Source organism: Xanthomonas protegens (genome assembly GCF_038442435.1).
GTDB classification, from domain to species: Bacteria; Pseudomonadota; Gammaproteobacteria; order Xanthomonadales; family Xanthomonadaceae; genus Xanthomonas_A; species Xanthomonas_A sontii.
In genome coordinates this window covers 1-57,671 of record NZ_JAQJCQ010000008.1, presented here as the reverse complement: position 1 = coordinate 57,671, position 57,671 = coordinate 1, and the positions used below count along the sequence as shown (strand labels likewise).

The following is a 57,671-nucleotide window of genomic DNA, read 5'->3' as shown; positions in this document are numbered from 1 at the left end:
GCCGCCGGCAAGCCGGTCAACATCAAGAAGGGCCAGTTCCTGTCGCCGTGGGACATGAAGCCGGTGGTGGAGAAGGCCAAGTCCACCGGCAACGAGCAGATCATGGTCTGCGAGCGCGGCGCCAGCTTCGGCTACAACAACCTGGTCAGCGACATGCGCTCGCTGAGCGTGATGCGCGAGACAGGCTGCCCGGTGGTGTTCGATGCCACCCATTCGGTGCAGCTGCCGGGCGGGCAGGGCGGCAGTTCCGGCGGCCAGCGCGAATTCGTGCCGGTGCTGGCGCGCGCGGCGGTGGCCGTGGGCGTGTCCGGCCTGTTCGCCGAGACCCACCCGGATCCGTCCAAGGCGCTGTCCGACGGCCCCAATGCGTGGCCGCTGGACCAGATGGAAGCCTTGCTGGAAACGCTGATGGAACTGGACGCCGTGACCAAGAAGCACGGCTTCTCGCGCTTCGCATGAGGCGCGGGCTGCAGTCGCGGTATCCGTTCGCCTGCTGGCGGGTCGCGTCCTGCCGGGCGTCTGCCTGCGCTCCTGGGCAAGGGCGATGAACCCGCCTGACCAGGTTCGCGTCCGTTCCTGGGGGCGGTGCGCGCTGCTGCTGGCGCTGCTGGCCTGGGCGGCGCTGGGCGTGGTGTTGCTTGCTTTCGCGCGCGCCAATGGTGCGCCCGGCGATGGCAATCACGGCATCCTGGCGATGCAGCCCTGGATTTTGGGCGGTTTGCTGGTGCTGGCGGTGTCTGCGCTGGGCGCGCTGATCGCGGCTGTGCAGGGCTGGGGGGCGCGCCGCGACCGCCTCCTTGCGGGCATCGCCGCCGGCCTGGTGCTGGTGCTGCTGGTCCTGATCGTGCGGTTTCTCTTCGGAATGTAACGGGTCCGGGCATTGGCCCCGATCCCCGATCTCCCTGGCAGGACAGTGGATTCGACACTGGATGCCCTTGCCATGCGGCGCCTCGCCCGAGGCGGGATTTGGCAAGGAACGGGCGGCCGGGGATAATCAGCCGGCATTCGTTTCCGCCCCCTCTTCCTACAGGTAACCGGCCCGCCCATGAGTACGATCCGCAGCATCCACGCCCGTGAAATCCTCGACAGCCGCGGCAATCCCACGCTGGAAGCCGATGTCATCCTGGAGGACGGTTCGTTCGGTCGTGCCGCGGTGCCCTCGGGCGCGTCCACCGGCACCAAGGAAGCGGTCGAACTGCGCGACGGCGACAAGACCCGCTACCTGGGCAAGGGCGTGCGCAAGGCGGTGGAGAACGTCAACACCACCATCGCCGGCGCGCTGAAAGGCTTCGATGCCGCCGACCAGCAGGGCCTGGACCGCCGCCTGATCGACCTGGACGGCACCGAGAACAAGGGCCGCCTCGGCGCCAACGCGCTGCTCGGCGTCTCGCTGGCCAACGCACACGCGCTCGCCGCGTCGCGCAAACAGCCGCTGTGGCAGTCGCTGGCCGCGGGCAACACCGCCAACCTGGCGCTGCCGGTGCCGATGATGAACATCATCAACGGCGGCGCGCATGCCGACAACAATGTCGATTTCCAGGAGTTCATGGTGCTGCCGGTCGGCGCCGCCTCGTTCTCCGAGGCGCTGCGCGCCGGCACCGAGATCTTCCACGCGCTGAAGTCGGTGCTGAAGGGCCACGGCCTGTCCACCGCGGTCGGCGACGAGGGCGGCTTCGCCCCGGACTTCCGCAGCAACGTTGAAGCGCTGGACACCATCCTGGAAGCGATCGGCAAGGCCGGCTACACCGCTGGTGAGGACGTGCTGCTGGGCCTGGACGTGGCCTCCAGCGAGTTCTACGACAACGGCAAGTACCACCTGGTGGGCGAGGGCAAGCGCCTGACCAGCGAGCAGTTCGTCGACTTCCTCGCCGACTGGGCCGCGCAGTATCCGATCGTCAGCATCGAGGACGGCCTGGCCGAGGACGACTGGGCCGGCTGGAAGCTGCTCACCGACCGTATCGGCAGCAAGGTGCAGCTGGTCGGCGACGACCTGTTCGTGACCAACCCGAAGATCTTCAAGCAGGGCATCGAGTCCGGCACCGCCAATGCGATCCTGATCAAGGTCAACCAGATCGGCACCCTGACCGAGACCCTGGAAGCCATCGCCATGGCCGACAAGGCCGGCTACGCGGCGATCGTCTCGCACCGTTCCGGCGAGACCGAGGACACCACCATCGCCGACATCGCCGTGGCCACCACCGCCACCCAGATCAAGACCGGCTCGCTGTGCCGCAGCGATCGCGTGGCCAAGTACAACCAGCTGCTGCGCATCGAGGAAGCGCTCGGCAGCGCCGCGCGCTACGCCGGGCGCGACGCGTTCGTCTCGCTCAAGCGATAAGCCGTGCGCAACTGGCGCTGGCTGCTGCTGGTGCTGGCGGGACTGCTGGCGTGGCTGCAGTACCGTTTCTGGCTCGGCCCGGGCAATTCCGGCGAAGTGCTGGTGCTCGAAAGTCAGGTCGAGCATCAGAAGCGCGACAACGAAGGATTGCAGCAACGCAACGCCGCGCTCGCCGCCGAGGTCAAGGACCTCAAGGACGGCGAGGCGGCGATCGAGGAGCGCGCGCGTAGCGAACTGGGCATGATCAAGCCGGGCGAAAAGTTCTACCGCGTGGTCGAGAACGCGCCGGTGTCGACCGCGCCGGCCGGTACGGCAGCCGGCGCGCAGCCGGCGCCTGTGACGCCGGCGCCGGGCGAGCAGCCCTGATGGCCACCGTCTGGGCCGTGGTCCCGGCGGCTGGCCGCGGCACCCGTTTCGGCGGCGCCACGCCCAAGCAGTATCTGCAGGCGGGTGGGCGTCCATTGCTGGCGCATGCGCTGGAGGCGCTGCTGGCGCATCCGGCGGTGGCCGGGGCGATGGTTGCGCTGGGCGTGGACGATGCACAGTGGCCGGGCTGGACCGAACTGGCCGGCAAACCGGTGCTGACCTGCCTGGGAGCCGGCAGCCGTGCCGGCTCGGTGCTGGCCGCGTTGCACGCCTTGCCGGAGTCGGTGAAGGCGGACGACTTCGTGCTGGTGCACGATGCGGCGCGGCCGAACCTGGCGCTGGCCGACCTGGACCGGCTGCTGGAGGCGGGTCGCGGCGATCCGGTCGGCGCGATCCTGGCCGCGCCGGTGCGCGACACGCTCAAGCGCGCCGGCGACGACGGCGGCATCGACGGCACCGAACCGCGCGAGCGTCTGTGGCGCGCGCTGACCCCGCAACTGTTCCGGCGCATGCAACTGAGCCGGGCCCTGGAGCAGGCCGCCGCGGCCGGCGTCGAGGTCACCGACGACGCGATGGCGATGGAGTTGCTGGGGCTGCGGCCGCTGCTGGTCGAGGGCGCCGAAGACAATTTCAAGGTCACCACGCCGGCCGACCTGGCGCGTTTCGAGTTCGAACTGTTCCAGCGGCAGGGCGGCTGATGCGGTTCGAGGACGCGGTGGCGCACGCCTGGCTGCAGCAGGCCGCGAGCGCTGCGATCGTGGTCGATGGCGACGACATCCAGCACGAGGCCAATGCCAACCTGTGGGCGTTCTCGCCACGCGAGGATCACGCCGCGGGCATTGATGTGGCGAGCGTGGTGCGGTTCGTGGAGGCGGCCGCCGACGATCGCCAGGCCACGCTGCGCGCGCAGGCGGCGCCGGCGATGACCTTCTACTGCTGGCACGATGGTCAGGCGCGGCAGTTGCGCTTCAGCCTGGTGTCGTCGGCGCACGGTCGTCTGCCGTTCCGCGTGCCGACCCGGCACACGCCGCTGCCGGCGCTGGTCGAACGCATCGTCCATGACGACTGGCTCAACCCGAAGTGGGGCGCAGCGGACGAAGAAGAGGCCATGCCGGCGTCCGAGCCGCTCCCGGTTTACGTGCGCACGCTGCACTCCGGCGTCTGACCGCCGGACGGCGTCGACGCTTCTACGAACAGGATTCCCATGTCACACGATTCCCTTTCCGTTCCTCCCTTCCGCATCGGCCAGGGTTACGACGTCCACGCCTTCGGCGAGGGCGACCACATCATGCTCGGTGGCGTGCGCGTGGCGCACGAGCGCGGCGTACTCGCCCACAGCGACGGCGACGTGGCGATCCACGCCCTGTGCGACGCCTTGCTCGGCGCGCTGGCGCTGGGCGACATCGGCCAGCATTTCCCCCCGTCCGATCCGCGCTGGAAGGGCGCCGACAGTGCACAGTTCCTCGATCACTGCGTCGGCCTGCTGCACGCGCGCGGCTGGCGGCTGGGCAATGCCGACATCACCGTGATCTGCGAACGGCCCAAGGTCGGCCCGCATGCGCAGGCGATGCGCGAGCGCCTTGCGGCGCTGCTGCAGGTCGACCTGGACTGCGTGAGCGTCAAGGCCACCACCAGCGAGAAGCTCGGCTTCACCGGCCGCGGCGAAGGCATTGCGGCGCAGGCCGTGGCCCTGCTGGTGGCGCTGTGAGCGAGTTGCCGCGTGCCTTCGGCGCCGCGCCGTTGCAGGCGCGCATGCGCAGCAGCGCCGAGGATTTCCAGGTCGACGAACTGCCCGCATTCGCGCCCAGCGGCGAGGGCGAGCACCTGCTGCTGACGGTGCGCAAGCGCGGCATGAACACCGCCTTCGCCGCGCGCCGCCTGGCGCAGTGGGCCGGGGTGGCGGAACTGGCGATCGGCTACGCCGGCATGAAGGACCGCCATGCGGTCACCACCCAGCGCTTCTCGGTGCATCTGCCCAAGCGCGTGGCGCCGGCGCTGGACAGCCTGCAGGACGCGGATCTGCAGGTACTGGAAGCGCACTGGCACAACCGCAAGCTGCCGCGTGGCGCGCTGGCCGGCAACGGCTTCGTGCTGGTGCTGCGCCAGGTGCGCGGCGAGCGCGGCGCGATCGAGGCGCGGCTGGCGCAGATCGCCGCGCGCGGCATTCCCAACTGGTTCGGCGAGCAACGGTTCGGCCGCGATGGCGGCAACGTCGGCGCCGCCCTGGCGATGTTCGGCGGCCGCCGCGTGCGCCGCGAGCAGCGCTCGCTGCTGCTGTCGGCGGCCCGTTCGGAACTGTTCAACCAGGTGCTGGCCGCCCGCGTGGCCGCCGGCAACTGGGACAGCGCGCTGAACGGCGAAGTGTGGATGCTCGACGGCAGCCGCAGCGTGTTCGGTCCGGAGCCGTGGTCGGAGGCGCTGGCCGAGCGCTTGCAGCGCTTCGACATCCATCCGTCCGCGCCGCTGTGGGGCGCCGGCGAGCTGCGCAGCGCCGAGGCGGCGCGTGCGCTGGAACTGGCGGTGCTGGACGAGGCGGTCGCGCAGCGCCTGCGCGACGGCCTGGAGCGCGAGGGCCTGAAGCAGGAGCGGCGGGCGACCCGCCTGCGCGTGGCCGACCTGCAATGGCGCTGGCTGGACGGGCAGGACGACGCGCTGGAACTGCGCTTCGCATTGCCGCCGGGCAGCTACGCCACGGCACTGCTGCACGAACTCGGCCAGGTCGAAGAGGCGCCGCAGCCGCAGGCCTCCACCGAGGCCTGAGCGCGGCCGACGCCTGCCGCGTCGGTCGCGACAACGCGCGCTAGAACCGATAGGAGCCGGTCAGCAGCAGGCTGCGGCCATCCGGCAGTGGCATGAAGGTCTCGTCGAACTCGTCGGCATACAGTCGCCGATCGAAGACGTTGCGCATGCCCACGGTCACGCCCCAGGTCTCGGTGCGATAGGACACGTTCGCGTCCACGCTGGCCTGCCCGGGGATCTTGAAGTAGCCGCCGGCCAGGCGGCGGCCGAGGGTGTGATCGCGCGCCAGGATGCCGCCGGCCACGCCCCAGCCGCTCCAGCGGCTGTCCTGGAACTGGTAGCTGCTCCACAGGGTGAAGCGGGTGCGCGGCACGCCGAGGGCCGGCGTGCCGTCGCGCCGGCCGATGCGGGCCAGCGCCAGGCTGCTGCTCAGTTCCAGGCCCGGAGCGAGCGCGCCGACGAAGTCGAGATCCAGCCCGTGGTTGCTCTGGCTGTCGATCGGCCTGGCGAAGTACGACGGATGCGCCAGCACCAGATCGAAGCTGCGGTCGACGGTGATCTGGTAGTACGCGGCGCTGAGCCGCGCCCGGTGCTCGAACAGATCGATCTTCGCCCCCACCTCCACCTGCCGCGACAACGCGGGCGGCAACGGCCGGCCGTTCTTGCCGAGCACGGCGCTCGGCGCAAAGCCGTTCATGGTGCTGGCATATAGCGACGCCTCCGGGGTCAGCTTGTAGACCACGCCGACGTTGGGCACCCAGCGGCGCCGGCGCAACTGGCGCAGTTTGCCCTTGGCGTCGTAGTTGGAAATCTCGTACGCCGAGCGGCGTAGCGCCAGCAGCACGTCCCAGCGTTCGCCCAAGCTGATCTGGTCCTGCAGCAGGATGCCGCTCCGGCTCGACCACGGGCTGCCGGGGTAATGCAGGATCCCGCGCCGCGAACGCGGCCAGTGCACCGGGCCCAGCCGCTCGTCGCCGAACACGTCGTAGCGGTTGCGGTGCATGCGGATGAAGTAATCGCTGCTGCCCAGCCGCGCGCGCGTGTAATCCAGGCCCAGGGTCACGGTCTGCCGCAGCGGCCCATCGCCGAAGCTGCCGATCAGGTCGTTCTGGATGGTGTAGTACGCCGTCGTATTGCGGTACGCCTCGGCATAGGCGCGCACGGCGCCCTTCGGCGAAGGCGACAGCATGCCCCAGTTGCGCGCGTCGACCGCCTGGGTCACGTACTGGCCGCGGCTGCGCAGTTGCCAGCGGTCGCTGAGCCGCTGATCGAACAGATAGTAGGCGCGCTGGGTGCGGTAGGCGGTGTGGTCCTGTGCGTTGCCCAGCCGCAAGCTCCTGGGCGTCATCGCCGACACGCGGTTGCGCAGCAGCAGGGCATGGTCGGCGGCGGGCTGCCGATCGGTCACGCGCTGCACGCCGAGCACCAGGCGGTTGTCCTCGCCCTGCCAGGCGATGGACGGCGCCAGGTAGGCGGCATTGCGCGGGCCGTAGCCTTGCGCGGTGGAATCTGCATGCTGGCCGGAGACGACGAGCCGATAGCTCAGCGGCGTGGCGCCGATCGGTCCGGTCGCATCGAGCCCGGCCTGCATGTCGCCGCGTTCGCCGAGGACGTAGCTCAGTTCGCGCTTCGGTGTGCGCAGCGGTTGCTTGGTGACGACGTTGATCAGTCCGCTCATGTCGCCGCCGTTGCTGTCGCCGAGGATCGATTCCGGGCCCTTGAGCACTTCGACCCGCTCCACGCCGATCATCGGCGGGTAGCCGCCAAGGCCGACGAAGCTGTTCGGCATCCCGTCGGTCATGCCGTTGCCGGTGTAGATGCCGCGGATCTTGAACAGCGGCGCGCGCAACGGATTTTCGATCTGCTGCACGCTGGCCACGTTGCGCAGGGCGTCGGCGACGGTGCGCACCTGTTGCGAGGCCAGCAGATGCGGAGCGACCACGTTCACCGACTGCGGCACGGCGATGGAATCGGCGGCGTAACGCAGCGCGTCGCTGGCGTAGGCTGGCACGTCGCCCATGGCGTGCTCGGTCAGCGCCGCGGCGTCGACCTGTTCCAGCAGCTTGGGCGGGGTGCCTGTGCGGTGCGCATCGGCGGCATCCGCAGGATCGACTTGCGCCGTGGCGGCGGGGGTGACCGCCACCGTGTTCGCATCGAGCATGCGGTACGCAAGGCCAGTCGATTGCAGCAGGCGCTGCAGCGCCGCGTCCGGGGTGAACATGCCTTGCAGTCCGTCGCTGCGCATCCCGGCCAGGGTAGGGCTGGCGGTCAGCACCTGCACGTTCGCCTGCTTGCCATACGCGATCAGCGCCGTGGACAGCGCCTGCGGCGGGATCGAGAACGCGATCTGCCGTGCGTCGGGCGCGAGTGGCGCGGCGAGGGCAGGGGGGAAGGGTGCGAGCTGCAGTGCCAGGCTGCCGCAGATGATCAGTCGCCTCAGCCCACGCACTGCCCGTCGCCCCCCAGCGGAAGCGCGAATTATGCCACGCGCGGCAACGCCGACGCGGGCGGCCGCCGCCCCGTAAGCCGGGGTGGCGCGCGGTATCGCCTAACGGCGGCTCAGCACGATCTCGTCCTTGCCCTGGCGCACCTGCAGCGGGAACACCTGCGGCAAGGCCTCGATCCACTGCGCGGTCGCCTGGGTGTCGACGGTGCCGGTGAAGCTCAGCCGTGCAAGCTCCGGGTCGTCCAGGCGCAGCGGCCGGTCGCTGTAGCGGTTGACCCGGGCGATCACCGTGTCCAGCGGCGTATCGACGAACTCCAGCCGGTGATCGCGCCAGGCGGTGGCCTGCGCCACGTCGATCCGGCTGACCTGCAGCGCGGGCTTGGCCGGATCGTAGGACACGCGCTGCCCGGCCACCGCTTCCAGCCCGCCGATGCCGTCGGCCGGCACCTGGCCGGCGCCGTAGATGCGGACCCGGCCTTCGGTGACCGCGACCTCGACGCGTTCGCCGTCACGGCTGACATCGAAGGCGGTGCCCACGTCCAGGATCGACACGCCGCCGGCGTCGACCACGAACGGACGCCCGGCGTGATGCGCCACGTCGAAGAAGGCCTCGCCGGCGATCAGGTCCACGTGGCGCTGCGCGGCACTGAAGCGGGTACTCAGCTTCGATGCGCCGCCGAGCGCGATCTTGGACCCGTCCGCCAGCACGATGTCCTGGTGGCGGTTGGTCGCGCTGCTGTAGACCTGGGTGAGCGGCGGCGGGTGCAGCTGCCGCCAGGCCAGGGCGCCGCCGAGCGCCAGCACGCCCACGCAGGCCGCTACATGCAGCGGCCGCCAGCGCGAACGCGACGGCGCGAACCTGCGCACCACCTCGTCCCGCGCTGCCGCATCGAGCGTCGCCAGGTCGCCGCCGAGCGCATTGATGCGTTCGAACGCCTGCAGATGCCGCGGGTCGGCCTCCGTCCAGTCCAGCCAGCGCGCCACGGTGTCCTCGTTGCTGTCGGGTTCGCGCAGCAGTGCCCACCAGCGCGCGGCGTCGTCGAGGATGTGTTGGTCGATGCCGCTGTCCATTACGGGATCTCCGCTTCGTCGAAGCGTTTGCGGCAATGCGCGAGCGCGTTGGCCACATGGTAGCGGACCATGCGTTCGCTCACGTTCATCGCCTTGGCGATCATGCCGAAGTCCTTGCCTTCGATCACGTGCAGCACGAAGGCGCGGCTGGTCTTTGCGGGAAGTTCCTTCAACGCCCGGGTCAACTCGCGCAGTTGCTCGCTGGCCGTGGCGTGCCGCTCCGGAACCGGCGGCAGCGGCAGATCGTGTTCCGGCAGTTCCACTGCGGCGTTTTCGCGGACCTTGCGCATGCGCAACCGGTCCACCGCCAGGTTCGAGGCGACATGGAACAGGTAGGCGCGCGGCGATGCCAGCGCGTCGGGACGCTCAAGCGTCACGATGCGCATGTACGCCTCCTGCGCCACGTCCTGCGCGTCCGCCATCGAGCCGAGCTTGCAGTGCAGGAACGCGAGCAGGGCGCGGTGATGTTCCTTGAACAGCGCGTCGACCTGGTGCGCAGGCGCCTGCTCCGGCGACGGCGCGCCCTCGGTGTGCTCGGCCCGGCTCACGACTGCTGATGCTCCTGGAGGGAAGCGGCCGCGGCAGTATAGCCAGGCTCACTGGCCGCCACGCGACGCAGCACCGCAAGCGAGCGGCAGCGCCGCGGCCAGCAAGCCTTCCGCATGCGTCCGCAATGCCTCGCGGCGGCGAAACGCCGAACGGTGCTGGCTGGGCACGTCCGCCACGCTCTTGCGCGGCTGCGTCGGCGGCAGGTCGAACCAGCCGTCTGGGCCAGCCGTGGCGCCCTGTTCGGTCCAGAACGCGTCGTAGTCGGCCAGGAACACCTGGCGCTTGCGCTGCAGCGGATGCGCGGCGTTGCCGATGGCGCGGATGTCGCGTGCGCCGATGCGCTCGGCGAAGGCGTAGGCCAGCGCCAGCATCAGTTGCTTGGGGCGCAGCCCGTGCATCTGCTTGGTCAGCGTCCGCACCACGTCACGCGCATCGCCGCCGCTGGGGCCCTGCAGACAGCCGATCAACACCGTCGGATGGGCGTCGTCGCCGGTCACGGTCAGCACCAGGCGATACAGCTGGCGTCCACCCGCGTCGCTGAGCTGCAGCCACAGTTCGCCTTCGCAACTCATCGGCGCCGGCGGCAGCAGGGACAAGGTCAGCGTGCTGCCATCGTGCAGTGGCAGGGTTCCCAGGTCCGCCTGGCCTTGCCGGTAGATGGCGTCGAACAAGGCCGTGGGCAGGCGATCGAGCATCAGCCGGTAGTGCTGCTGCAGGTGGCGCAACCGCGCCGCGCTGCTCCAGCGGGTGTTGACGAAACGGTGCAGGTGGCGCTCGAGCAGGCGCGGGTCGCGTTCGGCATAGCCGCGCATGCGCGGATCGCGGCGCAGTGCATCGAGGAAACGGCCGTGCTCGGTCGGCATGCTCAACGCACGCAGCAGGTACTTGGTCGCCTTGATCCCGCGCTGCAGGCGGTTGCCGTGCCAGTCCGTGCGCCCCTGGAACGACGCCAGGAACAGCGGCCACCACCGGGACGGTGCGGCGCCGGCGCTCGGCCGGGGCGGCAGCACTGGCCGGGTCAGGCGGGTCGGCGCCGTTTCGAACGCTGCGGCGCTCGCGGAAACGTCCACCAGATCAGTGGGTTGCAGGAAGAATTCGGTGGTCGCTTCGGTCACGTTCGGCTCGCAGAGGGACGGTGCTCTCTGACAAGACGTTTCAAGGGGCGAAAATTGAAATGGGGCCGCACGCGCGGTGCTCGGCCGCGTCCGCGGCGTCCGGTCTGGCCGGATCTGCGTCGAGCAGGCAGCGGGGGCGCGCGACGGCATCCCGCCGCGACGGTATTCCCGTTCCCGCCGGTCGTGGTGAAGCCGCTCTGACACGCGAATGACAGATCAGTGCGCGATGCCGGATGTGGCGGCGCCACGACCCGGCGCCCTTTACCTCAGCCAGTGCGCAGGTTGCCGATGAGGTCCGCGAGCCGCGATGCCCGCGGCTGCGGTGCCGCTCAGCGCCGCGCCAGCAGCACCAGCATCGCACCGGTGCCGCCTTGCGCGGTCGGCGCCGAATGGAAGGCCAGCACGTCGTTGCGCTGGCGCAGCAGGCGGTCCACCAGGTTCTTCAGCAGCGGCACGCCGCCCGATTGCAGGCCCTTGCCGTGCACGATCCGCACGCAGCCGAACTCGTGCGCGTGCGCCTCGGCCAGGAACTGGCGCAGCAGCGTCTCGGCCTGCGCCGCGGTGGCACCGTGCAGGTCCAGTTCGTCCTGGGCCGAGAACTGGCCCTTGCGCAGGCGCTGGAACACCCGCGCCGGCAGATGCTCGCGGCGGTAGCTGGCCACGTCGCCGGCTTCCAGTGGGGTGCTCTGGCGCAGCAATTGCTGGAACTCGCCCTGCGCCTCGGCGTCGTCGCGTTCGGCCATGCGCGCGCGCGGCTTGGGGCGCGGCTTGGCATTGGCCGGCGGCGTCGCGTTGAGCGGGGCCACCTTGCCGATGGCCGCGCGGAACAGCGCGGCGGGATCTTCGTCGTCGGAATGCGCCATGCGCACAGCTTAGAGCGTGCGGCGCGGTTTGAGGTGAGCGCGGCGTTGCCGGCGGCGTCTGGTGCGTGGACCACCGCGCTGCCGGCGCGCGGTGGTCGCGCTGCGGTCGCACGGCGCCGCTAGCGCACGTGTTCGGCCGTCACCGCGGTCGTCGTCGCGCTGTCAGCGACCTGGCAGGGCGCATCCGGTATCATGCCCCCGGTTTTCGAGGAGCACCATGCGCGTATTAGTGAGCAACGACGACGGCGTCGACGCCCCCGGCATCCGCATGCTGGCCGAGCAGTTGCGCGGCGCCGGCCACGAGGTGACGGTGGTCGCACCCGACCGCGACCGGTCCGGCGCCAGCAATTCGCTGACCCTGGATCTGCCGATCCGGCTCAAGCGCATCGACCACTACACCTGCAGCGTCGCCGGCACGCCCACCGACTGCGTGCATCTGGCGCTCACCGGCATGCTGGAGTTCGACCCGGACATCGTGGTCTCCGGCATCAACAATTCCGCCAATCTCGGCGACGACGTGATCTATTCCGGTACCGTCTCGGCGGCGATGGAAGGCCGCTTTCTCGGCCTGCCCGCGGTCGCGGTGTCGCTGGTCAGCCACAACCACGACCCCAGGCATTTCCAGACCGCCGCACGCGCGGCGGTGGAGATCGTGGCCCAGCTCAAGGCCGATCCGCTGCCGGCCGACACCATCCTCAACGTCAACGTGCCCGATCTGCCGTGGCAGGAGCTCAAGGGCTTCGAGGTCACCCGGCTCGGCAACCGCCACCGTTCCGAACCGTGCCTGCCGCAGACCGACCCGCGCGGCGGCACCGTGTACTGGATCGGCCCGGCCGGGCGCGAGCAGGATGCCGGTCCCGGTACCGACTTCCACGCGGTACGCACCGGCTTCATCTCGATCACCCCGATCCAGGTCGATCTGACCCGCTACCAGGCATTGGAAAAGGTCGCCAGCTGGGTCGGCGGCCTGACCGCCGCGCTGGGCCGCCCGGCATGACCCCGCGGTTGCGCCTGCAGCCGGAAGCCATCGGCATCGGCATGACCTCGCAGCGCGTGCGCGACCGCCTGGTCGAGCGCCTGCGCGAGGCCGGCATCCGCGACGAGAGCGTGCTCAATGCCGTGCGCACCGTGCCGCGGCATCTGTTCATCGACGAGGCGCTGGCCTCGCGCGCCTACGAGGACACCGCGCTGCCGATCGGCCACGGCCAGACCATCTCGCAACCGTGGGTGGTGGCGCGCATGACCGAGACGGTGCTGGAAGCGGCGCCGAAGAGGGTGCTGGAAGTCGGCACCGGCTCCGGCTACCAGGCGGCGATCCTGGCCGCGCTGGGGCTGGAGGTGCATACCGTCGAGCGCATCGGCGACCTGCTGCGGCAGGCGCGCAAGCGCTTCCGCCAGCTCGGCATGAACGTGCGCAGCAAGCACGACGACGGCCGCATCGGCTGGCCCGAGCATGGCCCGTTCGATGCGATCGTGGTCACGGCGGCGGCACCGGCGCTGGTCGATGCGCTGATCGAACAACTGGCCCCGGGCGGCTGCCTGGTGGCGCCTGTCGGCGGCCCGTCCGCGCAATCGCTGATCCGCCTGCGCCGCGACGCCGACGGCCAGATCGAACAAGACGTCCTGGCGCCGGTGACCTTCGTCCCGTTGCTGTCGGGCATGCTGGATTGACCTCTCGGAGCCGCACTGGATGAAGATTTTCGGGCCGTTGTACGAACGCGCCATCGGCTGGTCGCGGCATCGCCGCGCGCCGGCCCTGCTGACCGGGCTCAGTTTCGCCGAGGCCATCGTGTTCCCGGTGCCCCCGGAGGTGATGCTGGCACCGATGTCGCTGGCGCAGCCGCGACGCGCGCTGTGGTTCGCCACGCTGAGCCTGCTCGGCTCGTTGGCCGGCGCGGTGATCGGCTACCTGCTCGGCCATTTCGCCTTCGCCGCGGTGCAGCCGCTGATCGAATGGCTGGGCTGGACGCAGAAGATCGATGCGCAGGTGAACCAGCTGCGCGAGGTCATCGCCGAGTCGCCGTGGCGTGCGTTCTGGCTGCTGGTACTGGCCGGCTTCACCCCGATCCCGCTGAAGATATTCACCTGGGCCTCAGGCATCGTCGGGGTGCCGCTGCTACCGTTCCTGGCGAGCATGCTGGTGGGGCGCGGCAAGCGCGTGTACCTGGTGGCCGGGGCGATCCGCCTCGGCGGGCCGCGCGCGGAAGCCGCATTGCGCCGCTGGATCGAGCCGCTCGGCTGGGTCGCCTCGGCGATCCTGGCGCTGCTGGTGGTGTGGGTCATATGGAGAGCGAAGGTCGGATGAGCGTGGATCGGGTGGTGCGAAACGGCCTGCGTTGCGGCCTGGGGGTGCTGGTGGCGGTGGCGCTCGGCGCCTGCAGCAGCGCCACAGTGGTGCGCACGCCCGGCGGTGCGCCCATGCGCGGCACCGCCGCCGCCTCGGCGCCGCGGATCTCGGTGCCCAAGCCCGGGGTCAGCGCCACCGTGCGCCGTGGCGACACGCTGTATGCGATCGCCCGCGCCAACAACATCACCCCGCAGGACCTGGCCGGCTGGAACGGCCTGCAGCCGCCGTACACCATCTATCCGGGGCAGTCGCTGAAGCTGTATCCGCCGGGTGGGGCAGTCGCCGCGCGGCCCGGTAGCGGCCCGGTGACGCCGCCGCCGGCCTCCGGTGCCGGCGCCGCCGCTCGGCCGCCGTCCGTTCCGGCGCCGGCGCCGGTCAGCAGCGGTTTTCCCTGGCGCTGGCCGGCCGATGGCGTGGTGGTCAGCCGCTTCGTCGGCGGCGAGGCGACCAAGCAGGGCGTCGACATCGGCGGCAGCAATGGCGAAGCGGTGCGCGCCGCAGCCGACGGCGTGGTGGTCTATTCCGGCGCCGGCCTGGTCGGCTATGGCGAACTGATCATCGTCAAGCACAACGAACAGTGGCTGTCGGCCTACGGCCACAACCGCAAGCGCCTGGTGAATGAAGGCCAGAACGTCAAGGCCGGCCAGCAGATCGCCGAAATGGGCCACAGCGGCGCGGCGCGCGACATGCTGCACTTCGAGATCCGCTACAACGGCAAGCCGGTCGACCCATTGCTGTATCTGCCGCCGAAGTAACCGGCCCGGCGCAGCGCGCCGGGCGCTCGCCATCGGCGCGGCCCAGTGGGCCGCAAGCGCCGCCGGCTCACCCACTACAACGGCAAGCCGGTGGACCCGCTGCTGTATCTGCCGCCGAAGTAACCGGTTGCGTCGTTGCGTGGGCGGATCCCCGGCCCGGCGCAGCGCGCCGGGCGTTCGCCATCGGCGCGGCCCAGTGGGCCGCAAGCGCCGCCGGCTCACCCACTACAACGGCAAGCCGGTGGACCCGCTGCTGTATCTGCCGCCGAAGTAACCGGTTGCGTCGTCGCGTGGGCGGATCCCGGCTCGGCGCAGCGCGGTATGCAGCCGGTGGTGCCTTCGTAGGAGCGGCTTCAGCCGCGACCGGATGCGCCGAGGAGTGTTGAAGCCGCTCCTGCGAAAGCGAATGTCGGTGGAGGGCCTCGGTCGCTCAAGCACGCGCTTGATGGCGACGGCGACACTGGGCGAACGGAACATTCACCGCGACGCGTCAATCTTGTCCTTGCAGGAGCGGCTTCAGCCGCGACCGCGCCGTTGGCGACATCCGCTTGCGGCTTAAAAAGCCGCCCAGATGAAAGCACGGTAGCTTCCTGCGTGGATCACAGTCCGCAGGCATGCTGCGCCTCAGCCTTCGAGCAGAAACCCCACCGCCACGCGACGGCCTTCGGCGGCCAGCACGTTGTAGGTGCGCGCCGCGGCGGCGTTGTTCATCACTTCGATGCCAATGCCGCGGGTCAGGAACAGGGCCATCACCGCCGCGGCGGGAAACACCTGGCGTTCGCCGGTGCCGAGGATCACCAGGGCCGGGTTGAGCTCCAGCAGCGGCTGCAGATGCTGCGGCTGCAGGTCGCCGGCCGGCGGGGCCTGCCAGTCCTCGACCAGGCTGTCGGGCGCGAGGACAAAGCTGCGGGTCAATAGGCGGTCGTTCACCTTGGCCTGGCGGCCGTCGGCCATGCGCAGGGCGTAGGCGTAGTCGGGCAGGTCCTGGGTCAGTTGCATGGGGTCACCGAGGGCGCGCTCAGGCGCGCGGCAGCACGATCTGCCGGTCTTCCTTGGCCGGGCGATACAGGATCGCGGTATGGCCGATGCGCTGCACCAGCACGCTGTGCGACTGCTCCACCAGGCTGCCGATGGCGGCGTCGCGGGCCTCGCGGTCGTCGCCGCCGACCTTCACCTTGACCAGTTCGTGGCGCTCCAGCACCTCGTCCAGTTCGGCCAGGAAGGCCGGGGTGACGCCCTTGCTGCCGATCTGCAACAGGGGTTTGAGGTCGTGGGCCAGGCCGCGCAGGAAGCGGTTCTGGGCCGAGGTCAGGCTGATCGACATGCAGGTGGGAGCAGGGTTGGCAAGGGCGATCAGGGTATCATGGCCGCCCCTCCCGACCGTGCGTCCATGGCCACCCGCAGCAAAAGCAGCCAACGCTGGCTCCGCGAACATTTCGCCGATCCCTTCGTGAAGAAGGCCCAGGCCGAAGGCATGCGCTCGCGCGCGGCCTACAAGCTGGAGGAACTGCTGCAGCGCGACAGGCTGCTCAAGCCGGACATGGTGGTGGTCGATCTCGGCGCCGCGCCGGGCGGCTGGTCGCAGCAGGTGCGAAAGTCCATGGGCGACCGCGGTCGCGTGCTGGCCCTGGACATCCTGGAGATGCCGCCGCTGGCCGGCGTGGAGTTCCTTCACGGTGACTTCAGGGAGGACGCGGTGCTATCGCAATTCGAGGCCATGCTGGGGGATACCCCGGTGGACCTTGTGCTGTCGGATATGGCCCCCAATAAGAGCGGAATGGATGCGGTCGACCAGCCGCGGATGATGCATCTGGCGGAATTGGCGATGGCGTTCGCCGACAGCCACCTGAAGCCGAACGGTGCGTTCCTGATCAAGTTGTTCCAGGGCGTGGGGTTCGACGACTACATCCGCGACATGCGCCGCCGCTATGAGAAGGTGACCATCCGCAAGCCGGCCGCGTCGCGCAAGCGCTCGCCGGAGGTCTACGCCCTCGGACAGGGCAAGCGCGCCCAGATCAAGTAAGCTGAACGCAAGGCTGAATCCGCAATGCCACGCATCGAGACAGAGTTGAAGGGACACCGGAGCCAATGAGGATGAACGACTTGACCAAGAATCTGCTGTTGTGGGTAGTCGTTGCCGTCGTGCTGATGGTGGTGTTCCAGAGCTTCTCGCCGCGGCTCGTCGGCGGCGCGGGCACCGACAACGTGACCTACTCCCAGTTCCTGAAGGACGTGGACGCCGGGCGGGTGAAGTCGGTCGATTTCACCGACGCCACCAACCTGTCGGTCAACGCGATCCGCTTCAAGCGCGCCGACGGCAGCGAGGGCTCGGTGTACGGCCCGAGCGACGGCAAGCTGATCGACGTGCTGTACAGCAAGAACGTGGACATCACCCGGCAGAAGCCCGACAACGGTCCGGGCTTCTGGTCGCTGGTGCTGAACTTCCTACCGGTCATCCTGATCATCGGCTTCTGGCTGTTCATCATGCGCCAGATGCAGGGCGGCGGCGGCGGTGCCAAGGGCGCGATGTCCTTCGGCAAGTCGCGCGCCAAGCTGCAGGGCGAGGACCAGATCAAGATCACCTTCGCCGACGTCGCCGGCTGCGACGAGGCCAAGGAAGAGGTCGGTGAGCTGGTCGACTTCCTGCGTGACCCGACCAAGTTCACCAAGCTCGGCGGCAAGATCCCGCGCGGCGTGCTGATGGTCGGCCCGCCGGGCACCGGTAAGACCCTGCTGGCCAAGGCCATCGCCGGCGAGGCCAAGGTGCCGTTCTTCAGCATCTCCGGTTCGGACTTCGTGGAGATGTTCGTCGGCGTCGGTGCCAGCCGCGTGCGCGACATGTTCGAGCAGGCCAAGAAGCACGCGCCGTGCATCATCTTCATCGACGAAATCGATGCGGTCGGCCGTCATCGCGGCGCCGGCCTGGGCGGCGGTCACGACGAGCGCGAGCAGACCCTCAACCAGTTGCTGGTGGAGATGGACGGCTTCGAGGGGGGCGAGGGCGTGATCGTGATCGCCGCGACCAACCGTCCGGACGTGCTGGACCCGGCGCTGCTGCGCCCGGGCCGCTTCGACCGCCAGGTCGTGGTGGGCCTGCCGGACGTGCGCGGCCGCGAGCAGATCCTCAAGGTGCACATGCGCAAGCTGCCGCTGGCCGACGACATCGAGCCGATGGTGATCGCGCGCGGCACGCCGGGCTTCTCCGGTGCCGACCTGGCCAACCTGTGCAACGAGGCCGCCCTGTTCGCCGCGCGCGAGTCGGTCAAGGAAGTGCGCATGGACCACTTTGATCGCGCACGCGACAAGATCCTGATGGGTGCCGAGCGCCGCTCGATGGCCATGAGCGAGGACGAAAAGACGCTCACCGCCTACCACGAGGCCGGCCACGCCATCGTCGGCCGCCTGGTGCCCGAGCACGACCCGGTCTACAAGGTCACGATCATCCCGCGCGGCCGCGCGCTGGGCGTGACCATGTACCTGCCGGAAGGCGACAAGTACTCGATGAACCGTGTGGCGATCGAGTCGCAGCTGTGCTCGCTGTACGGCGGCCGCGTGGCCGAGGAACTGATCTTCGGTACCGACAAGGTCACCACCGGCGCGTCCAACGACATCGAGCGCGCGACCAAGATGGCGCGCAACATGGTCACCAAGTGGGGTCTGTCCGACGAGCTGGGGCCGATCGCCTACGGCGAGGAGGACGACGAAGTGTTCCTGGGCCGTTCGGTGACCCAGCACAAGAGCGTCTCCGACGACACCGCGCGGCGCATCGACGAAGTGGTGCGGTCGATCCTCGACAAGGCCTATGCGAAGACCACGCAGATCCTCACTGAGAATCTGGACAAGCTGCACACCATGTCGCAGCTGCTGCTGCAGTACGAGACCATCGACGCGCCGCAGATCGAGGCGATCATGGAAGGCCGCGATCCGCCGCCGCCGATGGGCTGGAACAAGTCCGGCAAGGACGGCGGCAACAACGACAAGGGCAATTCGCGTCCGCTGCCGCCGATCGCCGGGCCTGCCGAGCAGGTGTAAGCGCCTCGTCCTTCAGGCACCGAAGAAGCCAGGGAGCGATCCCTGGCTTTTTTGTTGGCGGCGGTGCGCGTAGGTCGCACTGTCCCATGCCGACTCGCCGCCTGCGCGCGCCTGGGCGACAATGGCACTGCGCTGGCCGCAGGTTACCGCGTCGATGCGATGTGCCGCTGAAACGTCGCGCACGCCGCTGCCGACATGCGTGTGCGGCGGATGCCGCATGGCGCTGCGCAGCGCCGTCCCGCCGCCCGCCACGGCCACTACCAGGAGACTCACCGATGTTCGACACCTCGCCCAGCCTGCAGTGCGGCGCCCACCGGCTGCTGCTCGATCGCCCGCGGGTGATGGGCATCGTCAATGTCACCCCGGATTCGTTCTCCGACGGGGGCGCGCACGCCAGCGTGGACGCGGCGGTGGCGCATGGCCTGCGCCTGGCCGGGGAGGGCGCCGACGTGCTGGATATCGGCGGCGAGTCGACCCGTCCGGGCGCGGCGCCGGTGCCGGTGGAAGAGGAGCTGCGTCGGGTGATTCCGGTGATCGAGCGGCTGGCCGCGCAGACCGCGCTGCCGCTGAGCGTGGACACCTTCAAGCCGGAGGTGATGCGCGCCGCGGTCGCGGCGGGCGCCGGCATGATCAACGACGTGCAGGCCCTGCGCCAGCCCGGCGCGCTGGACGCTGCCGCGGAACTGGGGGTGCCGGTGGTGCTGATGCACATGCCCGCCGATGCCTATGCCGCCGGCACGACGCCCGGCTACGACGACGTGGTCGGCGAGGTGCACCGGTTCCTGGCCGAGCGCATCTTCGCCGCGGAGATGGCCGGCATCGACAAGCGCCGCATCCTGGTCGACCCGGGCTTCGGCTTCGGCAAGAGCACCGCCGACAACCTGCAGTTGCTGGCCCAGTTGGCGCGGCTGGTCGAGCTCGGCGTGCCGGTGCTGGCCGGCTTGTCGCGCAAGCGCAGCATCGGCGAACTGACCGGGCGCGAGGCGCCGGAGCAGCGGGTGGCCGGCTCGGTCGCGGCGCATCTGCTGGCTGCACAGCGCGGTGCCGCGCTGCTGCGCGTGCACGACGTCGCTGCCACCGTCGACGCGCTGAAGGTCTGGCAGGCGCTGCAGGCCGTGCCGTTGCCGCGCGCCGCCACAGCGTCGGCCGCGGCGACGATCCGCTGGCCGGACGAGGACTGATGGCGGCCGACCGGCGCCCGCGCTCGATCGCGCTGATGGGCCCGACCGCCTCGGGCAAGACCGCCGCGGCGATTGCCCTGGCCGAACGCTGCGGCGGCGAGATCGTCAGCGTCGATTCGGCGCTGGTCTACCGTGGCCTGGACATCGGCGCGGCCAAGCCCGATGCCGCCGAGCGCGCGCGGGTGCCGCACCATCTGCTGGACCTGCGCGATCCCTGGCAGGCCTATTCGGCGGCCGAGTTCGCCGCCGACGCGCGCGCTGCGCTGGAGGCGATCGTCGCCCACGGCCGCCTGCCGATCCTGGCCGGCGGCACCGGCCTGTACTTCCAGGCGCTGCTGGAAGGGCTGGCGCCGATGCCGGCGGCCGACCCGCAGCTGCGCGCGGCGCTGACCGCGCAGGCGCAGGCCGAGGGTTGGGCGGCGCTGCACGCGGAACTGCAGCGGATCGATCCGCTGGCCGCGCAGCGCATCCGCCCCGGCGACGCGCAGCGCATCCAGCGTGCGCTGGAGGTGTACCGGCTCAGCGGCCGGCCGATCAGTGCCTGGCAGGCGGATCCCGGTCCGCCGCGGCTGCCGCTGCGGGTGCTGAAGCTGGTGCTGGCGCCGGCCGAGCGCAGCGTGCTGCACGGGCGCATCGAGGCCCGCTTCGACGCGATGCTGGGGCAGGGCTTCCTCGACGAAGTGCGCGCCTTGCGCGCGCTGCCCGGGATGCAGGCGGTGGCGCAGCCGCTGGCGCTGCCGGCGGTGCGCGCGGTCGGCTACCGGCAGGCCTGGGAGTACCTGGACGGCGTCGGCGATGCGGCGGACTTCCGCGCCCGCGCCATCGCCGCCACCCGGCAGCTGGCCAAGCGCCAGCTCACCTGGTTGCGCGGCGAGCAGGATGCCCGCTGGTTCGACCCGGCACGCGACGCCGGGCGCCTGCAGGCGGCCCTGGACGCCTTCCTCGGCTGATCGGGCGCGCCGCCGCGCTGTGCTGGCGCCCGCGGTTGTGTAACATCGACCTTCCGGACCACGGCAGGGGAGCTGCAGTGCCGTCCCGGACAATAAAAACAATAATTTGGGAGTGAAGCATGTCCAAGGGGCAATCCTTGCAGGATCCTTTCCTCAACGCGTTGCGTCGCGAACGGGTCCCTGTCTCGGTGTATCTGGTCAACGGCATCAAGCTGCAGGGCACGATCGAGTCGTTCGATCAGTTCGTGGTCCTGCTGCGCAATACCGTCAGCCAGATGGTCTACAAACACGCCATTTCCACCGTGGTGCCGGCGCGCAACGTGCGCGTGGGACCGGGCGGCGGCTATGTGCAGCAGAACGAAGGTGGCAGTGCGGGTGATGATGAAGTCGAGTAGTACGGTAGCGAAGTGCGGAGCCGCGGGTGTTTGATCGGTCCCGCCGCGGCGAACATGCACTGCTGATCCAGCCCTACGCGGGCGGTCCGTTGGAAGACGATGTGCTGGAGGAGTTCGCCGACCTGGCGCGCTCGGCCGGTGCCAGCATCGCCGCCACCGTGACTGCGCGCATCGACAAGCCGAGTCCGGCGACGCTGATCGGCAGCGGCAAGCTGGAGGAGGTCAAGGCCGCCGCCGACGCCAGCGGCGCCGACCTGGTCCTGGTCAACCACGCGCTCAGCCCGGGCCAGGAGCGCAACCTGGAGAAGTACCTGGAGCGGCGCGTGATCGACCGCACCGGGCTGATCCTGGACATCTTCGCCCAGCGCGCGCGCAGCCACGAAGGCAAGCTGCAGGTCGAACTGGCCCAGTTGCGGCACATGGCCACCCGGCTGGTGCGTGGCTGGACCCACCTGGAGCGCCAGCGCGGCGGTTCGATCGGCCTGCGCGGCCCCGGCGAGACCCAGCTGGAAACCGACCGCCGCCTGCTGCAGAAGCGGGTGGAGCAGTTGCAGAAGCGGCTGGAGAAGGTCGAGGTGCAGCACACCCAGATGCGCCGTGCGCGGGTGCGCAGCGAGCTGCCGCGGATCGCGGTGGTGGGCTACACCAACGCCGGCAAGTCGACCCTGTTCAACGCGCTGACCGGCGCCGAAGCCTACGCCGCCGACCAGTTGTTCGCGACCCTGGACCCGACCGTGCGGCGCATCGCGCTGCCCGGCGGTAACGCCATGCTGGCCGATACCGTCGGCTTCGTGCGCAATCTGCCGCACGAGCTGGTGGCGGCATTCCGCTCGACCCTGTCCGAGGCGCGCGAGGCCGATCTGCTGTTGCATGTGGTCGATGCCGCCGATCCGCTGCGCGAGGAGCGCATCGCCCAGGTCGACGAGGTGCTGCACGCGGTCGGGGCCGGCGAACTGCCGCAGTTGCTGGTGTTCAACAAGATCGACCGAATCGAGGGCGCCGAGGTGCGTCACGATGCGCAGGACGGCGTGCCGGACACGGCGCGGCGCGAGCGGGTGTGGATCTCCGCGCGCGACGGGCGCGGCCTGGACCTGCTGCAGCACGTGCTCGGCCAGCGCCTGGGCCTGCGCCACGTGCAGGGCAGCCTGCGCCTGCCGCCGAGCGCCGGACGCCTGCGTTCGCAGTTGCATCAGTTGCAGGTGATCCGCAGCGAGCAGGCCGACGAGGACGGCTGGCTGCTGCAGGTGGACATCCCGATCACCGAGGCCGAGCGCCTGGCCGCCGCGGCCGACGGCGCGCCGATCCGCGCGCTGCTGCCGCCGCGCGAGCAGGAGGAGTGGCAGCAGCGCTGAGTGCCGCGTCTGCGCCGGCGTCGCTGCGGTCGACGCCGATCGGCGGGCCGGCGAGGTCGTGGCCCATGCGTCGCGTTGGCTGACGGCCGGCCATCCGCCGGCACGCGTAGGCGCGACAGCCACGGCGAATTGGGCTACAAAGCGCACTGGTTTCCCGAGCTGTGCCATGACGCTTCCCACCGATTCGGATCTGCTGCAACAGGCCACCGCGCTCAGCGATCGCTTGCGCACCGCGCGTGAGCGCCTGGTCACCGCCGAAAGCTGCAGCGGCGGCTGGATCGCCAAGGTGATGACCGACGTCGCCGGCTCCTCGGCCTGGTTCGACTGCGGCATCGTCGCCTACAGCTACGAAGCCAAGCAGGCGTTGCTGGGCGTGCGCCCGCAGACGCTGGAGCATCACGGCGCGGTCAGCCGCGAGACCGTGATCGAGATGGTGTCCGGGGCGCTGGTCAATTCCGGCGCCAGCGTCGCGGTCGCGGTGACCGGCATCGCCGGCCCGGGCGGCGGCTCCCCGGACAAGCCGGTCGGCAGCGTCTGGCTTGGCTGGAAGCGCCGCGGCGGCTATGCCAGCGCGCAGTTGTTCCAGTTCCCGGGCGACCGCGACGCGGTGCGCCGGCAGACCGTGGCCGCAGCCCTGCGCGGCCTGGACGCGTTGCTGTGATCGTGGCCGCGCGCCTTCCCCGAGGATGAGCGCGATGTGGGAGGCGTTGAGCACCGTCCGCGACCTGGGACGCCTGCAGGAAATCGCCTCGGTGCTGATCCGCTACGGGTTCGGCGACGTGGTCCGGCGCATCGGCATGGCCGACGTGCTGGAGCGCGCCGGGCGCCTGCTGCACTGGCACAACGCCGAGGAGATGCTGCGCATGTCGGCCCCGCAGCGGGTGCGGCGCGCCCTGCAGGATCTCGGCCCGACCTTCGTCAAGCTTGGCCAGGTACTGGCCACGCGCGTGGACCTGCTGCCGCCGGAATGGATCGACGAACTGGGCGAACTGCAGAACGCCGCGCCGGCACTGGACTACCCGCAGATCCTGCCGCAATTGATCGAGGCGCTCGGCGAGGCGCCGACGGCGATCTTCGCCGAGGTCGAGGAAACCCCGCTGGCCGCCGCCTCGCTGGCGCAGACCCATCGCGCCTGGCTGCACGACGGCACCGCCGTGGTGATCAAGGTGCGCCGCCCTGGCATCCGCGAGGTGATCGAGGCCGACCTGCGATTGCTGGCGCGGCTGGCGGAGATCGTCGAAGCGCGCGCGCCGGACCTGAAGCGCTACCACCCGGCGGCTGTGGTGCACCAGTTCACCCTGTCGCTGCGCCGCGAGCTGGATTTCGCCGGTGAGTGCCGCAACGCCGAGCGCATCGCCGCCAACTTCCAGAGACACGACGAAATCGTGATCCCGCGGGTGCACTGGCAGTGGACCTGCGAGACGCTCAACGTGCAGGACTTCGTCGACGGCATCGGCGGCCGCGACCTGACCGGGGTCGACGCCGCTGGCCTGGACCGGCGGCAACTGGCGCGCACCGGTGCCGACATCGTGCTGAAGATGGTGTTGGAGGACGGCTGTTTCCACGCCGATCCGCATCCGGGCAACATCTTCTACCTGCCGGGCGAGCGCATCGCGGTGATCGACTTCGGCATGGTCGGGCGCATTTCCGAGCAGCGCCGCTACCAGGTGGTGCAATTGCTGCACGGATTGGTCACCCAGGACGCCGAGGCGGTGGCCGACATCCTGCTGGAGTGGACCGACGGCGAGGTCGAGGTCGACGAGGCGCGCCTGCAACTGGAGATCGCCGCCTTCGTCGACCAGTACCGCGGCGTGCCGCTGAAGGACCTGCGGGTCGGCGCGATGCTCGGCGACGTCACCGCGCTGCTGCGCCAGCACGCGCTGGCGCTGCCGGCCGACCTGGCGCTGATGATCAAGACCTTCCTCACCCTGGAAGGGGTGGGGCGCCAGCTCGATCCGGACTTCGACATGGCCGGCGCCGCCGCGCCGTACCTGGAGCGGGTGATGCTGCAGCGGTTCGCGCCGCGGGCGATGGCCAGGCGCGGCCGACGCACCGTGCTGGGCGCGCTGGAACTGCTCGGCGACCTGCCGCGCGACACGCGCCGGCTGCTGCAGGCGGCGCGGCGCGGGCGCCTTCAGTTGAATGTGGAGACCGGCTCGCTGAAGGGCTTCGGCGACCAGGTCAACCGCGCCGCCAACCGCCTGACCATGGGTATCGTCACCGCCGCGCTGATCATCGGCTCGTCGATCGTGATGAACAGCGTCGGCGGCATTTCCAGCCGCTGGCTGCTGGCGATCGGCGTCTGCGGCTTCGTCGGCGCGGCACTGTCGGGGGTGTGGATCCTGTTCTCGATCTGGCGCAGCGGGCGCTGAGCGCGGCGCATGCTCTCGAGCACGGTCCGCCGGAAGGTGAGGCGGCTGGTCCGCAGACATCGCCCCGCTTCAATCGCCCGCTTTACAGGAGTGTCGGCGCGCACGCGATCCCTTGTGGGAGGGGCTTCAGCCCCGACGCGATGCACTCGAATCCCCGGTACACATTGCGTTGACGCTATGCAGGGTCCAAAAAGGCCGCGAGGATCAGAAGCCGCGCGCCTGCCGATGACGGCGTTGCGGGCGGTCGCGCGGAGCATCCATCACTGGTGGCAGCGAAGCGCGGCGGCGCTCCAGATCCACACGCCAGTTGCTCGCCAGTCGATTTAGTAGTATTACTACTAATCATGGACCTGACCGAAACCCAGCAGGCGATCCTCGACCTGATCGCCGAGCGCATCGAACACGACGGCGTGCCGCCGTCGCAGACCGAGATTGCCCGCGCCTTCGGCTTCAAAGGCGTGCGCGCTGCCCAGTACCACCTGGAAGCGCTGGAACAGGCCGGCGCGATCCGCCGCGTGCCCGGGCAGGCGCGCGGCATCCGCCTGCTGGGTGGGGCGGCCGCTCCGGCTCCCGCGCCGCAGGTGGACAGCGCCGACGTGCTGCGCCTGCCAGTGCTCGGGCGTGTCGCCGCCGGCCTGCCGATCGGCGCGGACATCGGCTCCGACGACTTCGTGGTGCTGGACCGGGTATTCTTTTCGCCGGCACCCGATTACCTGCTGAAGGTGCAGGGCGACTCCATGCGCGACGAAGGCATCTTCGACGGCGACCTGATCGGCGTGCACCGCACCCGCGATGCCCGCTCCGGGCAGATCGTGGTGGCGCGCATCGATGAGGAGATCACGGTCAAGCTGCTAAAGATCGGCAAGGACCGCATCCGCCTGCTGCCGCGCAACCCGGACTACGCACCGATCGAGGTGCTGCCGGACCAGGAGTTCGCCATCGAAGGCCTGTACTGCGGCCTGCTGCGCCCCAACCGCTGATGCCGCGCGTGGAGCAGGGCATGCACTACAGCGCCGGCCGGACTTTTCCGACCCCAGACATCGCCATTCGCCGCTGCCGTCGCCCGGTCCGGACGAATTATTTTCATCTCGCCACGCACTGTCTCAGTCCGTGCGATACCAGGCCCTTACATTGACCTCACTCCGCAAATCCTCCTCACCTTCCAAGGACACCACAATGGACGAGAACAAGAAGCGCGCGCTTGCTGCCGCCCTGAGCCAGATCGAGAAGCAGTTCGGCAAGGGCTCGGTGATGCGGATGGGCGATCGCGTCATCGAAGCGGTGGAAGTGATTCCGACCGGTTCGCTGATGCTGGACATCGCGCTGGGCATCGGCGGCCTGCCGAAGGGCCGTGTGGTGGAGATCTACGGTCCGGAATCCTCGGGCAAGACCACCCTGACCCTGCAGGCCATCGCGCAGTGCCAGAAGAACGGCGGCACCGCCGCGTTCATCGACGCCGAGCACGCGCTGGACCCGATCTATGCCGCCAAGCTGGGCGTCAATGTCGACGAACTGCTGCTGTCGCAGCCGGACACCGGCGAGCAGGCGCTGGAAATCGCCGACATGCTGGTGCGCTCGGGCTCGGTGGACATCGTGGTGGTCGACTCGGTCGCCGCGCTGACCCCCAAGGCCGAAATCGAAGGCGAGATGGGCGACCAGTTGCCGGGCCTGCAGGCGCGCCTGATGAGCCAGGCGCTGCGCAAGCTCACCGGCAACATCAAGCGCTCCAACACCCTGGTGGTGTTCATCAACCAGTTGCGCATGAAGATCGGCGTGATGATGCCCGGCCAGAGCCCGGAAACCACCACCGGCGGCAACGCGCTGAAGTTCTACGCCTCGGTGCGCCTGGACATCCGCCGCATCGGCGCGATCAAGAAGGGCGACGAGATCATCGGCAACCAGACCAAGATCAAGGTCGTCAAGAACAAGCTGGCGCCTCCGTTCAAGCAGGTCATCACCGAAATCCTCTACGGCGAGGGCATCAGCCGCGAGGGCGAACTGATCGACATGGGCGTGGAAGCCAAGCTGGTCGAGAAGGCCGGCGCCTGGTACAGCTACGGCAGCGAGCGCATCGGCCAAGGCAAGGACAACGCCCGCGGTTACCTGCGCGACAACCCGCAGGTGGCGGCCAAGCTGGAAGGCGAGCTGCGCGAGAAGTTCCAGCCCACGGAAATCGCCCCGAGCGAGGCCGAGGCGGAAGACGACGAGGCGTAATGGTTTTCTGCCGGGGGAGCGGTGGAGTCAGTGCCGCTCGTCTCCCTCGGCAGTCTTGAGCAAGCCAGGAGGGCGCGCGCCAGGGACGGCGCATTTTGAACGGGGTGGCATCGCCCATGAGCGACGAACAGGCACAAGAAGCACCACGTCGGCGTCGCCGGCAACCGGAACAGACGCCGCTGCAGAAGGCGCTGGGTCTGCTGGTGCGGCGCGAGCATTCGCGCAAGGAGCTGACCCGCAAGCTGCGTGCTCGTGGCGTGGAAGCCGACGCCGCTGCAGAAGCGGTGGAACGCCTGAGCGGCGAGGGCTGGCAGGACGACGGACGCTTTGCCGAACTGCTGGTGCGCAGCCGTGCCGGGGCAGGGTATGGCCCGCTGCATATCCGTGCCGAGCTTGGGACCCACGGCCTGGACAGTGAGGCCATCGCCACCGCGATGGGTGCCTTCGAGGGCGACTGGACCGAAAACGCGCGCGATCTGGTCCGGCGCCGCTTCGGTACTGCCGGGGCGATGGACCTGCCGCAGCAGCGCAAGGCCGCCGATCTGCTGGCGCGGCGCGGTTTCGATGGGGACAGCATCCGCGCCGCGGTGCGCGACGCTGCGGAGGACTGAGCGGGCCGGGCCTGCTACCCTTGGCGAGTTGTCTTGTCCGGTTTCCGTGGCGCCCTCATCTACGAGGGAGCGCCAGGACGCCCGTCCGCTCGTCTATAGCCAGCCCATGAACGCACCCGCCAAATTCTCCACCTCCCAGATCCGCAGCGACTTCCTCGACTTCTTCAAGGGCAAGGGTCACACCATCGTGCCGTCCGCGCCGCTGGTGCCCGGCAACGATCCGACGCTGCTGTTCACCAATTCCGGCATGGTGCAGTTCAAGGACGTGTTCCTGGGCGCCGAGAAGCGCAGCTACGTGCGCGCAGCGGACGTGCAGCGCTGCCTGCGCGCCGGCGGCAAGCACAACGACCTGGATTCGGTCGGCTACACCGCCCGCCATCACACCTTCTTCGAAATGCTGGGCAACTGGTCGTTCGGCGACTACTTCAAGAAGGACGCCATCGCCTGGGCCTGGGAGCTGCTGACCCAGGTCTGGAAGCTGCCGGCCGAGCGCCTGCTGGTCACCGTCTACCATACCGACGACGAGGCTTACGGCCTGTGGCGCGACATGATCGGCGTGCCCGCCGAGCGCATCGTGCGCATCGGCGACAACAAGGGCGCGCCCTACGCCTCGGACAACTTCTGGCAGATGGCCGACACCGGTCCCTGCGGCCCGTGCACCGAGATCTTCTACGACCACGGCGCGCACATCGCCGGTGGCCCGCCGGGGTCGCCCGACGAGGATGGCGACCGTTTCATCGAGATCTGGAATCTGGTGTTCATGCAGTTCGACCGCCAGCCCGACGGCACCCTGGTGCCGCTGCCGGCCCCCTGCGTGGACACCGGCATGGGCCTGGAGCGCCTGGCGGCGATCCTGCAGCACGTGCACACCAACTACGAGATCGACCTGTTCCAGACGCTGATCCGCAAGGCCTCCGAGCTGACCGGTACCGCCGATCTCGAGAACAAGTCGCTGCGCGTGATCGCCGACCACATCCGTGCCTGCGCGTTCCTGATCGTCGACGGCGTGCTGCCGTCCAACGAAGGCCGCGGCTACGTGCTGCGCCGGATCATTCGCCGCGCCCTGCGCCATGGCTGGATGCTCGGCGTGCGCCAGCCGTTCTTCAGCAAGCTGGTGCCGACCCTGGTGGAGCTGATGGGCGAGGCCTATCCGGAGCTGTCCGCCGCCCAGGACACCGTGCTGCGCGCCCTGCAGGCCGAGGAAGAGCGCTTCGCCGAAACCCTCGATGCCGGCATGAAGATCTTCGAGGACGTCGCCGCCAAGGCGCAGGGCGGGATGATCGCCGGCGAGGACGCCTTCCGCCTGTACGACACCTACGGCTTCCCTTTGGACCTGACCCAGGACATCGCCCGCGAGCGCGATCTGCGCGTGGACGAGCAGGGCTTCGAGACGGCCATGGACGAGCAGCGCCGGCGCGCGCGCGAAGCCGGCAAGTTTGGCGGCGGCGTGCAGTTGCCGGCCGACCTGGTGGCGACGCTGGCCCCGACCGTGTTCCTGGGGTACGACAGTCTGCAGGCCGACGGCCTGCGCGTGGTCGCCCTGCTCAAGGACGGTCGTCCGGTACAGTCGGCCCAGACCGGCGATGCGGTGATCGTGCTGACCGACAAGACGCCGTTCTATGCCGAATCCGGCGGCCAGGTCGGCGATCTCGGCACACTGACCGCCGCCGGCACCCGGGTGACGGTCACCGACACGCAGAAGTTCGCCGGCCAGTTCCATGGCCACGTCGGCACCCTGGAGGAAGGCAGCCTGAAGCTCGGCGACGTGCTCGCCGGTGAGGTCGATGCCGAGCGCCGCGGCGCCACCATCCTCAACCACTCGGCGACGCACCTGCTGCATGCGGCCCTGCGCGAAGTGCTGGGCACTCATGTCCAGCAGAAGGGTTCGCTGGTGGCGCCGGATCGGCTGCGCTTCGACTTCTCCCACTTCCAGCCGATCGGGGCCGAGGAGCTGGCGCTGATCGAGCGCAAGGTCAACCAGCAGGTCCGCGCCAACAATGCGGCCGAAGTGCATCAGATGGGCATGCAGGAAGCGCTGGATTTCGGCGCGATGGCGCTGTTCGGCGAGAAGTATGGCGAGCGCGTGCGCGTGCTCAAGATGGGCGACTACTCCACCGAACTGTGCGGCGGCACGCACGTCGGCCGGACCGGCGACATCGGCCTGTTCAAGATTACCAGCGAAGGCGGCGTCTCTGCCGGCGTCCGTCGCATCGAGGCGGTGACCGGGCAGGGCGCGCTGGACTACGTGGCGGCCGAGCAGGCCCGGCTGCGCGAGGCGGCCGACCTGGTCGGCGGCAACAGCCACGACGTGGTCGACAAGATCCGTCAGCTCGGCGACCGCTACAAGCGCCTGGAGCGCGAGCTGGAGGCGCTGAAGGCCAAGCTGGCGTCCGGCGCCACCGCCGACCTGGCCGGCTCGGCGGTCGACGTCGACGGCGTGAAGGTCCTGGCGGTGCGGCTGGAAGGCTTCGATGCCAAGGCGCTGCGCGAGGCCATGGATCGCCTGAAGCAGCAGCTGGGCGATAGCGTGATCGTCCTGGCCGGTGCCAGCGAGGGCAAGGTCGCCCTGGTCGCCGGCGTGAACGGCAGCCCAATGGGGCGGGTCAAGGCCGGGGAACTGTTGAGCCATATCGCCGGTCAGATCTCGGGCAAGGGCGGCGGCCGCCCGGACCTCGCCCAGGGTGGTGGCGAGGACGGGCCCGCCCTTGCCCCTGCACTCGCCGGCGTCCCCGCCTGGGTCAAGCAACATCTCCCCTGAACATCCGAACGCCGCGCCTTGCTGGCAGGGCGCGGCTTCCCGTAACATCACCCCTCTTTTCACTTTCATTATGGGGCGTGCCGCAGCGCGGGCGCCGTGCCGGTGAGACCCACCGGTTCCCTGGAGAATTCTAAAAATGTTGATCCTGACTCGCCGGGTAGGCGAAACCTTGATGATCGGCGATTCGGTCACCGTGACGGTGCTTGGGGTCAAGGGCAATCAAGTGCGTATCGGCATCACCGCGCCGAAGGATGTGGCGGTGCATCGCGAAGAGATCTACCAGCGCATCCAGCGCGGCGACGAGCCGAACTCCCACGGCGGCGGTCATGGCGATCAATCTGCCGATTGATGCGTCGAAAGGGTTTACCTGAGACCCCACAACCCGGTATTCTTCGCGCCCGGTCGCGGAATATCCGCAGCGCAGAAATCCGGAGTGATGCCCGAGTGGCTGAAGGGGCTCCCCTGCTAAGGGAGTATAGGGTCAAAAGCTCTATCGAGGGTTCGAATCCCTCTCACTCCGCCAGTGTCAAGGAAACGCCCGCAAATCAACGATTTGTGGGCGTTTTTCTTTTCGGCCACCTTGGGCACTCGCTTGGACACTTCCATGCGAGTCGCGCCCTCCCTCACGCGCGGCGAGACCGGCCGCTAAGACGTTCGGTCGCGCATCGGGCGCGCTTCGGCGCAAGATGGGAGAGCGCAGTACACGCATGGGGTGTGATCGCGCCGCGCTTGTCGGCGCGCCGCTGCAGCGCTCGTTGGCCTCAGGGAACAGCAATACGGGCTCAGTGGCTGGAGTCGCTCCTGAGGGGCCGGGACAGGGCGTCCTCATCCCCAAGGCATGAAGTTGCCGGGCAGCGTCTGCTGCGCTGTGGGCGATAGAAATCGGCGATGGCGCGACGCTGTGCGACGTCCGGCCGCACGATAGCGGATGCCGACGAGTTCCAACTCTGCCGACCTTCCCTGCTCGTACTCCCTGCCTGGTGCATACGCCCAAGTTGAGAATGCCCAGCATTGCCGCTCAATGCTGGCAGTGAAGGAAGGTTCGGATCTTGGGTGTCTGGAGACTTGGGCTGGGCGGTGCAAAGCGAGCATTGGTGCTGCTGATTGGGCTGGAGATCTCAGTGACGTTGCAGAGGTCGCCGTCAGCCGCGCTGTTGAGGTGCCGGTATTTTGCAGTGGCCCGCTGACAGTGGACGTGCCACGTCGGTTTCGGGTCCGTCTTCCAGCGCAACGGCTGCGCATCCTGGCTCAAGGGTCAGGACTCGCCAGCATCGCTACTGATGTCCGGAATGGATTTTCGGGCCGAAACGGAGAGGAAACCCTTACGGGTGGTGCGCGCTGATCTACCCAATGCCAGTCCAAGCCAGGCGGAGCGGGGACATCGAAGCGATTTTTTAGTTAGCTTTCTTTTTAAAAAACTACCATAATATTGTAAATATATATTTTTTTAATTTGATTGCTGATGTTGCCCAGCACTGGGGCGCTCTGCGCTTGTTGCTATCTGGAAGCGCGACCGTTTAGCAAAGTCGTACATTCCTTGCTTGCCGATGGGCTATATTGTTATGTCGCATAATTTCGTTGGAAATTCTTGCGGGTAATCACTGAAACAAGATGTCGGCCCGGGTTGCTGAGCCTGCAGTCAACCCGTGCGTGTGGTGGAGATACATATTAGTTTTGAGTTTCACTCTCGCATTTTCGTACGGCAGATGCCAGGCACTTAATAATCGATTCGTGCCTTGGGATGACTGAAGAGTGGAGCGGCATCAATAGCTATGCTGGAAGGGTGATTTGCAGGGGCGATGTCTTTGCCGTATCAACAGAAGCAACGGCTATTGCGCGCATCATTTCTTCACGAGGCTGAAACCGAAAAATTCTCGCGGCATCATCGCCTGCGCGGCAAGTGATTCTTTGGAGCTAGGTAGATCCAGGTGGGCTGCATATGCGATTGGACAAGAAATGAGCCCATCCTTGGCGCCGGCCTTGCTTGATTTCTCATCTGTCTACGGTTTTTTTCGATAGGTGTGATATCAAGCAGAGCATTGATGGGTGTTCCGCTCAAGTTTGGATGATCCTCTGTGGGGACAGAAGGATGTCGTCATTCTCTAAAGGAATGATGCCGGCGCCATCGCGATACAGAGGAAGTTTGGGGCGATATGGATACCGCGATTATTGGAATGGCGTTCCGATTTCCAGGGGCGAACGACACTACGACGTTCTGGAAAAATCTGATTGACCGTAAATCGAGTGTGACCGAGATTCCAGCACAACGCTGGGATTGGCGTGGTGTATGGGGCGACCCAAAGCACACTGTCAACAAGACCGATAGCAAATGGGGCGGATTCATCGACACGGTCGACGCGTTCGATCATGAATTCTTCGGTTTTCTGCCCAAGGTTGTGCGGTCCATGGATCCGCAGCAGCGGATCATGCTCGAGCTTGCCTGGAATTGCATGGAAGACGCGGGTGTAGCGCCTTCGGGCGTGCGCGGACGCAAGATCGCCGTTGTCGTCGGTGTCTTCAATCACGATTACAAGGAGTTGCAGGAACGCGACGAGATTTCGATCGAAGCGCATCACTCCACCGGTACCGCGACAGCGGTGATCGCCAATCGGGTGTCGCATTACTTCGACTTGCGCGGACCTAGCGTGCCGATCGATACGGCCTGTTCGAGTTCGCTCAATGCGATCCACAGTGCCATCCAGGCCTTGCAGTACGACGATTGCGAGATGGCGCTCACCGGTGGCATCAATCTGATGTTGACGCCCACCCGACATATCTCTTTCTCGAAGATGGGCATGCTCTCGCCAAGCGGCATCTGCAAGACCTTCGACGATGCTGCCGATGGTTACGTGCGCGGCGAAGGCGCGGCGTTTTTGCTGCTCAAGCCGCTGGAGCGCGCCGTCGCCGATGGCGACGCGATCCATGGCGTGATCAAGGGCTCCGCGGTCAATCACTGCGGCAGCACCTATACCTTGACCTACCCGAGTCCGCAGGCGCAGGCCGAGGTCATCATGGCCGCGCACGAGCGCGCCGACGTGGCCATCGACAGCCTGGGATTCGTCGAACTGCACGGCACGGGCACGCCCAAGGGCGACCCGATCGAGTTCGAAGGGCTGCTGCAGGCTTTCAGTGGCCTGGCGCGCAAGCAGGGCATCGAACTGCCATCCGCCTACTGCGGCGTGAGTTCGGTGAAAACCAATATCGGTCATCTCGAAGCGGCGGCAGGCGTCGCCGGGGTGATCAAGGTGTTGCTGGCAATGCGACATCGTCGCCTGCCGCCGTTCCAGAATTTCGCCCGGCTCAACCACCGTATCGCTATCGATGGCACGCCGTTCTATGTTCTCGATGACAGCCGCCCCTGGCTGCCGCCTGCGCCAGGAAAACCGCTACGTGCCGGTGTGAGTTCGTTCGGATTCGGCGGCACCAATGCCCATGTGATTCTGGAGGAGGCGCCTGCAGCGCCGGTGAGGCGCGGCGTCGGCCGTGTTCGCAGTGATGAGCCCGTGTTGATCGCCTTGTCGGCCAAGACGGCGGCGGCCTTGCAGCGCCGCATCGAGACACTGCGCGATTGGGCGCGGGACGATGCGGGAAGGACGCGGCTGATCGATGTCAGCCGGACGTTGCTATTGGGCCGTGATGCCTTGTCTTGCCGGTTCGCCTGCGTGGTGGATAGCCCCGCCGCATTGCTGAATGCGCTGAATCAAGCGATGGATACGGACACCGATGGCGCCGCCACGCCCGAGATTGCGGACGCCGAAGCGCTGCAGGTGCTGCTGTCGAAATGGCCAAAGCTGAAAAAGCAGGCGCGCATCAACGCTTTGAGTACCCTGGCGAACGCCTTTCACGGCGGTGCAAAGCTGTCGTGGTCGCCGTTGTTCGCCGACGTATCGGCGCAGCCGGTGCGACTGCCTGGCTACCCTTTCAAGGGGGCGACCTTCTGGACGCCTGCGGCGATCACAGCGGATCTGCGTGGTGAGGCCCAGGCGGAAGCTCGCCTGCACCCGCTGCTACACCAGAACGTGTCCGTCCTCGGCCAGCAGCGCTTCCGCTCGACCTTCGACGGTCGCGAATTCTTCCTGGCCGATCACGTCGTGGACGGCCGCTCGATCCTGCCAGGCGTCGCGTACCTGGAAATGGCGCGTGCCGCCGCGAATCTTGCGTTGGCCGATGTTGTCGATGTGGAGGCTGGTTCCACGGTCAGCTTGCATGATGTTGTCTGGCAGCGGCCACTCGACGTGACGGATGCTGCGATATCGGTCGATTTGAAGTTGGACGCATTCGGCGACGGTACAGCGGAGAGCGCCGACCTGGCTCTTCTGCGCTTTCGCGTCGTTGACGCACAAACGCCGGAATCGGTGCAGGTGTACTGCCAGGGCCGATTGCACGTCGATCGGAATCCCGGCGAAATTCTGGTGGATGTCGACACCATCCGCACCGACTGCATGGCCGGCCTCGTCGATTCGGCCGCCTGCTACCGTGGCTTGGCCCGCTTGCAATTGCAATACGGACCGATGCATCGGGCGATTGCCGATGTGCGGCTCGGTACCGGCCAGTGCCTTGCGCGGATCGTGTCGCCCACGCAGCTTGCGGCCGGCCAAGCGGCCTTCGTCGTGCATCCGAGTACAGCCGATGCAGCGTTGCAGGCGGCAGTCGTACTCGCGTCCGCCCTCGACGCGACCGACACTCCGCGCGTACACGCGCCGTGCTTGCCGTTCGCCTTGGATCGTCTGGATGTTGTGGATGCGCGAACGGATTCCAGTTCGAGTGCAACCGAGCTGTATGCCTGGGCACGATTCGCGCCGACCTCGTCCGCCAGCGAGCGAGTTCCTCGGCTCGATATCGATTTGATCGAGTGTGTGCCTGGCCAGTCCGTCGGCCGGGTGCGTCTGGCCTTCCGCGGGTTGAGCTTGCGTCCACGTACGGCGCAAACGTCGGAGGTGCAGGCTCCAAAGGCTTCTGCGATGCGTCTTCCACCCCAATCGATCGCTGGCGATCTGTACGCGCCGCTATGGGTGCAGGCGGCATTGCCGAGCGCAGCGCAAGCGCCTGCGACGGTGGTGATGATCGGCGAACGGGAGGATCTGGACAGCCTGCATGCGGCGCTCGCACGATCTCCGCGGTTCGCCGGCACGAGTTTCGAACGTGTGCCTGTGCTGGCCGCGGACACAGGACTGGCGCCGGCGGAGCAGGGCAACGTCCTTCGCGCCGGCTCGCTCGCCGATGCCGAAGCCGTGGTCGGAGCCTGGAAAGCGCGCGGCGTGCAATCGGAATGCGTTGTCTGGATCGCCCCGAGGCCCAGCGATAGCCTGTCCGTTCAGGCGCGCATCGATGTTGGCGCGCGCACTGTGTTCGCGTTGGTTAAGGCGATGCTGCGCGGTCCAAAGCGCGCGCGCTTTGTGCATCTGCACCAGCAGGACCTCGACCACGCGCGCGATCGCAATGGCCTCGGCGGCGCCGATGTCGTCGCGCTGGGCGGATTCTACAAGACGCTAGCGATCGAAAAGCCGAGCTTCAGCGGACGCGTCGTGCAATGCCCGGCCGATAGCGCCAGTTGGGCCAATCTGATCGCTGACGAATTGCTCGCCTCTGACAAAACCAGCGATGTGCGCTATCGCAACGGCCTGCGTGAGACGCGCCGGTTTGCGCCCGTGCATTCAGACGCGCTGCCGGCCGCGGCGCATGCCGGCAGCACGGGCTTCCGCACGGAGGGTGCGTATGTCATTACCGGTGGGCTCGGTGCCCTTGGCCTGATCGTTGCCCGTCATTTATGCGAGCGCTATCGGGCCACGGTGTATCTGACCGGTCGCCGGCCGCTGTCCGAGGCGCAGCGGCCTACGCTCGAGGCCTTGGCCGGCCTTGGCGGTCGCGCAGTCTATTTCGCGTGCGATATCAGCGATCGCGATGCAGTCCGCGAGGTCTTTGCGGCGATCCGCGAGGATCTGCGGCAGCACGATCAAGTGCTGAATGGTGTGCTGCACTCGGCCGGGGTCATCGAAGACGACTTCCTGCTGCGCAAGCCTACGGAAGTGTTCGCGCGCGTCATCGCGCCGAAGACCCTTGGCGTGTGGTGCCTGGATCAGGAGACGCAACACGATCCGCTGGATCTGTTCGTTCTTTTTTCATCCGTCACCGGCGTGCTGGGCAATGTCGGACAGAGCGACTATGCGTTCGGCAACGCGTTCGAGGATGCGTACTCGGCGATGCGCGAGGTGCTGGTCGCAGGCGGCCAACGCAGCGGCAAGTCGGTGTCGATCAACTGGCCCTACTGGCAAGACGGCGGCATGCGCCTTGGCGAAAAAGAAGAGGAGGCACTGCAGCGCAGCTTCGGGATCGTGCCGTTGACGACCCGGCGCGGTATCGACGTACTGGGCTACGCAATCGCGCAAACGCAGCCGCAAGTCGTGGTGATGCCGGCCGGAGACATCGATAAGGTGCGTGAAGTGCTCGGTGTGATCGCCGAGGACCGTCAGCCAACGGCCCCCGCGAGTGCCATCGCTGCGCTGGACGCCGACGAGATGCATGCCGACGAGGCTCCTTCCGCCTGGCGCGCGTCAGTATCGCGTTTTCTCGCGGATTTGTTCGCCTCGCAGCTCGGCATTTCTGCCGACTTCGAGCCGGACCGCTCATTCAAGGATTATGGTTTCGACTCGGTGGTGATGATCGATCTCATCGCCGATCTGGAAAAATCCTTCGGAACGCTGCCGAAAACCCTGTTCTTCGAATACCAGACATTAGGCGAACTGGGCGCCTACTTCATCGAATACTATCCGCAGCGGTGCCGCGCGATCGCGCGCTCCGCGCGAGCCGTCGTCGATATCGGCGCGGCAACGGGGGCATACACGACTTCGGATACGTCTGCGCCGGTCACCGCGCACGATTCCGGGCGTGCCGCCGCCCATGTAGCGGCGTCGCCCACCCGCAGCCGTGCCGCCGAACCCGCGGTCCCGCCGCACCGCGACGACATCGCGATCATCGGTCTGGCAGGCCGCTATCCGCAGGCCGAGACGCTGGAGGCGTTCTGGGACAATCTGCGGCTGGGCCGCGATTGCGTCGAGGAGATTCCCGCCGACAGACCGGATCTAGCGGCGAAGTTCCGTTTCCAGCCGGGCGAAGCGACGCGCGCCAGCAGCTACAGCCGTTGGGGCGGTTTCCTCCGCGGGGTCGATCAGTTCGATCCGTTGTTCTTCAATATCTCGCCCAAAGAAGCGGAGAACATCGATCCGAACGAGCGCCTTTTCCTGGAGATCGCCTCGCAGGCGATCGAGGATGCAGGCTATACGCCGGACACGCTGGCGCAGGCGTGTGGCCATCGCGAAAACCCGGTCGGCGTGTATGCCGGCCTGATGTGGGGCGACTACCAGTTGCATGGCGTGGATCGTCCGCGTGACAGCTGGGTGGTGCCGCACAGCTTCTATTGGGCTGTCGCCAACCGGGTTTCGTATCAGTTCAATTTTTCCGGTCCGAGTCTGACCATCGATACCGCTTGTTCGTCATCGTTGACCGCGATCCATCTGGCCTGCCAGGCGATCGGCGTGGGCGAGATCGACGTCGCCATCGCCGGTGCGGTCAACCTGTCGCTGCATCCGAACAAGTACAACCTGCTCTCGGACATGCATTTCCTGTCCAGCGACGGCCGCTGCCGCGCTTTCGGCGAGGGGGGCAACGGCTATGTCCCCGGCGAAGGCGTCGGCGCGGTGGTGTTGAAAGGCCTGGAGCAGGCGCGTCGCGACGGCGACCACATCTACGGCGTCATCCGCGGCTCGTCGATCAACCACGGTGGCAAGGCCTCCGGTTTCACCGTGCCCAATCCCAAACGTCAAGCGGCATTGGTGCAGCAAGCGCTGGATGCGGCGGGCGTGGATGCGCGTCATATCAGCTACGTCGAGGCGCATGGCACCGGCACGAGCCTGGGCGATCCGATCGAGGTCGCAGGCCTGACCAAGGCCTTCGCCCAAAGTGAGCATCAGTACTGCGCGATCGGGTCGGCCAAGTCCAATCTGGGCCATCTCGAAGCGGCGGCCGGCATCGCCGGCTTGACCAAGGTGCTGCTGCAGATGCGGCATCGCAGTCTGGTGCCGTCGATTCATTCCGATACCCCCAATCCCTACATCGACTTCGCGCACAGCCCGTTCCGCGTGCAACGCAGCTTGCAGCCCTGGTTGCGTCCGGTCGTCGAGCAGGCCGGATCGCGCAGGGAACTGCCGCGACTGGCGGGCATCAGCTCGTTCGGTGCCGGCGGCAGCAACGGCCATCTGATCGTCGAAGAATACGTCGAGGAGGCGCGCGAGGACTCGGGCGCCGATGCGCCGGTCGTCGTCGTACTGTCCGCGCGTCGCGACACCGCCTTGCGCGAAATGGCCGCCGGGTTGGCCCAACGTTTGCAGGACGATCCGACCATCGGTTTGCAGGATGCGGCGTATACCTTGCAGATCGGCCGCATCGCGATGGAAGTCCGCGTCGCCTTCGTGGCGGCGTCGCGGAGCGAGTTGCTGGATGCGCTGCGCCTGTATGCCGGGAAGGGCCTGCTGGCTACCCAAGCCTGGTCCGGTCACCGCGATGCCGCCAAGCGCGACACTGCGGTAGCCGCGCGCGTCGCCGCCGCTGCGGCGCGGCTGTCGGAAACGCTCGCCGCTCGCGATCTGGCCGCTCTGGCGCAGGCCTGGGTGGACGGCGCATCGATCGATTGGCGTGCGTTGCATGTCGCCGGCAGCCGGCGTCGCGTGCCATTGCCGGGGTATGCATTCCAACGCCAGCGTTACTGGGTCGAGACATCGGACCTCGGCGCGAGCGGCGAGGGCGGCTTCGCCGCATTGCATCCGTTGATCGACGCCAATGTGTCTACCCTGGAAGAACAGGCCTTCCTGAAGACGTTTCGCCCCGACGCGTTCTATTTGCGCGATCATCGCCTGGGCGACAACCGCGTCCTGCCGGGTGTGGTGTATCTCGAACTGGCCTTGCAGGCGGCGCGTCTGGCCGCACCCGGCCGCGTGGTGATGGCGATCGAGGACGTGCATTGGTACAGGCCGATCATCGTCAACGATCTGCCGCAGGCCGTGCGGATCTCGCTGTTGCCCGAGCGTGGCGCGGTTGCTTTCGCCATCGACGCCTTCGGCGGTGATGCGCAACAGCCGCATGCCGATGGTGCGATTGTGCTCGGCGACGCGTTCGCGGCTGGCGAAGCCGCAGGCGTGGATCTGGCCGCGATTGCGGCTCGAACCGCCTCGCTCGACGGCGTCGACGTGGAGGCTGCGTTCTCGGCCATGGGCTTCGCCTTCGGCGAAAGCTTCCGGGTCTTCGAAAGTCTGCGTCACAACGCCGATGAGGCACTGGGCATGCTGCGCCTGCCGCGCATCGCCGGGGTGGAGGCGGGCGACTTCGTGCTGCATCCGGCGTTGATCGACGGTGCCATCCGGGCCAGTCTCGGTGTCGGCGGCTTCAGCGCGAGCGCCCATGGTATCCGCGTGCCGGTACGGTTGCGCCGGATCGAAATCCTCGCGGTCCCGGGCGAACAGGTGTTCGTGCATGCGCGTCGGAGCGCGGTCGTGCACGGCGCTACGACCCCGGAGCAATCGCACTTCGACCTGAGCGTGTGCGATGCGCGGGGCCGGGTACTGGTGCGTATCGAACAGCTCACCATCCAGTCCGCGCCGCAGCTGTCGCTGCTTGCGCGTGCGCGTACGGCGCCGAAGCAGCTAACGGCCAAGGCCCTGCCGGCGACGATGCAGTCGCCTGCGGTCGCGGCGACGTCGGCTACGCTTGAACCGCAAGCGCTGCAGGCGATCGCGACCGCGCGCCTGGTCGAGTTGCTTGCCAACGTCACCAAGCTTGCGCCAGCGCAGATCGATCCGCATGCGCCGCTGGAGAATTACGGCATCGATTCGGTCATGATCGCGGCCTTGAACCGCGAGTTGGAGCTGCGTTTCGGAGAGGTGCCCAAGACGCTCTTCTTTGAGTACCAGGAACTGTCCGGCATCGCCGGCTACCTTGCGGAAGATCACGCTGATGCGTTGCGCGCGATGGCGCCGGCCAGCGATGGACAGGTGCCGGCGACGCAAGCCATCGTGGTAGCGCAAGCTCCCCTTCTCTCTGTCGACGCACCTAGGCTGGCTACGCAGGAGTTCTTGCGCCGCATTCTGGGGGAAACGGTTGGCCTGGGGCCACACGACATCGATCCGAGCGCGCCGCTGGAGAACTACGGCATCGATTCGGTGATGATCGTCAAGCTGACCGCGCACCTGGAAGTGGCCTTCGGCGCGATTTCCAAAACGCTGTTCTTCGAGTACCAGGACGTTGCCAGCTTGGCCGAGCATTTGGCCGAGACCTTCCCTGAGGCCGCTCAGGCCTTGGCTGGCGCCGGTCCAGTGGCCACGCCGACGGTATCGATCGCGGCCGCCAGCCCGAGCGGCGGGGAACCGTCGGCCGCGGAAAGCGGCGGCATCGGCGTGCAGGACCAGCTGTTCCGGCAACTGCGGCGGATTCTCGGCGCGGACGCCGCGAATTGCAGCCTTGGAACGCCGATCGCGCATTGGCCGCTGGACGCGGTCAATATCCTCACGGTACTGCATGCCTTGGCGCGGGACTTCGAAGGCGTGGACGCGTCCGCTCCTTACCGCCACCCCACGCTGGCCGATTGGGCCGCCGAACTGCAGTGGCGCGAGGGACGCGCCGAACAGATCCGCTCGGAACTGCATGCGCAGGCAACCGTGTCGAATCCGATGCCCGCGAGAGGGCGCGCGCTCACCGCTTCGAGCGAATTCCGTCGTCTGCGCGGCGGATCGGATCGCTTCGAGGCGGAAGACGTCGCCATCGTCGGCCTCAGTGGCCGCTATCCCGGCGCGAACGATCTGCACGCGTTCTGGCAGAACCTCTCGGCCGGCCGCGACAGCGTCAGCGAGATCCCGCTGTCGCGATGGGACCATGGCCGTTACTTCCACCCCGACCGTACGCGCAAGGGCGCGGTCTACAGCAAGTGGGGCGGATTCATCGACGGCGTGGATCAGTTCGATGCGCGCTTCTTTAATATTTCCGCGCGCGAGGCCGAACTGATCGACCCGCAGGAGCGCTTGTTCCTGCAGACCGCGTGGGAGTGCGTCGAGGACGCCTGCCAGACCCGGCAATCGCTCAAGGGCCGGTCGGTCGGCGTGTACGTCGGGGTGATGTGGGGCTATTACGCCCAGATCGACGTCACCGACGAGCAGCTCAAGTCGGGTCGGCCGAATCCGCCGTTCTCCTCGATCGCCAACCGCGTTTCGTATTTCATGAATTTCAACGGCCCGAGCATGGCCGTCGATACGATGTGCTCGTCGTCGCTGACCGCGATCCATTTGGCGTGCCGCGCCATCCACAATGGCGATTGCGAGATGGCGATCGCCGGTGGCGTCAACGTGATCGTGCATCCGAACAAGTATCAGAAGTTGTCCGCCGCGCAGTTCCTGTCCAGCGACGGCCGCTGCCGCGCGTTCGGCGCCAATGGCGACGGTTACGTGCCGGGCGAGGGCGTCGGCGCAGTAATGCTCAAGCGTTTGAGTCAGGCGATCCAGGACGGCGACCACGTCTACGGCGTGATCAAGGCGACCAGTCTCAATCACGGCGGCAAGACCAATGGCTACACCGTGCCGAATCAGCTCGGGCAGACCAATGTGATCGGCAAGGCGCTCAGCCAGGCCGGTTGGGATCCACGCAGCATCGATTACATCGAAGCGCACGGTACCGGCACGTCCTTGGGCGATCCGATCGAGATCGCAGGGCTGACCCGCGCATTCGATGCGGCATCCGCACCCTTCGGCCGCGGCGCCGAATCGGACCGCCAGAAGTGTCGCATCGGCTCGGTCAAGTCCAACGTCGGCCATCTGGAATCGGCTGCGGCCATCGCCGGATTGACCAAGATCCTGCTGCAGTTCCGCCACGATGCCATCGCGCCGTCCTTGCATGCGTCGCCAGCGAATCCGAACATCGATTTCGCCCAGGCGCCTTTCCGCGTGGTTCAACAGCAGGAGCCGTGGATCGCGAGCGGATCGCGCCGTCCGCGTCGTGCCGGCTTGAGCTCCTTCGGTGCAGGCGGCGCCAACGCACATTGCCTGATCGAGGACCATCCGCGGACCTTGCCGGCGGCCGCCGATGGCCGGCCGGTGCTGTTCGTGTTGTCGGCCGATGGTGAAGAGCGCCTGATGCGCTATGTTGATCGCATGATCGCGTTCCTGGAGCGCGGCGGCGATTCGGATGTCGGTCTGGACCTTCGCTCGCTCGCCTATTCCTCGCAGATCGGCCGCGAGGCGATGGACGAACGCCTCGCGATCGTCGCGACCAGCGTTGCCGATCTGCTGCACGCGTTACGCGCTTGCCGCGCCGGCTCCAGCGCCGAGGGCATGCTGCGCGGTTCGCCGCGCCGGCAAGGCGAGAAGCTCGAAGCGATCGTCGAGGAAGGCGAGCGCGACGCGATCATCCGCAACTTGATCGCCGGCGGCCGCCTGCCGCAGTTGGCGCGCGCCTGGGTGTCGATGCTCGACGTGGAGTGGGCGCGTTATGTCGAGATCCTGTATCCGGTCGGCGCCGGCAGCGCCCCGCCGCATCGCGTGCCGTTCCCGACCATGCCCTTCGTCACCCAGCGCTATTGGGTCGAGGAGAAGCGTAGCGATGCGGTCGCCGACGCGCCGCACCCGTTGATCGACCGCAACCTTTCCACCCTCGCCACGCAGATCTACCGAAAGCGCTTCGATGGCCAGGAGTTCTACCTGCGCGACCATATCGTCCATACCGATCGCGACCGCAAGATTCTGCCCGGCGTTGCCTATCTGGAAATGGCGCGTGCGGCCGGCGATCTTGCCGCGGGAGAAGGTTGGCGCGTGTCGCGTATCCGCAATTTCGCCTGGCGTCAGCCATTCGAAATCGCCGGCGCGCCCGATGCTTTGACGATCCGCATGCATAGCGACGAGACCGGATTGCAGTTCGACGTGCTGCGCGAGTCCGATTCTGCGATCTGCGCAGACGGCGAGCTGGTGTTCCAGGATGTCGAAGACGAAGTCGCCGACGAGTGGCTGGATATCCGGGCCATCGTCGCCCGCGGAACCCGCATCGACCGCGATCCGGAAGCGATCTACTCCGCTTTCCGTCGCATGGGCTTCCATTTCGGCCCCTCCTTCCAGGTCACCCAGGCTCGCCATCGCCTGGCCGAAGGCGCACTCTGCGAATTGCGGCTGCCGGCGCATCTGCGCTCGGGCATGAGCCAGTTCGGCCTGCATCCCTCCTTGCTCGATGCCGTGCTGCGCGCCGGGCTGGCGGTCGAGGTGGCCGGTAGCGGCGATCCGGTCGTGCCGATCGTGCCGTTCGCACTGGACGAACTGGAGATTCGTCACCCGCTCACCGAAACCTGCTATGCGCATGTCGTGCGCAGTCGCGATGCGCTAGCGGCGGCGCTGCCGGCCGGACCGGCGCCCGCCACCGACGCGACCGCGTACAAGTACGACATCCTGGTGACCGACGCAGACGGCCGCGTGCTGGCGAAGCTGCATGGTTTCAGCGGCCGCGCGCTGGTGCGCCAGGAGACGCAGGCTCGCGCGGTCAAGTTTTTCGACGATCACTGGCTGCCTGCGCCGCCAGCCCGGGCCGCAGCCACAGGCCGCGCCGCACGGACGATGCTGGTGGTCGCAGACGACCTCGAACTCGCGCAAGCTGTGGTTCACGCGTTGCCCGACGGCGATCGCGGCGTCGCGGTCGCATTCGCCGTGAATGGAGAAGATGCGTCTGCGTCGGACCGGTTCGACCCGTTCGATGCCGCGAGTGCGTCGGCCCTGTTCGATTCGCTGCGCGATCGCGGGCTGTTGCCGGAGCGCATCGTGATCTGGAATGGCGCGTCCGATGCCGCGTGGTCGGCCGATGGGGTCAGCGTGAGCGCCTTGCATCGTGGCCTGCTGTCGGTACGCCAATTGTTCGTCGCCTCCGAACGGGTCAATCCCGGCGCCGCCGTACGGATGCTCTATGCCTATCGCGACGACGGCGACGTCCATCCGCAGCACGAGGCGATCATCGGATACGCCCGTTCGCTATTGATGGCCAATCATCGCTTCGAACTGTCCACGCTCAGCGAAGACCAGGACGGAATCGAGATGCGTGCACGGACGATCATCGACGAGTTGGAGGTGGACGCCGGCTTCGGTGCCAACGAGATCGCCTGGCGTGGCGGCCGGCGGCTTCGCCGCACGCTGCGCGCCCTGCCGATGGCCGCGCATGATGCGAGTGCCGCATTGCCCTTGCGTGAGGACGGCACGTATCTGATCACCGGCGGCGCGGGCAAGCTTGGTCTGGCGGTGGCGCATTGGTTGGCGACGACATGCCGGGCGCGGTTGCTGCTTTGCGGACGCTCGGCCGAAGTGCCGGCGAACGCCCGCGACACCGTGGGCGCGATCCGCGCGCTCGGCGCGCAGGTCGAGTACCGCAGCGTCGATATCGCCGATACGGCCGCGATCGCGACATTGGTGGCAATGGCCGAACGCGAGTTCGGCGGCCTGAACGGCGTCATTCACTGCGCCGGAAACGCCAGCGATCGCTCCATTCTCGAACTCGACGATGCCGGCTTCAACGCGCTGCTCGCGCCCAAGGTCGATGGCTTGATCGCGCTTGACCGTGCGAGCGCATCGCTGCCGCTGGATTTCTTCGTCGCATTCTCGTCGGTTTCCGCGCTGATCGGTGATCTGGGGTCCGGTGCGTACGCGGCCGGCAACCGTTTCATGGACGGCTATGCGCTGTGGCGCGAGGCGCAGCGCGCCCGCGGGCTGCGTCATGGCCGCAGTCTGTCGATCGGTTGGCCGTTGTGGGCGACTGGCGGCATGGAAATCACCGGCGGTGACTCGGTGGTGTTCGGGTTCTCCGGCATGCAGGCGCTGAGCGAGGCCGAAGGGTTGGAGATTTTCGGCACACTGCTGCGCTCGGCACAGGGCCGCGTGCTGGTCACGGTCGGCGACCCGCAGCGCATCGCGAAGACCTTGCGGTTGCCGGAGGGGGCTGAGCCGCAACTGGGTACGCAGGCCGTCGTTGAGCGCGGCGTCACGATGCGCATGGTCGGTGCCACGCCGGTGGTGCATGACATGGCATCGGTTGCGACGCGGCGCACCGTACCTCCCGAGCCGAAAGTCCCGCCGGCCAGGCACGGCGCAGCCGACGCAAGCAGCGCCGCCGACGCATTGGGTGTCGAGGTCGAACACCTGATCAAGCAACGCATGGCCACGGTCACCAAAACCCGGGCCTCGGCCATCGGTTCGCGCACCAGCTTCGAGCAGTGCGGGATGGATTCGGTGTTGATGCTCGAATTGCACACCGCATTGCGCGCGGACTTCGCCGAGCTGCCGAAGACCGCGCTGTTCGAGTACGACAGTGCCGCGCAGCTCGCGCACTATCTGCTCGCTCGCTACCCGGAGGCGGTTCGCCAGCTCTTTCCCGGTGCCGATGCGGTGGCTGCCGTCGCTCCGGCTGGTGACGCCAACGCAACGCCGGCGATGCCGGCTGCGGCTCGCGAGAAGACGGTCGCGCCGCTGCACTCCAAGCGGTTGCCGGCTGGGCGCGCGCCCGCCGTCGCGGCCGAGGCCATCGCGATCATCGGCATGGCCGGCGAGTTTCCGTCATCTCCGGATCTGGATGGGTTCTGGCGCAATCTGCGCGAAGGCCGCGATTGCCTGACCCGCGTTCCGGCAACGCGGGGGTTCGCTTCTTCGCTCAACGACCATCGCTCGCGCTCGGGCCAATCGATCGCCGACGCCGGGGGCTTCCTGGCCGATGTGGAGCTGTTCGATCCGAAGCTGTTCCGCATGTCGCAGGTCGAGGCCGACAGGGCCGATCCGCAACTGCGCGTGCTGCTGCGCGCCGCATGGCGTGCGGTCGAGGATGCCGCGTATACGCCGCAGTCCCTGGCCGTCTCCAAGGTCGGTGTGTTCGTCGGCGCGATGAACGACGACTTCAGTCGCATCGTCGCCGATCTGCAGCGGGGCGGCAGCGAGTACATCGGTCCGGGTTCGGTGGCCAGCGAACTGTCGAACCGCTTGTCGTTCGTGATGAACTTCCATGGGCCCAGTCTGACCGTTTCGACCGCTTGCTCGGGCGGGTTGACCGCACTGCATCTGGCTCGGCAGTCGATTCTTGCGGACGATTGCGAAGTGGCCCTGGTCGGCGGCATCAATCTTTCGCTGCATCAAAGCAAATACCAGTTGTTGCACGACATGAAGGTCTTGTCGCCAGACGGCAAGGAGCGCACCTTCGATGAAGGCGCCAACGGCCTAGTACCAAGCGAGGGCGCCGGCGTGGTGGTGCTGAAGCGGCTCAGCCGTGCGATTGCCGATGGCGATCATATCCACGGCGTCATCCGCGCCTCGCGCATCGGCCACTTCGGCACCGGCCCGGGACAGTTCATGCCGAATCTGCAAGTGATGGAGGACACCGTCGCCGATTGCATTCGCGATGCCGGTCTGGTCGCCGACGACATCGACTGTATCGAAGCGCACGGCACCGCTACCGAGTTGGGCGATCCGATCGAATTGAAGGCGATCGACAATGCGCTGCGGCGTACTTCCAGCGCGGTCGGCGGGTGCGCGATAGGCAGCAAGGCGGGTATCGGACACATGGAGGCCGCGTCCGGCGTCGGTTCGCTGATCAAGGTATTGCTGAGCATGCGCCACGGCGAATTCGCGCCTTGCGCCAAGCTGCGCCGGATCAACAGCAATTTCGATCATGCCGGTTCGGCGCTCCGTTTTCCCGATGCGGCGACGGCATGGCCACGCAATGCCAAGGGCACGCGTATCGCCGGCATCAACTCGTTCGGCATGGGGGGTTCCAATGCGTTCGTGGTCGTGGAGTCGCATGAGTCCGCGCCGGCCGGAGCCGGGAGCGCCGCGTCGCCGGTCCTGTTCGTATTGTCGGCGCGTAGCCAAGAGGGGCTGAAGGCCTATGCGGACTCGCTTGCGGCCTTCATGCGCGAGCAGGCGGCGCAAGGACTGACCCAAACGGCCTTCGCCGACCTTGCGTATGCTTCGCAGGTTGGGCGTATTGCCTATCGTCATCGTCTGGCCGTGGTTGCCGCCGACGCGCAGGCGCTGATTGGCGCGCTGGAGCAGCCGAGCGAGGCCGGCGACCGGCGCGGAACGTTCTCCGGCGACATTGAAGCCCACGGTTCGCTGGACGTGCTGCGTTTGCTGAACGGCGATGCAGGAGAAGGCTTTGTTGACACGCTGCTGCGGGCGCGAGACCTAGACAAGCTCGCCGAGCTGTGGGTTCGCGGCGCGGCGATCGATTGGCCCGCGATCCACCACGGGCAATCGCGCCGCCGCGCGTCGTTCCCGGGCACGCCTTTCGAACAGGTACGTTGTGATTTGCGCAATCTGGTCTTCCCGGGTGGCGGCTCCTCTGCGCAATCGAGGTCCGCTGGCATCCAGGCCGACGACCGTCTGCACATCGGCCAAGCCGAAGCCTTCGACGCGGCAGCGGACGCATCCGCGGAATGGCGCCGCCTGTCGGACGTCCTGTCTGCCGACGTCGAAGACGCATCTGGCCGGACCGTGGCCGATGCGCCTGACGATGAGTGGGTGCGCCGCTACTGGATCGAACACCTGGCCGACGCGGCCGATACCGTGGTCGCGCTGGGCGAGCGCATGTCGCTGGAATCCGCGGCGCCGGGCGGCGACAGGGCAGGCGCGGTGCATGTCGTGTCCGAGGTGGTTGATCCGGCATTGACGCAGTTGCTGCAGGCCTTCGGTTCCCGCCACGGCATCGCGCTGGAAACCCTGATTGCCGGGGCCTGGGCCGTGTTGCTCAATCGCTACAGCAACGCCCGTTACTCCCAGTTCGGCCTGCTCGGTGCCGATCATGCTGGCGAGCCGGTCTTGCTGCCGGTGCGGGTGCGCACCGTCGGTCGGCAGAAGATGCTCGAATGGCTGGGCGAGTTGCAGGCCACCCTGCTGCGCAAGCATCGCCATGCCTGCACGACGATCGAGCGGATCGGCGAATGGGTCGGGCGCGAGCAGTTGTTCGATTGCGTCGTGAGCTTCGCTTCGCCGATCGCGCCAGGCGAGGATGGCGAACGCCACCTGGCATCGGAAGCGCATCCCAGCGGCCTGCGGCCGCGCATGGAGCTTGCCGCGGCGATCGACGTCGATTCGCTGGAACTGAGCTTGATGTATCGCGCAGTGGAACCCGACCACGCCAGTGCGGCGATGTTGCTCGAACAGATCGCCGTGCTGCTCGAAGGCATTGTCTCCAATCCCGATCGCATGCCGTCCGCGCTGGGCATGCGCACCAAATCCGAGAGTCGGGAACGCTTCTGGAAGGCCATGGATGCCAAAGCCATCACTACGGAAGGTTCCTGAATGACTGTTTTCGTCACCGGCGGCAATGGCTTCGTCGGTCTCAACATCGTCTCTGCGCTGGTCGCCGCCGGGCATCGCGTCACCGCCATCGTGCGGCTGGACTCGAACACGAAGTACCTGGAGCCGTTCGGTGTGCAGATCGTCCGCGGCGATCTGGGCGATGTGGATGCGCTATCGCGGGCCATGCGCGGGGCGGAAACGGTGATCCATACGGCCGGCAACACCAGTTGCAAGTGGAGTGACCTGCCGATATTGCAGGCGGCCAACGTATACAGCACGCGCAACGTCGTCGATGCGGCCTTGCGCAACGGGGTGCGCCGGCTGGTCTACACCAGCACCACGTCGACGGTAGGCGCTTTCGACGACGCATCGCGCGTGGCCGACGAAAGCGTGCCGCTCACCGGCTACCGCAGGCGCAGCCCGTACGCGGCGACCAAACAGCAGGCTGAACGCGTCGTGTTCGAGGCCAATGCGCGCGGTCTGGAGACGATCGTGCTCAACCCGGCGGAAGTGGTCGGGGCCTACGATCACAACCTGCAGTGGGGACGCTTGTTGATCGCCGCGCATTACGACCAGCTCCCATTCAGCCCACCCGGCGGCGCGAGCTATTGTTCCGCGGCCGATGTGGGGCGCGCGCATGTCAGTGCGCTGTCCCATGGAAGGCCCGGAGAGCGTTATCTGCTGGGAGGCGAGAACATTCGTATCGCCCGTTTCCTGGACGTGATTGGCGAAGTGCTGGGAAAGCCATTGCGCATTCCGAGAGCGAACTATCGCTGGTTGCGCCTGAAGACCACCCTGCAGGAACGCCGGTTTCCGTTCGTGCCCGGCCGTCCGGCGGTCGAGGCGTACCGGATGCGCGTGATGGGATGTACGTACTACTTCGATTCGAGCAAGGCCGAGCGCGAACTCGGCTATCGTTCCGCACCGATCGAAGCGATGGTTCGCGACAGCGCGGAATGGTACAGGCGCAACGGATTTTTCGGCTAAGGCTTTGCGTGGACGATGCTCAGGACGCGGTAGGGACACTTAACAGGCAGGAAGGGAAGAACATGGACTCAAGAGCTTTGATCGAACTCGAACGCAAGCCTTTCAAGGAACGGCTCGCGCATCAGTACGAAACCTATGTGAAAGAGTTGGAAGCGGGGTACATGGTCGGCCGCCAGGGCTTCGGTCCGGTCGATCGCCGCATGAAGTACAAGGAACTCAATAGCGAGGTCTTCAATGAAGTGCTGGTGTTCGGTTCCAACAGCTATCTGGGCCTGTCGAACGATCCCTATGTGAAGCGCAAGGTGATCGAGGCGGTCGAGCTGTACGGCATCGGCAGCGGCGGTTCGCCGGCGTTCTCCGGCTATACCAAGCAGCATCGCGACCTGGAACTGCGTCTGGCCAAGCTGGCCGAACACGAAGATGCGGTCCTGTTGCCGGGCGGCTACATGGCCAATCTGTGCTGGGTCGCTGGCCTTATGAACCGCAACGACGTCATCGTCTACGACAAGAACAGCCACGCCAGCGTGATCAACGCGATCAAGATGGCCGGCGTGCCGTTCTACACCTTCGATCCGGACGAACTCGACGGCTTCGAGAGGATTCTCGAGCGGATCAAGTCCAAGGCCAAGCCAGGCGCGCAGATCTTCTCCACGGTCGAGGGCGTGCGCTCGGTCGATGGTCTGATCATCGACCTGAAGAAGTATGTCGAGATCTGCAAGCGCCACGATGTGATCACCATCCTCGACGACGCCCACGGCCTGGGCACGGTCGGTCGCAACGGGCGCGGCACGTTGGAGCACCTGGATCTGCTAGGCCAGGTCGACCTGCGCATGTCCACCTGCAGCAAGGCGATCGGTGCGCAGGGCGCGTTCGTGTCGGGCAGCAGCGAGCATATCTTCCTGCTGCGCAATTTCTCGTATCCGTACCTGTTCACGTCGGGTCTGGCGCAGCCGACGATCGCCGCGATCTCGGCCGCGCTCGACGTGATGGAGCGCGAACCGCAGCGCATCGAGAACCTGCATGCCAATGTCCGCTACATCCAGGATCGCCTGGAAGCGGCCGGCATGCGCATCGCCCGCGGCGAATCCGGAATCGTGCCGGTGTTCTTCGGCGAGGACGGCGCGGTCAGGCGATTGAACAAGGAGCTGTACCGTCGCGGGCTGTTCGCCAACATCATGGAATACCCGATGGTTCCGCCGGGCGCCGAACGCCTGCGCTTGTCGGTTATGGCCACGCACACACACGAAGAAATCGATGCCGCGGTCGATCTGATCACCTCGACCGCGCGCGAGATGGGGTTGCTCTAACGCCGCCAGCGTTGGGCATTCGCGCGCCGCGACGCGCCAACAAGGTCCGGGCGAGCGTTGCCTCGTGCCGGAATGCAACGTCAGCTTAGGAGAAGGCCATGAACGTGTACGCAGAAGTGTTGTCCGCCATCAACGAGATCAAGCGCACCGGATTCACCATCGATACGGTGGAGCCGGATTTCTATCTTGGAGGCGATCTGGGCGTGGACTCGAGGGAGATGCTGGAGATCTGGTACGAACTGGAGCAACGCCTGAGCGTGCGCATAGCCGATTCGGACAAGCGCGACCGCTATACGCTGCAGGACGTCGTCGACGTGCTGAGCGCGCAGCTGAACAGCCGCGCGCTCGTCGCCTGAGACGGAAGAGGACGGCTTCTATGACGACGGTGTGGGTGTTTCCCGGGCAGGGGTCGCAACACAAAGGCATGGGCGGCGAGCTGTTCGGGCGCTATCCGGAGTTGGTTGCGCAAGCCGATGCGGTGCTGGGCTACTCCTTGCGCGAGCTGTGCCTGGAGGATCCGGGCAATTTGCTCAGCCAGACCGAGCACACCCAGCCGGCGCTGTTCGCAGTATCTGCGCTGGCGTTTCTGCAGGCGCGCGATGACGGTGCGGCGGTCCCGACGGTTTTCGCCGGCCACAGCCTCGGCGAATTCGCCGCGCTGTTCGCCGCGGGTGCGTTCGACTTCGCGACCGGGATCGAATTGGTCGCCAAGCGCGGCGCATTGATGGCGCGAGCGCCACGCGGCGCGATGGCGGCGGTCATCGGGCCGGACCTGGCGCGGGTGCGGACGATCCTGCGTCAGTCGGGATTGAGCGGCGTCGATGTCGCGAACATCAATTCCGACAGCCAGCACGTCCTCTCGGGCCTGCACGAGGACATCGATCGCTGCGAACCGGTGTTTGCCGAGGCGGGAGCGCGTTTCGTGCGCTTGAGGGTCAGCGCGGCCTTCCATTCTCGCTACATGCGCGAGGTCGAGAGCGCCTACGCCGAGTTCGTCGGACGGCTGTCCGAGCAGGGGCGCCTGCATCCGCTATGCGCCGATGTCGTCTCCAATCGCACTGCTCGCCCGCATGCGCGCGAGGCTTGGCTGCCGAAGTTGATCGAGCAGATCAGCCATCCGGTGAATTGGTACGAATCGATGTCGTGGCTGCTCGCGCAGGGCGAGGTCGCGTTGCGGGAAATCGGGCCGGGCGATGTGCTGAGTGGCTTGTTCGCCAAGATCCGCAAGGCGCCGATGATCTTGAGCGCTGCCCAGCAGCCGGCGCCCATCGCGGCAAAGTCGCGGATCGTCTTCATGTATTCGGGCCAGGGCTCGCAGTACTACGGCATGGGCCGGGAGCTGTATGCGACCAACGCCGCGTTCCGGGAGGCGATGGACGCTTGCAATGCCGTTTATCGGGAGATGACATCGCGCGATCTGATCGCCGAACTCTACGACGAAGCGAACAGGCGCCGCGAGATGACCGATATCGGTCTGTCGCATCCGGCCATCTTCAGCATCGGATACGGCCTCACCCAGGCGATGGCGCATGCCGGCATTCGTCCGGATGCCGTGCTCGGCTACAGCCTGGGCGAGTACGCCGCCTCGGTCGCGGCGGGAACGTTGTCGCACGAGCACGCGATGCGCATCGTGATCCGCCAGGCCGGGGTGTTCAGGAGCGAAGCCGCCGGCGGCGGCATGCTGACCGTCTTGGCCCCGGTCGGACATTTCCACAGCCATCCCGAGCTCTACCCCGATACTGTGATCGGCAGCGTCAACTTCGACGGAAACTTCGTTGTCAGCGGCAGCCGTGCGGCCATCGAAGACACCCGGCGCAGGCTCGACGCCCGGGCCGTCGTCTCGATGAGCCTGCCGGTCGAGTATCCGTTCCATTCGCCCTTGCTCGCGCCGATCGAGGGGACGTTCTTGCGCATGTTCGATGGCGTGCCGATCTCGGCGCCGTCCATCGCGCAGTACTCCTCCGCGACCGGCGGTCGCCTGGAGCGGGTCGAGCCGTCGCATTACTGGAAGGTGACCAGCCAGATGGTGGATTTCCGCGCCGCCATCGCCGCCATCGCCGCCGAAGGGCCGTGTCGCTTCGTCGATCTAGGCTCTACCGGCACGCTGTCGGGATTCATCAAATACGGCTATGGCGATCGCCTGGAGCAGATCGTCACGATCAATCAGTTCGGGCGCAACGCGGAAACCGTCGCCGGCGCGATCGACAAGCTTGCTGCCTGAAACGTATCGGGCCTTTCGGTCCGCACCATGGACAGGGTCGGCTGGAAAGCCGGTTCGATGCAGGAAGGACGGGGATTAAGGATGTCAAACGGAAATTACTTGGACGCTTCGATCCGCACCGGCTCCGATGCGGATACGCCATCCGTCAACCCTGCGATCGGCAACGATTTCGATCGTCATGTTGCCTATTGGCGCGACGCGCTTGCCGGCGCGCCGGCCATGCTGGAATTGTCGACCGATCGTCCGCGCACCGGGCGAGAGGGTGCCGCTACGGCCAGCATCGGGGTCGCCATCGATCCCGAGTTGACCACACTCCTGGGCGCGCTCGCCGTGCGTCGCGGCACGACCCTGCAGGCCGCCCTGTTGGCGGCGTGGGCGGCGACGCTGGCGCGCTTGTCGAGCCAGGACGATATCGTGATTGGCGTCCCGACCGACGGCGGTGCGCCGGCCGGTTCGATCGGCGATGTGCTGCCGCTGCGTGTCGATCTGAGCGGGCAGCCGAGCGTCGCCGAACTGCTGGTGCGGGTCGATCGTCGGCTGCGCGATGCCTTCGCGCATGCGCTGCCCAGCTTCGAGGGCATCGTCGCCTCCACCCCATCGCTGGCCGGGGCGCTGTCGGCTCCTGTGTTCCAGAGCGTGTTGGCCTTGCGCCAGGCCGATGCGCCAGCGCAGGCGAAGTCGGTGGGCGTGGATCTGGCGTTGGATCTGCGCCAGTCCGTCGACCGCATCGACGGCGAACTGCACTATGCGATCGCGTTGTTCGAAGCCGAAAGCATCGGACGCTACCTCGGCCACTGGCGGCGCATGTTGCTTGCGATGGCCCTGGACGAGACGCAGACGGTTTCGCGCCTGCTGATTCTGGGCGAGCCGGAGCGCCGCCTGGTTCTGGAGACCTGGAACGCGACGGCGATCGAGTATCCTCGCGATGCCTGCATGCACGAGTTGTTCGAAGCGCAGGTCGCGCGCTCGCCGCAGGCGGTGGCGCTGGTCGCCGGCGACCGCACGCTGAGCTATGCGCAACTCAACGAGCGCGCCAACCGCCTTGCGCATCATTTGCGTACGCTCGGCCTTGGCCCAGACGAGCGCGTCGGCATCTGCGTGCAGCGCAACGCCGAGATGCTGGTCGCGCTGCTGGCCTCGCTGAAGTCCGGCGCCGCCTATGTGCCGCTGGATCCGGCCTATCCGGCGGACCGTCTGGGCTACATGCTCGACGATGCCATACCGCGCGTGGTGCTCACCGATGCCGTCGGCGGCCCCGTGCTGACGCAGGCGCTGGCCCTGGCCGAACAGGCGCAGTCGTTGACAGTGCTCGACCTGCAGGCTGATGCGGCTGCGTGGGCGAACGCATCCGGCGAGAATCCGTCGGCGCAAGCGGTTGGTCTGAATTCGCGCCACCTGGCCTATCTGATCTATACGTCTGGTTCGACCGGCCGGCCCAAGGGCGTGGCCATCGAACATCGCAATGGCGTCAACTTCATCTGTTGGGCCTTGCAGGAATTCTCGGCCGATACGCTGCGCAATTGCCTGTTCTCGACCTCGATCAATTTTGATCTGTCGATCTACGAGTACGGCGTGCCGTTGTCCTGCGGCGGCTGTGTGACCCTGGTCGACAACGCGCTGGCGCTGTTGAACGCGGCATTGCCGGTCACCCTGATCAACACCGTGCCCTCGGTGATGATGGAGCTGACCCGCGCCGAGGCGATACCGCCGACCGTGCGGGTGGTGAACGTCGCCGGCGAGCCGCTCAAGCGCGCGCTCGCCGAACGCATCATCGCGACCCCGCAGGTCGAGCAACTGTGCAATCTCTATGGTCCCTCCGAAACCACGACCTATTCGACCTGGACACGGATGGATCGCAGCACCGGCTTCCTTGCCGATGTCGGCCGCCCGATCGGCAACACCCAGGTCTATATCCTGGACGAGGCCGGCGCTCCCGCGCCGCTTGGCGTGGCCGGCGAGATATTCATCGGCGGCCACGGTGTGGCCCGCGGCTATCTCGGCAAGGCGGAGCTGACGGCCGATCGCTTTGTCGACGATCCTTTTAGCGCCGAGCCTGGCGCGCGCATGTACAAGACCGGTGACCTCGGGCGGTGGTCGAACGACGGTACGATCACCCTGCTGGGCCGCAACGACTTCCAGGTGAAGATCCGCGGCTTCCGCATCGAGCTGGGTGAGATCGAGGCCAGGCTCGGCGAATGCACTGGCGTGCGCGAAGCGGTGGTGGTTGCGCGCGACGACGACAACGGCGGCAAGCGCCTGGTCGCGTATTGCCTGGCCGATGAGGTGCTGGACATCGCCGCGATTCGCGAGCATGTCGCCGGCGCTTTGCCCGATTACATGATGCCGTCGGCGTTCGTGCGCTTGGAAACCTGGCCACTGACCGCTAACGGGAAGCTCGACCGCAAGGCGCTGCCTGCGCCGGACGAGGCGGCGTATACGCACCGCGCCTATGCGCCGCCGCAGGGAGAGATCGAGACCACGCTGGCCTCGATCTGGTCTGATCTGCTGCGGCTGGAAAAGGTCGGGCGCAACGACGACTTCTTCGAGCTCGGCGGGCATTCCCTGCTCGCCGTGCAGCTGGTGTCGCGGGTACGCAAGGCGCTCGATGTCGAGCTGACGTTCCGCGATGTGTTCGAAGCCTCGGAACTGCGTGAGCTGGGCGAGCGTCTGCCGCGCATTGCCGCCTCCAGCCTGAGCCCGATCGAGCCGGTGGCGCGCCGGCCGTTCATGCCGATGCCGCAGATCGTGCGCGGCTTCTGGGTCATGACCCAGCTCGGTCAGGCGACCTCGGCGCATCACATCGGCGGCGCGTATCGCCTCGCCGGCGACCTTGACCGCCCGGCGCTGGAGCGCAGTTGGCGCGTCATCGTCGCACGGCACGAAATCCTGCGTACCCGTTTCGTTCAGATCGACGGCGAGCCCATGCTGGTCGTCGGCGACAGTGCGCCGTTCGAGCTGCGCTTTCAGGATATCCGTGGCGCCGAAGATGCCGCCGCTCGTTGCGAAACGCTGTATTCGGCGCTATACGCGGAGCCCTTCGATCTCGGTCGCGACGTGCCACTGCGCGCGCAAGTGCTGCAACTGGACGAGCATGCGTTCGAGCTGCAATGGGTGACCCACCATATCGTCTCCGACGGTTGGTCGATCGGCGTCATGCTCAAGGAACTGAGCGAGTTCTATGCCGCCGAAACCGGCCAGGCGCAGGCATCATTGCCCGCGCTGCCGGTGCAGTACATCGATTATGCGTTCTGGAAGGGCGAGCATCTGCCGGCCACCGAACTGGATCGGCAGATCGGCTACTGGCGCGACACGCTGGCGGGCGCGCCACCGCTGCTCGAGCTGCCCACCGACCGTCCGCGAGCGCCGCAGCAGGATTTTGCTGGTGCAGCGATCGACCTGCATCTGGACGAAGCCTTGACCGCACGGCTGAAGGCCTTGAGCAGGCGGCATGGCGTCACCCTCTACATGACGATCCTGGCCAGCTGGGCGGCGGTGTTCTCGCGCCTGTCGGGGCAGTCGGAGGTGGTGATCGGCAGTCCGATGGCCAGCCGCAATCGCGAAGAGATCGAGCCGCTGATCGGGTTCTTCATCAATACTTTTGCGCTGCGGATCGACCTGGCTGGCAACCCCTCCACCGGCGAGCTGCTCGCGCGTACGCGCCAGCGGTTGCTCGATGCGCAGGCGCACGGCGATGTGCTGCTGGACCGCGTGATCGAAGCGCTCAAGCCGCCGCGCAACAGCGCCTACAACCAGATGTTCCAGGTGATGTTGGCCTGGCAGAGTCAGGATGAAGGCGAGTTGGCCCTGCAGGGCGTCGACGTCGTCCGCGCGCCAAAGGCGATGAAGACTGCGCAGCTCGACTTGTTGATGGATCTGCGCGAGAAGGATGGCCGCATCAGCGGCTTCCTGAATTACATGACCGCGTTGTTCGATCGCGAGACGATCGAGCGTTTCGTCGGCTATTGGCAGCGCTTGCTGACGGCGATGGCCGACGACGACACGGGGCCGGTATCGGCGCTGCCGTTGTTGGGCGATGCCGAGCGCGTGCAGGTGCTGCAGCAGTGGAACGCGACGGCGCAGCCCTATCCGCGCGACAGCTGCATAGGGGCGTTGTTCGCCGCGCAGGCGGCGGCGCAACCGGATGCGGTGGCCCTGGTGTGGGGAGAACGTCAGGTCAGCTACGCGACCTTGGATCGCCGTGCCAACCAGATCGCCCATTGGCTGGGCGCGCGGGGCATCGGGCGTGGCGCGCGCGTCGCTCTGTCGCTGTCGCGGGGCGTAGCGATGGTGGAAACGCTGCTCGGCGTGCTGAAAGCAGGCGCGGCCTATGTGCCGATGGCACCGGATCTGCCGTGGGC

40 protein-coding genes and 1 tRNA gene (1 of these 41 running past the window's edge) are annotated in these 57,671 nt (G+C 67.3%); 33 read left to right on the top strand and 8 right to left on the bottom strand.

The window, feature by feature from the left end; all coding sequences use genetic code 11:
• From kdsA to truD, 8 genes are all read left to right on the top strand, one after another.
• On the top strand, window positions 1-459 hold the 3' portion of the coding sequence (kdsA, locus tag PIQ37_RS10925) for a 3-deoxy-8-phosphooctulonate synthase (RefSeq protein WP_342073486.1). Its footprint begins 372 nt before the window's first position; 459 of the gene's 831 nt are visible here — the last part of the coding sequence; the start codon falls outside the window, past its left edge; it ends in the stop codon at window positions 457-459.
• Between the two features lie 85 nt (window positions 460-544).
• Window positions 545-868, top strand: coding sequence for a hypothetical protein (locus PIQ37_RS10920; protein WP_342073485.1), 324 nt, complete (start codon window positions 545-547; stop codon window positions 866-868).
• 177 nt (window positions 869-1,045) lie between these two features.
• On the top strand, window positions 1,046-2,338 hold the full coding sequence (gene eno, locus PIQ37_RS10915; protein WP_160964939.1) for a phosphopyruvate hydratase: 1,293 nt from the start codon (window positions 1,046-1,048) through the stop codon (window positions 2,336-2,338).
• A gap of 3 nt (window positions 2,339-2,341) precedes the next feature.
• Window positions 2,342-2,704 carry a cell division protein FtsB gene (ftsB, locus tag PIQ37_RS10910; RefSeq protein WP_043095785.1) on the top strand — a complete coding sequence of 121 codons (363 nt, stop codon included), beginning with the start codon at window positions 2,342-2,344 and terminating at the stop codon, window positions 2,702-2,704.
• The gene (gene ispD / locus PIQ37_RS10905; protein WP_152236372.1) at window positions 2,704-3,402 is read left to right on the top strand and encodes a 2-C-methyl-D-erythritol 4-phosphate cytidylyltransferase; all 699 of its coding nucleotides are present in this window, start codon (window positions 2,704-2,706) and stop codon (window positions 3,400-3,402) included. The genes ftsB and ispD overlap by 1 nt, the downstream gene beginning before the upstream one ends.
• Window positions 3,402-3,869, top strand: coding sequence for a hypothetical protein (locus PIQ37_RS10900; RefSeq protein ID WP_342073484.1), 468 nt, complete (start codon window positions 3,402-3,404; stop codon window positions 3,867-3,869). The genes ispD and PIQ37_RS10900 overlap by 1 nt, the downstream gene beginning before the upstream one ends.
• A 39-nt stretch (window positions 3,870-3,908) precedes the next feature.
• Complete coding sequence (ispF, locus tag PIQ37_RS10895) at window positions 3,909-4,412, top strand: 2-C-methyl-D-erythritol 2,4-cyclodiphosphate synthase (protein ID WP_342073483.1); 504 nt, start codon at window positions 3,909-3,911, stop codon at window positions 4,410-4,412.
• On the top strand, window positions 4,409-5,464 hold the full coding sequence (truD, locus tag PIQ37_RS10890) for a tRNA pseudouridine(13) synthase TruD (protein ID WP_342073482.1): 1,056 nt from the start codon (window positions 4,409-4,411) through the stop codon (window positions 5,462-5,464). The genes ispF and truD overlap by 4 nt, the downstream gene beginning before the upstream one ends.
• Before the next feature lie 40 nt (window positions 5,465-5,504).
• Here truD and PIQ37_RS10885 read toward each other — a convergent pair whose 3' ends face one another.
• From PIQ37_RS10885 to PIQ37_RS10865, 5 genes are all read right to left on the bottom strand, one after another.
• Complete coding sequence (locus PIQ37_RS10885) at window positions 5,505-7,892, bottom strand: TonB-dependent siderophore receptor (protein WP_342073481.1); 2,388 nt, start codon at window positions 7,890-7,892, stop codon at window positions 5,505-5,507.
• A gap of 99 nt (window positions 7,893-7,991) precedes the next feature.
• Window positions 7,992-8,960 carry a FecR family protein gene (locus PIQ37_RS10880; protein ID WP_342073480.1) on the bottom strand — a complete coding sequence of 323 codons (969 nt, stop codon included), beginning with the start codon at window positions 8,958-8,960 and terminating at the stop codon, window positions 7,992-7,994.
• Entirely contained in the window at window positions 8,960-9,508 is a 549-nt protein-coding gene (locus tag PIQ37_RS10875; RefSeq protein ID WP_342073479.1) for an RNA polymerase sigma factor, read from the bottom strand. Before PIQ37_RS10875 ends, PIQ37_RS10880 begins: the two co-directional genes overlap by 1 nt.
• Before the next feature lie 48 nt (window positions 9,509-9,556).
• Window positions 9,557-10,624, bottom strand: a complete 1,068-nt coding sequence (locus tag PIQ37_RS10870) for a VirK/YbjX family protein (protein ID WP_342073478.1) — start codon at window positions 10,622-10,624, stop codon at window positions 9,557-9,559.
• A gap of 329 nt (window positions 10,625-10,953) precedes the next feature.
• Window positions 10,954-11,487: a Smr/MutS family protein gene (locus PIQ37_RS10865; protein ID WP_017911056.1), complete on the bottom strand. Its 534-nt coding sequence runs from the start codon at window positions 11,485-11,487 to the stop codon at window positions 10,954-10,956.
• 217 nt (window positions 11,488-11,704) lie between these two features.
• Here PIQ37_RS10865 and surE point away from each other — a divergent pair, with 217 nt between their 5' ends.
• The 5 genes from surE (at window position 11,705) to PIQ37_RS10840 (ending at window position 14,863) form a co-directional block, all read left to right on the top strand.
• On the top strand, window positions 11,705-12,484 hold the full coding sequence (gene surE / locus PIQ37_RS10860; RefSeq protein ID WP_342073477.1) for a 5'/3'-nucleotidase SurE: 780 nt from the start codon (window positions 11,705-11,707) through the stop codon (window positions 12,482-12,484).
• Window positions 12,481-13,158 carry a protein-L-isoaspartate(D-aspartate) O-methyltransferase gene (locus PIQ37_RS10855; RefSeq protein WP_279361041.1) on the top strand — a complete coding sequence of 226 codons (678 nt, stop codon included), beginning with the start codon at window positions 12,481-12,483 and terminating at the stop codon, window positions 13,156-13,158. The genes surE and PIQ37_RS10855 overlap by 4 nt, the downstream gene beginning before the upstream one ends.
• Before the next feature lie 19 nt (window positions 13,159-13,177).
• Window positions 13,178-13,792, top strand: coding sequence for a YqaA family protein (locus PIQ37_RS10850; RefSeq protein ID WP_342073476.1), 615 nt, complete (start codon window positions 13,178-13,180; stop codon window positions 13,790-13,792).
• Window positions 13,789-14,589, top strand: coding sequence for a peptidoglycan DD-metalloendopeptidase family protein (locus PIQ37_RS10845; protein WP_342073475.1), 801 nt, complete (start codon window positions 13,789-13,791; stop codon window positions 14,587-14,589). The genes PIQ37_RS10850 and PIQ37_RS10845 overlap by 4 nt, the downstream gene beginning before the upstream one ends.
• Window positions 14,590-14,728: 139 nt before the next feature.
• Window positions 14,729-14,863 (top strand): hypothetical protein, encoded by a 135-nt coding sequence (locus tag PIQ37_RS10840; RefSeq protein ID WP_342073474.1) that lies wholly within the window; start codon window positions 14,729-14,731, stop codon window positions 14,861-14,863.
• Between the two features lie 350 nt (window positions 14,864-15,213).
• On the opposite strand, the gene PIQ37_RS10835 is transcribed toward PIQ37_RS10840, so the two are convergent.
• Complete coding sequence (locus PIQ37_RS10835; protein ID WP_342073473.1) at window positions 15,214-15,588, bottom strand: Mth938-like domain-containing protein; 375 nt, start codon at window positions 15,586-15,588, stop codon at window positions 15,214-15,216.
• Between the two features lie 19 nt (window positions 15,589-15,607).
• Entirely contained in the window at window positions 15,608-15,913 is a 306-nt protein-coding gene (yhbY, locus tag PIQ37_RS10830; RefSeq protein WP_010341321.1) for a ribosome assembly RNA-binding protein YhbY, read from the bottom strand.
• Window positions 15,914-15,979: 66 nt separating this feature from the next.
• Between yhbY and rlmE the strand changes: the two genes are divergently transcribed.
• Both rlmE and ftsH read left to right on the top strand, forming a co-directional pair.
• A complete protein-coding gene (gene rlmE / locus PIQ37_RS10825; protein ID WP_017910618.1) occupies window positions 15,980-16,612 on the top strand; it encodes a 23S rRNA (uridine(2552)-2'-O)-methyltransferase RlmE in 633 nt (210 codons plus the stop codon).
• A 71-nt stretch (window positions 16,613-16,683) separates the two neighbouring features.
• Window positions 16,684-18,621, top strand: coding sequence for an ATP-dependent zinc metalloprotease FtsH (gene ftsH / locus PIQ37_RS10820; RefSeq protein WP_342073472.1), 1,938 nt, complete (start codon window positions 16,684-16,686; stop codon window positions 18,619-18,621).
• A gap of 12 nt (window positions 18,622-18,633) precedes the next feature.
• On the opposite strand, the gene PIQ37_RS10815 is transcribed toward ftsH, so the two are convergent.
• Window positions 18,634-18,894: a hypothetical protein gene (locus tag PIQ37_RS10815; RefSeq protein WP_342073471.1), complete on the bottom strand. Its 261-nt coding sequence runs from the start codon at window positions 18,892-18,894 to the stop codon at window positions 18,634-18,636.
• A gap of 2 nt (window positions 18,895-18,896) precedes the next feature.
• On the opposite strand from PIQ37_RS10815, the gene folP reads away from it, so the two are divergent.
• From folP to PIQ37_RS10725, 18 genes are all read left to right on the top strand, one after another.
• Window positions 18,897-19,802, top strand: a complete 906-nt coding sequence (folP, locus tag PIQ37_RS10810) for a dihydropteroate synthase (RefSeq protein ID WP_342073470.1) — start codon at window positions 18,897-18,899, stop codon at window positions 19,800-19,802.
• Window positions 19,802-20,752 (top strand): tRNA (adenosine(37)-N6)-dimethylallyltransferase MiaA, encoded by a 951-nt coding sequence (gene miaA / locus PIQ37_RS10805; protein ID WP_342073469.1) that lies wholly within the window; start codon window positions 19,802-19,804, stop codon window positions 20,750-20,752. Before folP ends, miaA begins: the two co-directional genes overlap by 1 nt.
• A 119-nt stretch (window positions 20,753-20,871) precedes the next feature.
• Entirely contained in the window at window positions 20,872-21,147 is a 276-nt protein-coding gene (gene hfq, locus PIQ37_RS10800) for an RNA chaperone Hfq (RefSeq protein WP_010341316.1), read from the top strand.
• Window positions 21,148-21,173: 26 nt separating this feature from the next.
• Window positions 21,174-22,499, top strand: a complete 1,326-nt coding sequence (gene hflX / locus PIQ37_RS10795) for a ribosome rescue GTPase HflX (protein WP_026143930.1) — start codon at window positions 21,174-21,176, stop codon at window positions 22,497-22,499.
• Window positions 22,500-22,665: 166 nt separating this feature from the next.
• Window positions 22,666-23,160, top strand: coding sequence for a CinA family protein (locus PIQ37_RS10790; protein WP_150409704.1), 495 nt, complete (start codon window positions 22,666-22,668; stop codon window positions 23,158-23,160).
• Window positions 23,161-23,194: 34 nt separating this feature from the next.
• Window positions 23,195-24,871 carry a 2-polyprenylphenol 6-hydroxylase gene (ubiB, locus tag PIQ37_RS10785; RefSeq protein WP_342073468.1) on the top strand — a complete coding sequence of 559 codons (1,677 nt, stop codon included), beginning with the start codon at window positions 23,195-23,197 and terminating at the stop codon, window positions 24,869-24,871.
• Window positions 24,872-25,215: 344 nt separating this feature from the next.
• On the top strand, window positions 25,216-25,851 hold the full coding sequence (gene lexA, locus PIQ37_RS10780; protein ID WP_017910626.1) for a transcriptional repressor LexA: 636 nt from the start codon (window positions 25,216-25,218) through the stop codon (window positions 25,849-25,851).
• A gap of 196 nt (window positions 25,852-26,047) precedes the next feature.
• Window positions 26,048-27,085: a recombinase RecA gene (recA, locus tag PIQ37_RS10775; protein WP_342073467.1), complete on the top strand. Its 1,038-nt coding sequence runs from the start codon at window positions 26,048-26,050 to the stop codon at window positions 27,083-27,085.
• A gap of 116 nt (window positions 27,086-27,201) precedes the next feature.
• Window positions 27,202-27,696, top strand: a complete 495-nt coding sequence (gene recX / locus PIQ37_RS10770; protein WP_017914259.1) for a recombination regulator RecX — start codon at window positions 27,202-27,204, stop codon at window positions 27,694-27,696.
• Between the two features lie 106 nt (window positions 27,697-27,802).
• On the top strand, window positions 27,803-30,454 hold the full coding sequence (alaS, locus tag PIQ37_RS10765; RefSeq protein WP_342073466.1) for an alanine--tRNA ligase: 2,652 nt from the start codon (window positions 27,803-27,805) through the stop codon (window positions 30,452-30,454).
• 136 nt (window positions 30,455-30,590) lie between these two features.
• On the top strand, window positions 30,591-30,803 hold the full coding sequence (gene csrA / locus PIQ37_RS10760) for a carbon storage regulator CsrA (RefSeq protein WP_010341308.1): 213 nt from the start codon (window positions 30,591-30,593) through the stop codon (window positions 30,801-30,803).
• 81 nt (window positions 30,804-30,884) lie between these two features.
• Window positions 30,885-30,977, top strand: a tRNA-Ser gene (locus PIQ37_RS10755).
• A gap of 1,630 nt (window positions 30,978-32,607) precedes the next feature.
• Window positions 32,608-48,798 carry an SDR family NAD(P)-dependent oxidoreductase gene (locus PIQ37_RS10750; protein WP_342073465.1) on the top strand — a complete coding sequence of 5,397 codons (16,191 nt, stop codon included), beginning with the start codon at window positions 32,608-32,610 and terminating at the stop codon, window positions 48,796-48,798.
• Complete coding sequence (locus PIQ37_RS10745) at window positions 48,799-49,785, top strand: NAD-dependent epimerase/dehydratase family protein (protein ID WP_342073464.1); 987 nt, start codon at window positions 48,799-48,801, stop codon at window positions 49,783-49,785.
• Window positions 49,755-51,092 carry an aminotransferase class I/II-fold pyridoxal phosphate-dependent enzyme gene (locus tag PIQ37_RS10740; protein ID WP_342073463.1) on the top strand — a complete coding sequence of 446 codons (1,338 nt, stop codon included), beginning with the start codon at window positions 49,755-49,757 and terminating at the stop codon, window positions 51,090-51,092. The genes PIQ37_RS10745 and PIQ37_RS10740 overlap by 31 nt, the downstream gene beginning before the upstream one ends.
• 98 nt (window positions 51,093-51,190) lie before the next feature.
• Complete coding sequence (locus tag PIQ37_RS10735) at window positions 51,191-51,448, top strand: acyl carrier protein (protein WP_295926428.1); 258 nt, start codon at window positions 51,191-51,193, stop codon at window positions 51,446-51,448.
• A gap of 20 nt (window positions 51,449-51,468) precedes the next feature.
• Window positions 51,469-53,313 (top strand): ACP S-malonyltransferase, encoded by a 1,845-nt coding sequence (gene fabD, locus PIQ37_RS10730; protein ID WP_342073462.1) that lies wholly within the window; start codon window positions 51,469-51,471, stop codon window positions 53,311-53,313.
• A gap of 99 nt (window positions 53,314-53,412) precedes the next feature.
• A partial coding sequence (locus PIQ37_RS10725; protein ID WP_342073461.1) for an amino acid adenylation domain-containing protein occupies window positions 53,413-57,671 on the top strand: 4,259 nt, incomplete at its 3' end.

Coding starts and splice junctions, on each gene's coding strand:
- PIQ37_RS10920 (WP_342073485.1), top strand. CDS start 545: ATGAACCCGCCTGACCAGGTTCGCGTCCGTTCCTGGGGGCGGTGCGCG.
- eno (WP_160964939.1), top strand. CDS start 1,046: ATGAGTACGATCCGCAGCATCCACGCCCGTGAAATCCTCGACAGCCGC.
- ispD (WP_152236372.1), top strand. CDS start 2,704: ATGGCCACCGTCTGGGCCGTGGTCCCGGCGGCTGGCCGCGGCACCCGT.
- PIQ37_RS10900 (WP_342073484.1), top strand. CDS start 3,402: ATGCGGTTCGAGGACGCGGTGGCGCACGCCTGGCTGCAGCAGGCCGCG.
- ispF (WP_342073483.1), top strand. CDS start 3,909: ATGTCACACGATTCCCTTTCCGTTCCTCCCTTCCGCATCGGCCAGGGT.
- PIQ37_RS10880 (WP_342073480.1), bottom strand. CDS start 8,960: ATGGACAGCGGCATCGACCAACACATCCTCGACGACGCCGCGCGCTGG.
- PIQ37_RS10865 (WP_017911056.1), bottom strand. CDS start 11,487: ATGGCGCATTCCGACGACGAAGATCCCGCCGCGCTGTTCCGCGCGGCC.
- surE (WP_342073477.1), top strand. CDS start 11,705: ATGCGCGTATTAGTGAGCAACGACGACGGCGTCGACGCCCCCGGCATC.
- PIQ37_RS10855 (WP_279361041.1), top strand. CDS start 12,481: ATGACCCCGCGGTTGCGCCTGCAGCCGGAAGCCATCGGCATCGGCATG.
- PIQ37_RS10850 (WP_342073476.1), top strand. CDS start 13,178: ATGAAGATTTTCGGGCCGTTGTACGAACGCGCCATCGGCTGGTCGCGG.
- PIQ37_RS10845 (WP_342073475.1), top strand. CDS start 13,789: ATGAGCGTGGATCGGGTGGTGCGAAACGGCCTGCGTTGCGGCCTGGGG.
- PIQ37_RS10835 (WP_342073473.1), bottom strand. CDS start 15,588: ATGCAACTGACCCAGGACCTGCCCGACTACGCCTACGCCCTGCGCATG.
- yhbY (WP_010341321.1), bottom strand. CDS start 15,913: ATGTCGATCAGCCTGACCTCGGCCCAGAACCGCTTCCTGCGCGGCCTG.
- rlmE (WP_017910618.1), top strand. CDS start 15,980: ATGGCCACCCGCAGCAAAAGCAGCCAACGCTGGCTCCGCGAACATTTC.
- ftsH (WP_342073472.1), top strand. CDS start 16,684: ATGAACGACTTGACCAAGAATCTGCTGTTGTGGGTAGTCGTTGCCGTC.
- folP (WP_342073470.1), top strand. CDS start 18,897: ATGTTCGACACCTCGCCCAGCCTGCAGTGCGGCGCCCACCGGCTGCTG.
- miaA (WP_342073469.1), top strand. CDS start 19,802: ATGGCGGCCGACCGGCGCCCGCGCTCGATCGCGCTGATGGGCCCGACC.
- hfq (WP_010341316.1), top strand. CDS start 20,872: ATGTCCAAGGGGCAATCCTTGCAGGATCCTTTCCTCAACGCGTTGCGT.
- PIQ37_RS10790 (WP_150409704.1), top strand. CDS start 22,666: ATGACGCTTCCCACCGATTCGGATCTGCTGCAACAGGCCACCGCGCTC.
- ubiB (WP_342073468.1), top strand. CDS start 23,195: ATGTGGGAGGCGTTGAGCACCGTCCGCGACCTGGGACGCCTGCAGGAA.
- lexA (WP_017910626.1), top strand. CDS start 25,216: ATGGACCTGACCGAAACCCAGCAGGCGATCCTCGACCTGATCGCCGAG.
- recA (WP_342073467.1), top strand. CDS start 26,048: ATGGACGAGAACAAGAAGCGCGCGCTTGCTGCCGCCCTGAGCCAGATC.
- recX (WP_017914259.1), top strand. CDS start 27,202: ATGAGCGACGAACAGGCACAAGAAGCACCACGTCGGCGTCGCCGGCAA.
- alaS (WP_342073466.1), top strand. CDS start 27,803: ATGAACGCACCCGCCAAATTCTCCACCTCCCAGATCCGCAGCGACTTC.
- csrA (WP_010341308.1), top strand. CDS start 30,591: ATGTTGATCCTGACTCGCCGGGTAGGCGAAACCTTGATGATCGGCGAT.
- PIQ37_RS10750 (WP_342073465.1), top strand. CDS start 32,608: ATGGATACCGCGATTATTGGAATGGCGTTCCGATTTCCAGGGGCGAAC.
- PIQ37_RS10745 (WP_342073464.1), top strand. CDS start 48,799: ATGACTGTTTTCGTCACCGGCGGCAATGGCTTCGTCGGTCTCAACATC.
- PIQ37_RS10740 (WP_342073463.1), top strand. CDS start 49,755: ATGGTACAGGCGCAACGGATTTTTCGGCTAAGGCTTTGCGTGGACGAT.
- PIQ37_RS10735 (WP_295926428.1), top strand. CDS start 51,191: ATGAACGTGTACGCAGAAGTGTTGTCCGCCATCAACGAGATCAAGCGC.
- fabD (WP_342073462.1), top strand. CDS start 51,469: ATGACGACGGTGTGGGTGTTTCCCGGGCAGGGGTCGCAACACAAAGGC.